Raw genomic sequence first — 57,671 nt, forward strand, 5'->3', positions numbered from 1 at the left:
TTGTGGTTGAATTATTGATTTGAAAGTATATAAAGTATAAAACTCCCTCTTCAAACAACGCTTTAAGATATTCTACAACTGACTTTCTGTTTATCCCAGTATTCTTTACAATTGTATCAATAGCAATGAATGACACTGGAACATTCTTATTATTGCCTGTACTATCGTAAAACATGTTACCAATAACATTAAGATACGTTGCAAATACCTTGGGTTTATAATCACTTTTCATCGCAACTATTTTTTGAATATCTTTGTTAAACACTTTGGCAAATCCCCATTCTTCATCCTTTCCTGTTGGCTTAATAAAGTAATTATTAGCAGGTTTTAAATCGTTCACTACATTGTTCATTCCTATATCTTCATAAATCTCGATATGTCCCATCTCTTGCAATCTGAGTAGGGATTCTTTTGTTCTTGATTTTGTTGAACTTTGTTCCGTACTCATACCAATGAATCTCATCATATGAGTAACTCCAGTATGAGCTGCCCCTTGAAAGTTGTTTGCCAATGATTTAATGATTGCTAAATGATAAACATCTAATTCCCCATTTTTGCCTAGATTCTTGGCTTCCATTAATGATTTAGAAATCTTGATAAATGATTCTAACCTTTCTAATTTTGTTGTCGATATTGTTTCAGTATTCACTTTATATCTTCCTTTCGATTATATTTTATTGTTTCTACTTAAATATATTAATAATTTAAGTAGAGGGGAGAAGGGCGCAATTTGGCGCCCCCTCACCTTTATTTATATCTATTATATTGTCTTCTATCTAGTAATCTTCTATCTATTCCCCTTCCAATGTTGCCTAAATACTCTATAAAACACTAGTGTTTTTAGATGTTGGGGGATACCTATTTTTCAGGTGCATTTTATTATCATCACACCTGGATTTCGAGTGCACTTTACTCATAAACGAATTAACTACACCTATATTTTAGATGCCCTTTTTAAAAAAACAGTAAGCGAGACGTAATATGTAAAGTTAATCGACTTTAATCTCACTTCAGTAAACTGATTAGTGGGGCATTCACTAAAGGTATCACCCCTATATAATTATATTATTTGCTTATGTTAAATTCTTCTTAGGCGTAACTATTTGTTTCCCTCGTTTCTTACTACAATATTTACTAAGGTTTCTCTTTTCATCTCTGAGTGCTTCATCAATTCTTTCATAAGATACTTCTCCACGCCACTTATTAAATAGGTATTCTCGTACTTCCGAAAAAGTTACTTCACGATTCACTTCATGAACATATTCGCCTATCATCTTTTGAATAGGACTTATTTCACAACGTGGATTCTCTCTCACATTGTATTCAGGAATCCACTCTTGAATGAATTTTGTCTCCTCTTCCTTTAAAGAATTCCCATCTATGAGTTTAAACGCTACCTCAACATCATTAGGATTAGATTCAATTAGTTGCATCAGCTTAGAATTACGGTGTTGTGCACTATCTTCTTTAAGATATCCATCCTCAAACCTGTGCCATAGATTATTACTAATCCCCACATATTTCAATTTCTTATTCACATGATAGCAATACAATCCACTCGCTTTTTCTAACACCTGACGATTTTTCTTAATCTCTGTAAATCTAATCATAAAAGCTTTCTTATTTGTTTTTTCTTTCATTGCATATAGGAGTAGCGAATAATCTAATCTCTCTCTCACTCTCTCTATATTATTTATTCCTTACTACCCAACCCTCTCTTTCTGTATTTGATTTGTTATATAAGATAAGTGTAACAAATCAAGAATTTGCACTTTTATGGCTTGATTGGTTAATGAAAAGCTAACGTTTCTTAATGTAAAATCAGAAATATCATGTCAAGTATTTTTTAAAAAAATTATTATCACTCGAATTACAGTCGTACAAACACTATTATTACTAAGCGGAAAGTAGTAAACTGTTTCTTAGATTGTTGAAAGTAAGTAGTGTAGTTGGTCAGTAAATTATTTGTCTAAGAAGCTTTCACTAATAGATGAAAATACGTCTCGTATCGGAAATATTTGAGGAGGTGTATTATGTGGATTAGGGCGCTAACCCTGCACGGTTTTTGTAGTATGGTTAATGTATTTATTATGCATCAATAGATTACTTAATTGAAACGAGGGACTATCTCAGTTAATCAGTAGAGATATTTTCTCAACCCCTCTTAAATGTATACCCTTCTTGTTTGATGTTTCGATATATTTATTTCGAACCTCTTTCTCTTCTTCTACTGGCTTAGCAATCACTTTATCTTGGTGGTCCGCATACAATCCACATGTACTTCCAATTTTTCGTTACACCTTTAATTGGTTGAGTAAGGAATTTAATTTACGAGCTGTCATGTTCAAATCATGAGCAATCTCTGTAATGGTAAATGTATTTGTACTATCAAGTACATTGTCGTGATATTCAGCTTTCGGCTCAAGCACCGCAATCTTTTCGTTTTGCTTACGTACAGTTTCCAATGTCGATTTGAATAATGTCTTTGTCATCTCATCTGCATGAGTAGATATGTATTGACGAACATCTCATCGTTATTTACGTATCCACCAGTTTTGCAAATCGTTGGCAACACTTCTGCTGTAACCCATTTCTTAAATGCTTTCGCTTGTGGTTTTCGGCTTGACATAATTAATGAGTAAAGACCACTTTCGTTAATAACTGCTACATTTTGGTTTCCCCTTTTTCCGTCGATTAAAATAAGCATCCATCAAAATACACCAAGAATATTCTATGCAGTATGAACCAAGACACTTTGCCATATGTTTTTCTTCAAAGCAAAAAAGAGCCACTATACACAGTTGTTGAAAAATTGAATACCTATGTTTCAAAGCACATAATACAGTAAATAAAAAGAAGACAGATGCTCATCTTATAGGCATTTGTCTTCCTTTGTGAAAATTAGTATTTGTCAATGTCTCTATTATTACCTTACTTCTAATTACAAACGTATAACTTTAAAAGAATGTGAATGCAAGTACTCCATCATCCCTGCAATGTCAATTTCATTGGCAATATGTAACTCTCTCTGTAAATCTTGAGGCAGATACGGAGAATATTTTGATACAAAAAACTCTTGTTCAAGTGTAGCATCCATCAATTTTTCAGCAGCCCATTTCGTTTCCTTAACTTGATTGATTACCTCATTAAAATCACCAAAAAACCCTTCAATGGTGATTCTTCCCACTCCATCCATTGATTTAACAGGCAGACCTAACGAACGAAGTGCCCAAACTAAGTTTCGAGAAATATTGGAACTTATATAAGTTTCAAACACAATTTCCCCACTACTATCCCAAATTACTCGCTCGTTTGGATGAATTTTATATGCATGATAAGGTTTTCTGACATCAGAAATCGTCTCATATGCATCTTCATTTACATAACTAAATTCATTATTGGCACATAAAATCTCCATCATTTTTTCGCCAATCCGTTTATGTATTTTAATCCCTCCACCCGAATATCTAGGAGGTTTCCCGTTTACAGCTTTTTGTACATATATCTTATTTTTATCAAAATCAACGTCTTTAATAGTCCATAACTTACCTGCCAGTATAATATTATCTCCTACATTTACCATCATCATTTTATCTAGCATACCTATTTTTTTAATTCCTTCTAAAACAGTAAATTCTTCTGGAGTCAAAAATACAGCGTAAAAGTCTTTACTTCTAAGAATTCTCTCTCCTTCAATTCCAACAATTAGTTCATTTCTTCCTTTTATCCTTTCAAGATACTCATGCTCAATCATATGAAGAATAATTTTTTCTGTTATATATTCCTCAATACTGTGAAATACATGGTTTGCTTTAATCTTGGCAATGAGGCTTTCTAACTTAATTCCATTGGTCTCTTGGCAAATAGAGATAATTTGATGAAACAAAATATCATACAGGGCTGAGTATCCTTTGGCTGGTTCAATCCATTTATCCAATATAAGTTCCATTACGGCTAGGGATTGAATTAAACTATCCGTTTCAGTAGAATACAGTTGAAGCATTTGATTGGCATCTTTTTTTCTACCAGAACGACCTAAGCGTTGTTTTAAGGAGGATACCGTAAATGTGCTATCAATCTGAATGACTATATCTACATCACCAATATCAATTCCAAGTTCAAGTGAGCTTGTTGCAATTATGCTTTTGGGTATGTTTGATTCAATCATTTTTTTTTCAACATATTCCCGCTCTTTTTTATCAATTGATGAGTGATGAGCATAATAGGTTTCTCCCATGCCGTCTCTCTCAGCTAAACGATTTAGAAAAACAGTTGCTTCTTCTACCTCTCCCCTACTGTTACAAAATATAATTGCTTTTTGGTTTTTCGTTAACTCTCTTATATCTTCAAACAATTCAACAGGTTTCTTGCGGTCCTTCTCTGTTTGAAAGTGCATTAGATAATAGAGAAGCTCTTTATTATTCCCCTTTACTTCAATAATTTCTACATTATCACTATCCTTATAATTTACCCACTGTTTAACTAAATTGAAATTATCTATTGTAGCTGACAGTCCAATGATTCTCGGTCTTTGTTCTGTGTATTGTTCTATACGAGACATTAGTGAACGTAGTTGAACTCCACGCTCAGTATCTATAAACGAATGAATCTCATCAATTACAATGAATTCCAGCCCTTTGAATAAATGTCTGATGTGTTCAGTACGATTAATAAATAAACTTTCAACCGATTCCGGCGTAATTTGCAAAATTCCCCCAGGGTTCTTTATAAATTTATTTTTTTGACTTTGACTAACATCTCCATGCCACTTGTGGATTGGAATATAGCTATGTTCACACAGCTTTTCAATACGTTCAAATTGATTATTGATAAGAGCTTTTAAGGGTGAGATATACAGCACCTTCAACTGCGTCTCTGCCTCTTTTTCTATTAAAGAAAGAATAGGTAAAAAGGCTGCTTCTGTTTTACCAGAAGCAGTCCCAGATGAAACAATTACATCTTTTTTACTTTCCATAATGGCAGGAATAGTTTTGTTTTGAACAGGTGTGAATTTTTCCCATTTCATGTCCCAAATTTTTTTTTGCATGGTTTTAGAAAGCATTTGAAATGAACTACTCATTCCCTTTACCTACCCTTCCACTCTAGAAAATCGAGAACGAACATCTGTTAACGGCTTTTCTGCTTCCTTTTCACCGAATAATTCTGCTCGATTGAATCCCGGGTTTTGATGAAGAATATTTAGGGCGCTAATAAAGTTCTTAATGACATCACCAACAGTCAGATGTTCTTCCGCACCAGGTCTAGCGTACTCTTCCCGAATAAAATTCATAATTTCATTATCTGTTATATCACTCTCATACCCATAATGAACAGCATGTATATCCCTCGTTTTTTGCAGTAATACAAACGTTTCATCATGCTTTAATGGTGCTAATCTAATTACAGGTTGTGATAAATCACGGTGCTCTATTGTTTCAAAACGATTTGGTTGAAGTCTCCGTTTCAATGCACCATAACTAAATAACCCCCGACGCTCATCCTCTAGAAACTCGGGTGTTCCACCAAGAGTAATATATAATCCTTCCACATTTCCTTGTAACGTGTCATTGTAAATTTTTAAAATAGTTTCATAGTTTTTATCTCTTGTTTGAGGATGTGTAATTTTGTATAAATTAATAGCCTCATCCAGATTAATAACTAGGCCAGCATAGCCAATTTGCTTTACAAATTGCGACAACACTTTAATATATTCGTAGTAATTGCTATCGGATATGATATCACGAACCCCTAAATCAGAACGAGCCTCTGTTTTTGTATTGTATTCACCTCGAAGCCAGCGCAGGGCACAACGTTGAAGCTCGCTATTATCTTCAACGAATCCTTTGAAGTATAACGATAACACCCTAGCGAAATCGTAACCTCCCACTAATTCATCCATTTTTGAAACAACACTTGTAATTTTTTTTTCTACATCTTTGATGAAGCTTGGATTATCAAATTCAATAGAGCCATAACCGTTCTCTTTTACTACACTCATTTGAACCTCACTAATCCACTTATCTAAAATAGTTGGTAAAGCTCCGCCCTCTGGAACAGTGGAAGTAGCTAAATTCTTCATCAATTCGGTGTAAGTTGCTACTGCTTTTCCTTCACTTCCATATAACCTTCTTTCTGGTGTGAAATCTGCTTTCGCTACAACAAACTTTTCATTAAAAGCAATTTGTTGAATGAGCGCTTGAATAAAGCTTTTCCCACTTCCGAACGGTCCAATAAATATTTTCATGAAAGATGACCCTTTTTTTATATTATCTAAATCACTAAGGATTTGTTTCGCTTCATCAGAGCGCCCTACCATAATATATTGTAATCCCCGACTTGGAACAACCCCGCCTGCAAGAGAGTTTAGAATTGCCGAGGAGTCTCTTTTTTTAATATTCATGTACTTGTAACTCCTTTACCTTTTCCATAATATGCTCGTATTCTTCGTAAACAACAATTTCATCACCTTGATTTTCAAGAAAATTGTCACCTAAATATTCATTTGCTTTTTCGTTAAGTTCGTTTAGGAACATTCCAATCATGATACCTCTTTGCTTTAGAAACTGTATCGCTTCTTCATGTCGATATTGACCATTTTCAAAACGACTTAAAAACTCAATTTCAATATCCGTTAGGGATTCGATGAATTCATCTTCCCCCTCAACATCACTGTTTCCTCCTAGTGCCGACAATAAATTTGTCTCCAAACTAGATTCATCCTTCTCTGCAATTACCTGTACATCCAAATCACATTCCGTGTCCAAACGAACCGCTTCTTTCGTTTCAGATTCCATAACCCCTTTTATTGGCTCATCCTCTGTTTCATTTCTTGAATCGATTGTATTAATAAGTTCGTCTGTTTCATTTTGCAGTTGTATGATTTTCTCTACATTAAATTCTATTGTAGGTTTAGTCGATTCTACTTGTTTTTCAACCGTCTCTTGAGGAGGTAATGGTATCTCACCATCTTTCTCTTGATATTCGGCATTTTGAACCACCTTGAATCTCTTATTAGTCTCTTTAGCTGCTCTAGAAAAATGCTCCATCATCATATTTTTAAACCCTTCCGGCAGAAATCCCTCTTCAACTTTTATCTCCCGCTTCTCGCCATTCAAAATTCTCGCTACATTTTCAGATAGACGGAACAAAGCCGTTACCTCATTATATAGTTCTTCAGTTGGTCTTATTCGCTCCACACCAATATGAATTTCATTATAGCTACGTCCTACCACAGCAGAAGAAAATAAACGTCTAATTTCTCTTTCCTTTTTTGTTTGAAACCATCGGCTAATTAAATCGTTCCTTTCTTCTTTATATATTCGTTGAAGTAAAGGTATACTTTCTTTAAATATCTTGAATACTTTATTTTTATGTTCTTTATAAAAGACAGTTTCTCTATAGTTTCTAACATACGGCTTCCATGATGTAATCGATATTTTTGAAAGTTGGTCTGCTTTTTCTTTTAATTGGTTATATAACGGGGGAATATCCCCTCTTTCTACAGACCACTCTTCAGCTAATGCTTGTTCTCCCAACTCATATAACATGTCTGCTATCCACTGTTTTAAATAACGTTCTAATTTCGGAAGTCTTTCTACATAATTTTCATAAAGCCTCACCAACATACTGACATTAAATGACGCATTTGGGTTAAATGAATAGTTTAATAATTCATAGGTAAACAAAAACACATAACTTAAGTCAACCTCTATGTAATTCCCTTTTAATACTTGGTCCCTCCAGTAAAAATACCAGTCTCTTTGTTTTGAATTTAGCATATCAAATGTCGTCCAATACGCTTGCAATGGGACTTCCGGACATATCCCCCCACTCTCTCCTGCATATCTTAATGAATCCTGCACAAAACTTTCACGAGAATGAGAAAAAGTGACTTCGATAGAAATTCCATTTCTTGAATGAACCTCTCTCTTTGGATGTTTTATCCGTTCGATATCCGCCAAAATTTCTTTTGAGGTCTGCAGGTGCCTATATTTAGGGAGTACAATATCTTCTTCATTGTAAAATATTAAATTATTTCTAGCATTATCAATCACTGGTTTTATTGCTTGTGTCACCTCTTGTTCTATCACTTCTGATAAAGTTGGCGAAAGCTCTGTGTTACTACTTATATCTTGATTATCTTCTAGTTGTTTATGCCATTTTTTTATAAAAAACATATCAAACCACCCTAAGAAAACAGGGATATACGTCCAACAAAAAAGGAGATATAAAGTTCCTCTGATATATTTCTTGTAATAAAATGCATGCGCACCCAGTCCCCCTAGAAAGAAAGCTAACATATAACCGACTGATTTTGATTTATGCTTCACTTCTTCCCCTCCTTTTCTTTTTAATTATGAATTTTATTTTTATATCCTTATTATATAATGCTTAAGAGTTCAAAAGAAGAATAGAGAATTATTTTATCTTCTTTTAGATTTCATTAAAGACTTTTTATAACAAGCTCCCAATTCCAAAATTCATTCGTATCGGATATGAATTATACATAATATCGTGTGAATTAGGTGGCTATGTATCTCCTCTTTAGTAAGTGGGCTGTAAAATGTGGAAAATAGCCCCCTCACTACACAAAAAAAGGAATGAGTCACCTCATTCCCTTTACCATTATACAGACAGTTAAGAACATAATTTTGTGGTCACAATTGGTCACAGAATTTACAATAATCATTGCTTTTTTAATAGAATTTCATTTATACAAATCCGTGAGAATGCCTTTAAATCAACGTTTCTCCCGTAGCTCAGCAGGGAGAGCGCCACCTTGACAGGGTGGAGGTCGTGAGTTCGAGCCTCTCCGGGGTCATACAAATCAAGAGGACTACTTTTAGTCAGCCAATCAGCTGATTTAGATGTAGTCCTCCTTTTAATTCCTACGGCCTATTTCTAACGGCATCACCTATAAATGGCATTAAAGTCAATCACAGCTTCGCGACTCAAAGTTTAGAAAGGCTTTCGTGATGTTATTCACTTTGTAATATTTTATCTCCACTTCTAAAAATATGGAATATACTATCATATACCTTAACTGTTTTTAATAGCATTAAATTTATTGATAGTATTCATTTTCTAAGGGTTTACTCTAAAATAAGTTAAACTTTTTATATTTTTTCCATGTAAATCAAATCTCCCACATGCCCAAATTTCTTCCCTATCCATAAACACCTTATAGACTATTAAACCAAAAAATAGGGCTGCTTGAGTTTGATTCCTATTACATGCATGATAAATAGGCTCGAATACAGTTCCCATCCAGTTAGAACCGGGCATCCATCCTGATGTATGAATTTCATCTTCATTAATCATCTGATTTAATACGTATGTAATACGTTTAAGATCCTCGCTCGATAGATTTACTTTCCACTTTTCATATTCTTCTTGATAAGGCAATTTCTTTTTAATCTTTCCAGTATCTACTGAAATAATCATATTATCCCCTTAGCCAAATTTGATTATATTCTTGATCCTAAAAAAACTAACTAAAAATTGATTTCAAATGATTATATTCTTGTAAGTAATTTAAGCAAACAAAAGAATACTCCCCAGTTGTGGCTTTTCCCTTTACACGTGACATACTAATAAATAACGCATTCTTTATTTGCTGTTGATTAGCTGTTTGAAAAGAAATCTGCCCATTCAAATAACGTGTTGACGGAGAATCTAATACCAAAATAACATTTGGTGTTTGCCAGCCTTTGTAACTATGATATGAACATACCTTTAATCTACCTGTCCCACCATGGAATTTCCATTTTTCAGAACGACGACGATCGATATCCCCTTCGCGCTGTAAATCATATACATGAGAGGTTCTTATTCCTTTGCTCTCAAAGAATTCCACAATGGACGCTCCTGTATGCTCATTTGTCGTTAAAATGGTAATATCCTCCCAACCATTTGTTTCACGTAAGATATTTACATGGTACTCCAGTTGAGCTAACTTCTCTGTAATTATATAGGCCTGGTAATTATACCAAAATTCCATTTGTAGTAAATTCCCTTGTTCCTGCCTAGCAACTAAAATTTCCTCACCTTCAATCTGTAATTGCTCACGTACACGGTGGATTTTTTGCACCATTGTATCTGGCAAACGATGTGTATATTTTAAGCTCCCTGGTTTCCCTTTAAATCCAATACTCTTTACCTGATCTGGCTCTTCAATCCATACCCCTTGTTCAAATCGGCCAAATAAATCCTGTGCTTTATCATAAACAATGAATAATTCTCCATGTTGTGTAAAGAGTTGCTTCAAAAACAATACCCAATCACGTTTAAAGTCTTGTCCTTCATCAATTAAAATATAATCATAGTTAAAGTGCTCCTTTAACCTATTTAAATCTGTATATTTTTTAATCACACTTATCCAACGATTAGTAAAATCCATTTCCTCTTCTTGTATATCTACTACAATTTCATGCTCAGTCATAATAGCTTTTAATAGACCATGGAAATGCAAAATCGTTAAGTCTTCTCGTAACTTTCTTCTCTCTTCTTTATAATTACCTACACCAAATTGCTGACTACATAGGTCTCTTATATAGTGTCGTAGTGTAATATTGAACGTAACTACTAATACACGTTTATCGTTCTTCAATGCTCTTACTGCCTTATCAGCTAGTACTAACGATTTACCGGAACCTGCTACACCACTCCAGCGACGAATTGTCCCTGGATTTAGTTCAGCTAAATTTCGTTGGGCACGTGTGAGTACATACGGCTGCTTACGCTCAAAATTATAATCCGCATATTGTAAGTGCTTAGATAATTCCTCTACTAAGTGTGCTAATAAACCACCTCTATTAAAGTGAGATTTCTCATTAGCTAGAGCGTATGTATAATTATAAGCCTTTAATTTATTTTGGCTGTTATAGATAGTTAATAAGTCTTCGTCCGTCCAAATTTTTGTATAGTTATTTTTTGGCTGACAAAACTCTAGTGCCTTTGCTTTTGAAATACCATGAAAATAAACAACTGTTTCAATGCATCCATAATAATTACTGTAGTTTTCTGCAAGGTATATACTATTTTGTAGTTCAGACTTTAAAATCCCATCCTTATAACTCTCTACTTGGTTAATTGGATCTTTCTTATACTGACGTCCATCCGTTCCACGAATATATGCGCCACTTTCATACACCCTTGAATTTAAATTCCAATCTTTCACCTCAATAATTACAATTCCTCTCTCAGGATGTAATAAAACAAAATCAGGCTTCATTGAATTTATATGTGGCTGCTCAAAAATTATCCATTCTTCAAAACGCGAACTACTCCGAAACAGATGTAATAGCCTTTCCTCCCCTGCCGTACGAGGATCATTCCGATTGAAACTCTCAAAAATTTCAGACATCAAACCACACCTCTTAAATCTTTTTATTTCGATATAAGGAAATTAGAAACAAAAAAATAATACGTAACTAAAGAAATCCATAAAATAAGAGAATGCCCTAAAACATCCCCTTCCATCTAATGAAATAACACTAATAGTTATTAATATTATTTCTCTCCTTTAATTTCTGCATTGCAGCTAAAACTTTATCAAAATCAGTTAATTCATTTTCTACATTAGGAGTTGTTAAAATATGAGCAACTCTTCTATAATTAATGCCTGTTTTATACCCCATTAAAACATATATAGCTCTATTATAATTTTGGTTTTCATTCCAATCTACATCACCATACACCACACGATAAAAAGCCCCTTCACTATGTTGCGGTGCCGGAATATCGATAAAATCAATCGGTTCTTGATGAATAGCCATACATATCCCTCCATATATTTCATATAAATATCCTTACTTATTATACCAAAACAAACCATATACTGGATACACTGTAACAGCTTATAAAGCTACTTATTTCCATCCATATTATATTTAGCATTTATATGATTCGTTTTCTATTCATTCCCAAAAGATAAAGAGCCTTGCAGCATTCCTACAAGGCCCTCTTCTATCAATCCGTATCCGTAACACAAATTAACCACATTTTATGCTCCTTACTATCTAACACCATCCAAGTAGTATCCCACGCAACATCGTAAAACCAATCTGTCCAAGGGCGACAGCTTTCAAACACTTTAATATCTTCGTATCGATCTTGGAACATATATTGACATACATTGACTGCTAATTGCTTTGCGATAACTGGTCGTTCCTTAAATTCTTCATATGCTCCGCCCCACAAAATTTGAGCGGCAATGCTACCATCAAGCATGACTGCCTGATGATCTTTAAATTGAAACTTATATTTTTCTGACGTATGTATTTTTAACTCTTCTAAGTTATTTATTATATCTAAAGAGTTGAAGACTCTTCTGAAGAAGTGCTCGTGTCCATCTTCTGAACGTGGTATTTCTTTGAAAAAATTTTCGTTATGTACTTTAAAACAGCTTATAACCGCTCCGCTATGTAAGTTTTGTTCCTTGAATGTATGCATTAGTTGCTCAATAGATGAGTCATTTGTTTCTATTTTTTCAAAAGTTCCTACTTTCCATCTCATAACGTCCACTACTCTCTAGCAAATTTCTTTAAAAAATAGATACCAGAAATATTAATTAGTGCGGGGCATCTCCCACTGATTATTAGTCCTCACAAACCGGGCCGCCCATTAATGCTTAATAAATTTCAATAAATCCTATTACAATCTACCCTATTTTGACCATTTGGCTTTTCTAAATCATAACAAACTGATTGACCACCTGAAATCTTTTCGTTAAAAATCAACTGATTATTAGCACTAAGGCTAACCTGAAACGCCCTGTTTGTTACTACTTCCTTTGTCAACTGTCCTTTTGCATCGTCGTATCGATACTCCATATCAGTCTTAATGTTATATGTACTAGAATTCCCAATCCTTTCCGGTGCTTCTTTAAGGGTAATATCATAAAGGTTTACTTTAAATTTACTAGAATTTTTATCTATATAACTTTTTGTATAAGCCCCCATCTTACTGTCCTCTTTATAAAATTTATTTACTAATGAAAAATCCCCCTTATTATGTGCCTTTATATATTCCTTTGAATAACCTTCTAGTTTCCCTTTAATAATTTCATAGCTATTTTCAGCCGTCTGTTCTTTCTCTGAAACAGTTAAACTTTTGAACGATTCTGAATTTTTAATTATATCCTGTCCCAAAGGTATAAGGACATCCTTCCCCAAAGGCATAAGGATACACCCTCCTATCACTGCAGCTACCGTATACAATGCTTTTTTTAAAAATGCCAATTTAAAAACCCCCTAAAATTATAATTTCAGGAAGAATTATAACATTTAATCTCTATACGTATATATAAAAATTTCCGAAAAACAATAGATATATCAACCTTTTTACAATTACATACTGAAAAATTAGAGTTACTATAGAATTCGAGTTCAATCAACCATTTTTCTTCTTTCATGATGAGTATAAATATTTTATATTCTCTCCCATTACTAGTTCTTTAGTCGTGTTATTTAATACTCTTATGTCTACTTTGACTCCTTTTCATTATAATACTTGCTTTAACATCGGCCTTACCATTCTATATTCTTCACTATAAGGTTCCTTTATGATTAAGGGCGAGTAATCATCTTTTTCAACCATTGTGAATACTTCAGTTTTCTCTTGTAATGTGTTGGATTCACTATTTTTAGTAGGCTTTTTACCTGTCTCAATTTTCTTTGTAATTTCTCCAAGCCTTTGCCCAATTTCTTCTGCTTTTGCAGGTTCATTCGTAACGTAGTATTCCTAATCCTCCCATACTAATATAGGTGGTACTTGTTCTCGTTTGTTACATATCATATAAGTAATGCTAACGACAAGTAGCACACATGTGAATATAAAGAAGATAGTTTTTTTATTCATATACTAATCTCCTCATCTATCATTTTATTGGATTATATAATACACAATATAGTTAGCAAATAGTTTTTATGGTAATTTTTAGTTTTAATTTCAAAAAGAAAAACCTTACTAAATGTAAGGTCCCATTTTTAAATTCTATAATGACTTATTAATTAGAACGATTAATACGATGATCGCTATAAACATAACGACTAAACAGCCGATTAATTTATAAAATCCTCTTTTCGTTAATGTCCCGCCTCGAACGTCTTTACGAATAAATAAGAATACTGCTAAAAATAATACCAGTCCAATGCCAAAAGCATATATCATTTGCATATGTTAATCTTCCTTTCTCTCTTCCATCTTAATATCTTTTAGACAAAACAACAAATGAGATAAAGACTGTACTCATCGTTAGTGCCATTAATATGTTCAATAGTTCAGTTGCAGATAGTGTAATTACTTTTAAGTTTAAACCAATAGAGAAAAGAAGATAATATGCCGTTAGTACAAAAAAGGTGAAGAACATTCCTTTATAACGAATGAGTTTCATTCGCTCATCTTTTTCTTTAAATTGCGGGTGCAAGTAGCTTAAGCAAAAACACATGATCATCATCGCAAGCAATGGATAAGTTATAGCTGGTGGTGCAGAATGCGTCATTATACCTGTTAATATCATAAATCCACTCATAACTAGAAAAATAATTCCCATAATAACAAAGTACTTTTGTGAATAATTCATTCCTACTCCCCCTCTTCTTTTCCTTCATAAATAAATACATGTTCTATCGTTGTCTGAAATGCTTTTGCGATTTCAAATGCTAACGGAAGTGATGGATCATATTTCCCCTTTTCAATTGAGATAATGGTTTGTCTGGAAACCCCTAGCTTTTCAGCCAATTTTTCTTGAGATAGTCCAAATTTCTTTCTGTATTCGACCATTTTGTTTTCCAAGGAAATTCCTCCCTCCTTCCTTATAACGAGTATATATGTAAAGGAACCTTTACATTCATATAGGTTATTTTGCTTTCTATTTATATAGAAGAAACTTTTCCAGTTTCAACACGTCTATTTTGCAACGAAACATGGAACAATGTATATATATCCGTTACTATATCTCCTCCCCATTTTTATAAAAATTTAATATCTCCATATTTGTTTTATCTTTTTAAACCATTTCATTCTTCTCTTTATTCAATGAAATGTGCTGTTGTTTTTACGGTATTTTTCGCCATATTTATAGAAACTAACGGTTTATGAAGCATTTTTTATGTATAGCCACTTTTTTTGTAGAAATCCTTCATTTTCCTTTTAATATTTAACACTATCGAAATAAAGTTTATGCTAAATTCATAATTTTTTATTTTTTATACTATATTCCGTTATATTGTTGTATAATATCAATGAAAGCGCTTATTATTTCAATATACATAATTCGAATTGTTTTTTATCGAAACATTCCAACAATTATACCTATATTTAAATTCAACAATTATAGTTATTAATGTAGGTATACCAAATATATCCACCCCATTTTTCTGTAAAATTACTTTATAACATGAAAGATTAACTTGGGTGATAAGTTATTGTGAATGTTTTTTTACAAAACAGATAAGTAATAGTGTTTGGTATTATGTAAATTATTGTAATAACATAAGAGTAAAGAAAACATTTACATTGATTATTGATTCATCAATTATTGAAAAGAGCAAAATGCACCTTTTTGTATAGGAAAAGGATTATATGCATTGGGAGGTTTAAACAAATGACGAGGAAGAATACAACGACAAACCCTTGGGCCAAGTTCCATGGTCCGAACCTTGGTTATGTTATTGAACAGTATGATCTTTACGTAACTGGAGCAGGTTCTGTTGATCCGGAATTACAAGAGCTTTTTGAAATTTTTGGAGCTCCTTCGTTTCAAGATGATGTCGTAACAGGGGACAATACAGTAACAAATTTTTCTCCTCAAAACACTGGAAACATTGAAAAAATTCTTAAGGTCGTTCAACTTGTTGAGCAGATTCGTTCTTTCGGGCATACGTTGGCTCACATTAATCCGATGGAAGATGCTGCAAATGGGCAATCTCTTATCGAGAAAGCAATGAACGAACTGAGCGATGCTGATTTGAAAGCGATTCCAGCTAAAACAGTATGGCAAGATGCACCAGAAGGTATTCACACTGCACTTGATGTAATTCATAGATTAAAAGACGTTTATACAAAATCTTTAGCTTATGAATTTTCACATATACAAGATAGTGAAGAACGCGTGTGGTTGCATCAAATGGTGGAATCAAATTCATTGCGTCAACCATTATCAAATAAAAAACGAACTGCTCTTTTAAAACGTTTAACAGCTGTTGAAGGTTTCGAGCAATTCTTGCATAAAACATTCGTTGGTCAAAAGCGTTTCTCTATCGAGGGCGTTGATATGCTTGTACCTGTACTAGATGAAATTGTTCTAGAAGGTGCTAAAGGCGGCGTTGAAGATGTCATGATTGGTATGGCTCACCGTGGTCGTCTAAGCGTACTCGCTCACGTATTAGAAAAGCCATATAGTCACATGTTTGCTGAGTTCAAACATGCAAAAATAGAAGGCGTAAAGGCAAATGCTGGCTGGACTGGCGACGTGAAATACCATTTAGGTAGAGAACAAGTCGTTGGTAATGAAGAAGTTAGCACTCGCGTTACTTTAGCAAATAATCCGAGTCATCTTGAGTTCGTTAACCCTGTTGTGGAAGGTTTCGCACGTGCAGCTCAAGAAAATCGTAAAAAATCTGGTCTTCCAGAACAAGATACTTCAAAATCATTCGTAATTTTAGTTCATGGTGATGCTGCATTCCCTGGGCAAGGTGTTGTGTCTGAAACATTGAACTTAAGCAGATTAAATGCGTACCAAACTGGCGGAACGATCCATGTTATCGCAAATAATGCAGTCGGCTTTACGACTGATAGCTATGATTCTCGTTCTACGAAATATTCAAGTGACCTTGCAAAAGGATTCGACATTCCGATTGTTCACGTGAACGCTGATGATCCGGAAGCTTGTCTTGCTGCTGCTAACCTTGCGATCCAATATCGTACGCTGTTCCAAAAAGACTTCTTAATCGATTTAATCGGTTACCGTCGCTACGGTCATAACGAAATGGATGATCCAGCAGTTACGCAGCCACAAGTGTACAAAAAGATTAAAAATCACCCAACTGTAAGAGCAATTTATGCAGATCAATTACAAACTGCTGGTGTTCTAAATGCAGATGAGGTTGAAACAATTACACAGTTTATACAAGAGGAATTAAAAGCTGAATACGCACAAGTACCACCTGCTGATACAAGTGCTGCAACAATTCACGTTAAAGTTCCAGATGTTGTTGCAAGAGGCATCCAGCCGATTGACACTGGTATTGAACTTGACTCACTTCGTGCAATTAATGAAGGTCTATTATCTTGGCCTGAAGGCTTTAACGTATATCCAAAAGTGAAGAAAATTCTTGAGCGCCGTAAAGATGCTCTTGAAGAGAACGGTAAAATTGAATGGGCACTTGCTGAGTCGTTAGCATTCGCTTCTATTTTACAAGAAGGTACGCCAATTCGTTTAACTGGTCAAGATTCACAGCGTGGTACATTCGCGCATCGTCATATCGTATTACATGATACTGATACAAACGAAACATATTCACCATTACATCGTTTACCAAATATCAATGCTTCATTCTCTGTTCATAACAGTCCGTTATCAGAGGCTGCTGTTGTTGGTTACGAATATGGTTATAACGTATTCGCTCCAGAAACTCTTGTTATGTGGGAAGCGCAATACGGTGACTTCTCAAATACTGCGCAAGCGTTATTTGATCAATATGTTTCAGCAGGAAGAGCAAAATGGGGTCAAAAATCAGGTTTAGTTCTTCTATTACCACACGGTTATGAAGGTCAAGGACCAGAGCATTCTAGTGCACGTCCAGAGCGTTTCTTACAATTAGCTGCTGAAAATAACTGGACAGTTGCAAACTTAACGAGCGCGGCACAATACTTCCATATCTTGCGTCGTCAAGCATCTATCTTAGGAACAGAAGCTGTTCGACCGTTAGTAATTATGACGCCGAAAAGTTTATTACGTCACCCACTTACACTTTCAACAGGTAGCGAGTTAAGTGAAGGACGTTTCCAACCTGCTTTAGAACAAGAAAACCTTGGTATGAAACCAAACAAAGTAAAACGTCTTGTTTTAAGCACAGGTAAAATGGCGATTGACTTAGCAGCAGAGATCGACAATGGTAAGCATGAGTACAGCTTAGATGAAGTTCATATGGTTCGTATCGAGCAGTTGTACCCATTCCCTGCTGAAAAAGTTCAATCTATTATTAAACGCTTTAAAAACTTAGAAGAAATCATTTGGGTTCAAGAAGAACCTCGTAATATGGGTGCATGGCATTACATGGCTCCAATTCTGTTCGAACTTGCTGGCGATAAAGTGAGAACAGGTTATATTGGACGCCCTGATCGTTCTAGTCCATCTGGTGGCGATCCATTCGCTCACAAAGCTGAGCAAGAACTAATCGTTGCGCACGCTTTAGACGTGAAGTACAACTTCCGTCAAGATAAACAAGAAATTGAAGTTTACAGCAACTGAAAGTAATAATGGGTTTTTCAGGCTCTACTTGGGCAGAATATCTGCCCAAGTCGGGCTAACAAATGGAGATTACCGAAGATTAAAGAAGACAAAACACACCGTTAGGCAAATAAGGGGAGGACATTTAAAATGATCGAAATTAAAGTACCTGAGCTTGCAGAATCTATTTCAGAAGGAACTATTTCACAATGGCTTATCAACGTAGGCGACAAAGTTGAGAAAGGTGGCAGCGTTGTTGAGCTTGAGACTGACAAAGTCAATGTAGAAATCATTGCAGAAGATTCAGGTATTGTATCGAAATTACTAGGCGAACCTGGAGATACAGTTGAAGTTGGCGCTACTATCGCAATTTTAGATGCTAATGGCGCAGCAGTTGCAGTAAGCACACCTGCTCCAGCTAATGAGCAACCAAAACAAGAAACTACTGAAGCACCAAAAGCTGAAACGCAAAGTGCTGAACAAAATAAAGCTCTTCAAGGTTTACCAAATACAAATCGTCCTATCGCATCACCAGCTGCTCGCAAAATGGCTCGTGAATTAGGAATCGACTTAAACGACGTGCGTAGCACAGATCCACTTGGACGCGTGAGACCTCACGATGTACAAGCTCATGCTACAGCGCCAAAAGAAGCACCAGCTGCTCCAAAAAGTCCAGCTCCTGCTCCAGCTGTAAAAACTGAATTCGAAAAACCAGTTGAGCGCGTGAAAATGTCCCGCCGCCGTCAAACAATTGCAAAACGTCTTGTAGAAGTTCAACAAACATCTGCAATGTTAACAACATTTAACGAAGTTGATATGAGTGCAATCATGGAATTACGTAAAGAACGCAAAGATGCTTTCGAGAAAAAACATGATGTACGTCTTGGCTTTATGTCATTCTTCACAAAAGCAGTTGTTGCAGCATTAAAACAATTCCCATTATTAAATGCTGAAATTCAAGGCGACGAGCTTATCATTAAAAAATTCTATGATATCGGTATTGCAGTAGCAGCTCCAGATGGATTAGTTGTTCCAGTTGTACGCGATGCTAACCAATTAAACTTCGCTGAAATCGAAAGCGAAATTCGTGAATTGGGTAAAAAAGCACGCGATAACAAACTTTCATTAAAAGAATTACAAGGTGGTACGTTTACAATTACAAACGGTGGCGTGTTCGGTTCTCTAATGTCGACACCAATCCTAAACAGCCCACAAGTAGGTATTCTAGGAATGCATAAAATCCAAGTACGCCCAGTTGCAATCGATAACGAGCGTATGGAAAACCGTCCAATGATGTACCTTGCACTATCTTACGATCACCGTATTGTTGATGGTAAAGAAGCAGTTAGCTTCCTTGTTGCTGTTAAAGATATGCTTGAAGATCCAAAATCATTATTATTAGAAGGTTGATAGACTAAGAGTCTATTAAAGGCTGTAGAATGAATCCATTCTACAGCCTTTTTTTATGCTCATAAGGGACAAATCGCACTACATAGACTAATAATGTATGCTTACAAAACATAAGGGGGATAAAAATGAGTACTCTTCCGACTCACACGAAACTCAAAACAAATAAAGATACTTTCTTCCTCCCCGATTCAAACGGGGGTGTCTATTTTCGAAATAACTCCAGTTCATTCCGTATGGATGGTGATGGAATTTATAACTGGATTGAGAAATTAATGCCTATGTTTAATGGTAATCACTCTTTAGAGGAATTGACGGCTGGTCTCCCTCTCCCCTATCAAAATCGAGTGTTTGAAATTGGAGAGATTTTATATGAAAATGGTTTCGTTCGTGATGTAAGCCAAGATGCTCCTCACGAATTAAACGATGCACTGCTCGACAGATATGCTTCGCAAATTGAATTTTTAGAAGCCGATTCCCATTCAGGTGCTTTAAAATTCCAAACGTACCGCACAGCAAATGTACTTATAATTGGTTCTGGGGATATGCTTACTTCCCTAGTTTCTTCTTTGCTTGAATCCGGCTTACCTACATTTCATTATCTTGTTACAGATCGTGCCGAAACAAACTACGATCGAATTCATGAACTAATAGAACGTGCCTATGCAAATGATAATCATGTACTTATACAAGAAATAGATACTACAATCGATCGTCCTTTACATGAAGTATTCGAGCCTTTCGACTGGATTTTATACGTTTCTCAAAATGGAGATATTGAAAGTTTAAGAGCAATACATGCTATTTGTAGAGATGAAGGAAAAAATTTCATCCCTGCTATATGCTTATCAAGAATCGGTTTAGCTGGACCTGTCGTAATAGCAAATCGTGAAGAATGTTGGGAATCAGCATGGCATCGGCTACATGAAACTACTTTACAAAATGAAAATCCAACAGAGCCTTTCTCACCAATTACAGGTGCAATGTTAGCAAATATTATCGTTTTTGAATTATTTAAGCATGTCGCTGACGATTCACATCGACAGAATAACCCGCAATTCTATTTATTAAACTTTGAAACACTTGAAGGAAAGTGGCATCCCTTTATAAAGCACCCTCTCGCAACTGATGAAAGCTTTACAATTGATACGGTGCAAAATCTTCATGAAAACCTTGCACATCGTTCCGAACAATTTAATTCAACTGAAATTTTCCGCTTTTTTGATACATTAACATCTAGAGAAGCTGGTATATTCCATATGTGGGATGAACAAAATTTATATCAATTACCTTTATCACAGTGCTATATTCAAGTCGCAAATCCATTATCAAACGGACCTAGCGCTCTCCTCCCTACTATAACTTGTGGTGGACTAACTCATAATGAAGCGCGCCGCGAAGCTGGTTTAACAGGGGTTGAAACATATGTAGAGGAAATCATTCATCGTCTTATTCCTGAACATAATGATATCGGTATTGGTGCTGGTGAAACGATGACAGAAGGTGTATACCGTGCACTACAAAAACATTTAAACAATAAGTTGTGTGAGCGGCAATCACATATGCTAGAAGAAATTACAGAACTCGATTTAACCGAAATACATGATAACCATTGTAGGTTTTACTACAATGCTCTCTCTACAATTCATGAAACGCCTAAAGTTGGAATGAGTGAGGAATTACTCGGTTTCCCTGTCGTTTGGGTCGGTATAAATGATAGATGGTATGGTGCAGCAAATATTAATATGACATTGGCACTAAGAAACGCTCTGCAACAAGCACTCCTTCATATTCAAAATGAAGAGGTTCCTTATAGAGCTAATATTTCGCCAGAATCATCCATTATTTTATGTAGTACTGATTCTTTTAGGGTAGAAATACAAGAAGAGCAAGAAGTTCCAGGCGTACAGTCTTTACAGGTTGCCCTGCAAAATTTAGCAGAAAACAATTTTTATCCATTCGTTTTTGATTTAGCAATTGAGTCATTTCTAAAAGATAACTTAGATGGTGTATATGGGGTATTAATTGAGGAGGGTGAAAGCAAATGACTCAAAACATACTACTAATAGGAGATGGCCTACTCGCAGACTATGTACATGATCAATTGTGTAAACAATACTCCATCATCCGCCAACATACAATTACAGAAACTCTCCCTGAAAATATTCATCTCGCTCTTGTATTACATGACGGCTCTCCTTCTTCCGTTCATCATGATGCTGAACTTATCTTTCGCTCAAGTAATATTCCATGGCTTCGGGGATTCACTTCATTTGGTGAAGGGATTATCGGCCCTTATATTCACCCTCTTGCCACAGGATGTACCAACTGCGCTGATGGCCGTCGCTTTATAGCTGGCTTTGATCAACGAGAAATGTGGGAATTACAGCGGAAATATGCGTTAAAAGCAAATGATGTGACGAGGCGTGATGTACGCGCCACCCAAAATGGAATTTTACAAATGTGCCAGCTCATTCATGCTGAAACAGAGAAAATATTATCTACTAAACATTCTTCTTTAGAAAACGAACTTATTTTACTAGACTTACAAACATTACAATGTACCCGGCATTCCTTTCTTCCAGATCCTCTCTGTCCAGTATGTAGCAATTTGTCTGACGATACAGCCGATGCATCAAAGATTTCTTTACAACCGAGTTTGAAAACGAGCAGTGAAGCGTATCGCTGTCGTTCGATTCATGAGCTAAACACATTTTTAACGAAAGATTATTTAGATTATCGAACCGGAATTTTAAACGGCAAAATGCAGCATTCTTTATTACCATTCGCTGATGTCATTATAAATATGCCGTTAATGTTTGGGAATGAAGGTGTCGCGGGCCGAACTAATTCATTCGCACTCAGTGAATCAACTGCTATTTTGGAAGGATTAGAACGATATTGCGGCATGTCACCTCGTGGCAAAAAGACAAATGTACATGGTAGTTTTCGTGAACTAGAGGATATCGCACTGAATCCCCTCACACTTGGTGTACATACAAATGAACATTATAATCGTGATCCTTTTCCATTTAAACCATTTGATCCTGATCATCAGCAAAGTTGGGTATGGGGATATTCTTTATCACAAGATAGACCACTTCTAGTCCCAGAATCAATCGCCTATTATAGCCTTGGTCATCGAGATGCTTTTGTGTATGAAACATCAAATGGATGTGCGATTGGTGGTAGTTTAGAAGAAGCCATTTTTCATGGCATATTAGAAATCGTAGAGCGCGATGCTTTTTTACTCACATGGTATGCAGAATTACCTCTTCCTCGTCTTGATCTTAGTTCCGCAGAGGATACTGAATTACAATTAATGATTGAGCGCTTGCGTACGATTACTGGATATGAATTACACGTTTTCAACGCAACGATGGAACACGGTATTCCGAGCATTTGGGTGATTGCGAAAAATACGAGGCAAGATGGGATGAATCTCGTCTGTGCTGGTGGTGCTCATATGGAGCCCATTCGAGCAATCAAAACTGCGATTCATGAAATAGCTGGCATGTTACTTATATCAGATGATGATCTAAATCAAAACAAAGAAAAATATGAAAACTGTTTACGCGATCCTTATCTTGTTACGCAAATGGGCGATCATAGTATGCTATACGGATTGAAAGAAGCTGAAGAACGTCTTCACTTCCTTTTACGTGACGATGCTCCGGTGCAAACGTTCCAAGAAGTGAATGCATTACAATCATTTGATATGGATTTAACATCTGACCTGAATCAACTTTTAAACCGACTACATCAATCTGGGCTTGAAGTAATTGTTGTAGATCAAACTGTCCCCCTCATAGAAAAGAATGGATTACATTGTGTAAAAGTAATTATTCCAGGTATGTTACCGATGACGTTTGGTCACCACCTCACTCGTCTTACAGGACTAGACAGAGTATATACCGTACCGATGACACTCGGCTATACAAATGAACCTTTAACGAATGAGGGATTAAATCCACATCCGCATCCGTTTCCATAATTTATAGTAAGGAGGGAATTTGATGCAACTAGATACTTTTTTACACCATCTCCATTTCTCTATTAATGAAATTATGCCGCCCGATAAAGAGATTGATTGGGAAGATGCGCCACTTCCTTATAAATTATATCGAAATTTACCAGTCATCCCTCTCTCTTTAGAAGTCCCGTTAACATTACGTAATCCTTCTACTAAACCTAACTTAGAGGAAATCGGTCATTATCTTTGGTACTCGTTTGGTTTAACACAATTATGCCAACCTACTACTAGCCTAGAACATAATAAAACAACGACTCTATTCCGAAGATTCATCCCTTCAGGGGGGGCTTTATATCCAAATGAATTATATATGTATTTAAAGATTGACCATTATCCAGACGGAATTTACCATTATGACACCGCACACCATCGTCTCGTCTTACTTCGCGAAGGAAATTTTGATTCTTATCTTACAGAAGCACTCGGTAATCGTTGCAACATACATTCTTGTTTTGGCGCTGCATTCGTATCTACTATGTTTTGGAAAAACTTCTTTAAATACAATAACTTTTCATATCGTCTGCAAGGGTTAGATAGTGGCGTTCTAATCGGACAATTGCTTGAATGCGCAAAACAATTCGGCTACACAAATGGGGTATATTTTCAGTTTCTAGACCGGGCAATTAATCATTTACTCGGACTATCAGAAAATGAAGAAAGTGTATACGCGGTCGTTCCTTTAAGTACAGAACCACATACAGATTGGTTTCACGATGATCATCTTGAAAATAAAACAGTTACTTCTCATGACTTACTACAGCAAATTCCGCCTTTAACACATGAGCATTTCGTTCGCTCAAAACATGTAGATGAATATCCGATGATAACAAAAGTAAACGCGGCATCTATGATTGAATCGACAGAACACTTCCAAACATTAACTCATGAAGAACGACATCAATATAATGCCCACACTTTACAACTACCAAAAGTAGAACGTTTATCATATGATTTCTTGCACCTTTGTAAAAAGCGATATTCACCTGATGCCGACTTCATTTTAACGAAATGGGATGCAGTCGAGCTCGCTACTTTACTACAAGAAGCGAGCCTCTCCTTCCCTTATTACAACGACCTTGATGGTAATTATTTAAATGAAAATGCACGAGTCTCATTATATGGATGCTTTTATAACGTAAAAGATATAGAAAACGGCGCTTACGCTTATAACAGTCAAACACATTCCATACAGCCAATACGGCATGGAGACCTTCGTTATCCCCTCCAATCCAGTATGACGATGGATAACGTAAATCTGTTTCAAGCACCACTTTGTCTACATGTAATTGGAAATAAAGATTACTATAAAAATGAATTAGGATATAGAGGATACCGTATTCACCAAATGGAAGCTGGTATACTCGTTCATAAACTCGTTTTAGCTGCGACTGCTATGGGAATGGGCGGTCACCCTTTACTTAGTTTCGATACAAATTTATGTGATCAATTGTATGGAATAGATGGCAGAAATGAAACGTCGCTCATTCAAATTCCAGTTGGAGCGTATCGGGCGCGGAATTGGCTAAAGGGATACTTGCATAATTAGAAGCACGCCAATTGATGGCGTGCTTTTTTAAAGGAGTTAACTTATTAAAAGCGAAATAAGTACATATTCTTATATAAAAGGAGAGTTTGAATTGAGTATTTTACAACGATTAATCGAGCAAGCGAAAAATCCTCGTGGGACAATCGGTTCCTCTATGCTTTGCATTATGAATGCTGCACATACGAGACTAACAAATTGGGCTTTGCAAAAAATACATATACGTGAAGATGCAGTGATTTTAGATATTGGTTGTGGAGGTGGTAAAACAATACATACACTTTCAAGATTAACTCCCCATGGGAAAATATATGGGATTGATTACTCCAATCAGGCTGTTGAAAACTCAAAGAAAGCAAATATGAAGGATGTAAAAGCAGCGAAAGTAATTATTCATCAAGCAAGCGTCTCCTCTATTCCATATCATCCGGACTTCTTTGATCTCATTACCGCTTTTCAAACCCACTACTTTTGGCCTGATGTTGAACACGATATAAAAGAAGTATTTCGCGTCTTAAAACCGAACGGATCCTTTTTATTAGTCGCTGAAACTTTTAAAATTCAATATCATATGGATACATTTAAAGCGACCGAAGAATTAGTAAACCTCTTTTATAAAACAGGATTTAAAGGTGTGAAATGTTATGAGGAGAGAGGTTGCCTTTGTGTAATAGGAAACAAGTAAAAAAGCAGGCCGTTCAAGGCCTGCTTTTTTACTAGATTAATTTAAAGATACTCTTAATTTGTCTTGCAAATAACCAGTTTTTCGTACCGTAGTTATCATTTAAACTATCTAAATTGATAGCTTTTCCATTAGAAAACTTTAGTTCTAACGTTGTATTTTTGTCATTTGTTTTTAAATTACTATTTGTAATATCAGCATACTTTAACTTCTCAACTTCGACATACTCTTCCTTCTCTTGTCCGATAACAACGTGATCTTGGAAGAAGAAAAATACTTCTGCTTTCTTGCCAAAACAAAATACATTTTTCGTATAAATTAACGTCGCGTTATCAAGTCCGACACATACTTCTTTCATCTCTTCAACAACGTGTCCAAAGTCTTCTTCATGTCTTGTATTTGATTCAGCAATCCATTCTTCGATTGTTTTCATATTTATTGCCATGTTGTACCCCCTGGTTCGTTCATTGCTTGTTAAAAAAACAAATACTATATGACAATATAAGCGATAACTACTATACTTTTCAAGGGTGAACGCTATATTCAAAATAAAATGAAACTTTAATCAGCAAGGATTTTGCCCATCCCCCACTGATTATTAGCCCTCACCACAATCGGGCTGCCCGTTAACGCGGGATAAAGTTAAACTTCAAAGTAATTGTAAAGAGCACCAATTTCATTATATTTTAAACGTCTGAACGAGACATTCTTCATCATCAATTAGTTGCTCTCTCTCATCAAATTCAATATTCATTTCTTTATATACTTTCTTCCAAAACGAAACTGCTGGTACATTTTCCACAAGTTCGATAACGAAATATTGTCCTCGTTTCTCTTCTAGTAAATTCTCAATAACTTGTTTACCAATTCCTTTTCCTTTATATTGATTCAATATGAAAATATCATTAATACCAAAGTCATTTTCTTTCTTCAAAAATGGACGTTCTAATAACAATAAAAACCCTACGATACTATTATCAACTTTTATGAAATATGGAGTGATTCCGTCGATTTTCCAAAACGTGTCCAAGTCTTCGTATTCAAAAAAACCATCCGCTCCAATAGTTATATTAGTAGTGAACCTAGAGAGGTCATGAAGATATAGTGAGTACAAATTACGTAAAATCGTTTTTTCTGATTCTTGAACTTGTTGAAGTGCTACAACCATTTTTAATGATCCCCTTCCCTATATGTAACTATTTCCCAATCCTCTTTATTCGACAAAAATGATCATTCCCCTTTAACGAAAAAATAGCACTTAAAAAGTGCTATTCCGCTCTCCTTGCCGCTTGTTGAATTGGATCCCAAACGCTGTTATATGGTGGTGCGTAACTTAAGTCGACATCTTCTAAATCGTGAATGCTCATTTTATTGAAAAGTGCCATTGCGATAACATCAATACGCTTATCTACACCTTCTTCACCAATTACTTGCCCGCCTAATAATTGTTTCGTATCAGAACGATATAGTAATTTCAAATAAAGTGGTGTAGCACTCGGATAATAGCCTGCCATATTTGTTGAATCTATTTTTACTGTTTTATACGGAATATTTAATCCGCTCGCTTCTTTTTCATTTAACCCCGTTCTCGCTAATGTAAGATCCATAAATTTAATAATTCCTGTACCTAAAGTACCTTTAAAGGCTCTTCGTTTATCAACCATATTTAGCCCTGCAAGTCGCCCTTGTTTATTTGCGGTCGTTCCAATTGGAATATGATCATGAATCTCTTTTATAACGTGATAATGCGTTGCACAATCTCCTGCTGCATATACATCTTTCACATTCGTTTGCATATAAGCATTTACTTCAATTGCACCTTTATAATTTTTACGTATATTTGTCCCCTCAAGAAAATCAGTATTTGGCTGTACACCGACAGATACTAAAACGAGATCTGTTTTATACGTACCTTTATCCGTCTCAATTAGCTCTACTCTCTCTTTTCCTTTAAACGCTTTTACATTTTCATTTGTTAAAATTTCGATATTATGTTTATCCGCTTCTTTATGTATATATTCCGCCATATCAGCATCATAAATTGTGCCAATATGATCGTTTCGCTCAATCATTCTTACTTTCTTTCCTAGTTCTACAAATGTTTCTGCCATCTCTAGACCAATTGCACCGCCGCCAATAATCGTTACTTGCTCAACACTATTTGCTTGTAACGTGTCCAATATACGCTCAGCATCCGGAATTGTTTTTAAAAGATGAACACCTTGTAAATCCCTTCCTTCCCAATCCGGCATAACAGGTCGTACACCAGTCGCAATTAATAATCGATCATATGGAAATTCAAAGACATCTTTCGTCTTCGTATGTACTGCATACACAATTTTATTTTCAGTATCCACTTTCGTTACTTCATGACGCACTTTCGCATCTATTCCGTATTTATCTCGAAATGTCTTTACATTGCGTGCGATCAATTTTTCAGTTGAAGCAATAGCACCGCTAATTACATACGGTAGTCCGCACTGAGCGTATGAATATATTTCACCTTTTTCTAACGTCACAACATTTGCAGTTTCATCGTTTCTAACAATTTGCATCGCTGCACTCATACCAGCTGCATCTCCGCCAATTATGACATAGTTCACTTTACCACTCCTTCTTTTTACATACTCTTTACGATTTCCATATTTTATAGAAATAACACCTACTTCTATTGTAAAGAAAGAGAATTTCCTCTACAAATTTGTGGCACAAGATATTTGGAAAGCCACTCGCTTCGCCTCAGCATCACACGCCGGTAAGTCCATATTTCCGGTCGGTACTGTTAAAATTATTAACTTATCTCCAGATACAATAACGGTTACTACATCAGCAGGATCAGATGATACACTTAAAATATTCGTACCACCCCATTCTGAAGCAGCTTTAACGAATTTACTGAAAGAATTCTCCTTCCTCAAGCGTGTGAAGGGCGATAGCCCAACGGTAGGTGGGAGATGAATTTCGGTTTGGCATAGCCAAAATTTTTTGATAAACTAGCTATATGAAGCTCTTTGATAACTTGATATATGAGGTTGCAGGAAGAAAATAGAGTGCGAAAACCAAGCCATTCGGTTCCTGCGTAAAATATCAACCGTACCAAAAGAGCGTCCAAGCGTTGGACATCTAGGGTTGGAACACTCCGAAGTAACGCTCAGGGAGATGAAAGGTTGCTTTCGTCGTGGAACTGAGAAGCTCTCACTTCAAGCTTTGCTAAGTGGTGAGTAGTTCACCATCTGGTCCTTTATCTGATGTACAGGCTAGTACATCAGGAAAAGCAAGCAGAGTCACATTCCTCTTTCATATTTTTTTCTCATGAGATCCCAATTCAGCTAAATAACTATAGAAAAGGTACAGTAATATGCACTGTACCTTTTTCACGCACTCTATTCTCTTGATTTGATAAGTTCAACATTATAAGATTCAATATTAGTTAACGCTCCTGTAAAATAAGGATTTTCTCTGTACCAAGACTGTTTTGAAAAGTACGCTTGCATATCTTTCGTTTGAAAAATATGTCCATGTCTTGCGTATATTTCATTTCTAGCAATTTTCAATTGTTCTTTCGTTAAATATCCCAAATCCGCACTCGTTAATTTACGAATATCACTATCAGGGAAAATGAAACCATTATATACATATTGAGTCGTAACTGGCGGGGTGACATTGTAAATAACTGTTTTTTCTGTACCTTTCTTTTGAAATGGAAGACTATAAGTCGACAGTGCGGTGACAGTTTCCACCTTTGTCATTTCTCTTCCGTTTTCACCATTTCGTTCTAAATAAATCGTTGCACTTCCATCAGTAGATATAGGCCCCCACGTAATCTCTTCTCCAGTCAACGTTGTAACTGGCTTTTGATTCACATATAATGTCGCACCAGGCGCATTCGTTTGGACTGTAATATATTGTCCTTGTAACGTTAAATCTACCGTTACATTATTTTGGCTTTGTTTCATAAGTACAACCTTTTCTTCACGGGATAGTTTCACATATTCATTTTTATATTCTGATTGAAACAGTTGTACCCCTGGAAGAAACGGTCCATATTGCTTCTCAAACTTTTTATCATTCGTCTTATCAAGCTCTTTACCGTTCACCTTTAAAAATGTATCTTTTTCATTTGTAAGTAACGTTGCATAATATGTCTTCGCTTTCAATTTATACCGATCAAATAAAAAGAAATACTTCCCGTCTTTTGTTAAAGAAAAATCTACTCTTTCTATTCCCTCACCCTGCTTTTGTCCTTGCTTCATATAACCTTTCAATTCATTAACGTAAGACGGATTTTCTTTTATATATGAAAATAGAGGCGCTAAACTCTCTCTCGTTACAATAACCGCTGGGTCATCTGTCGTGACCATCTCAGCCAGTTGCTCCCCGTTCCTCTCTTGTAAAACAGTAATCATACGGTCTACTTGTGCTGATTGCGAATAATATGACCCACCATACATATACAACCCGCCCATTACTATCACAAAAAGTGCTAAAAGTATAATTCCAATTTTTGTCCCTTTGCCCATTTTCTGCTTTTGTACTACAGGACGTCCCCTCTTCGTCCCACAGTTTTGGCAAAATTGCACTCCGTCTTCAAACTGAGTTCCGCACTTTGTACATACATTCATCCGTTCAACCACCTTTTCATTAGAAGCCAGTTAATCCTCTGGTAAAGGTTTGAATTATCGTGTTAATGTAAGACCAAAGTACAATCCATGTTGCAATCCCAATGAAAACATTTGCGATAATAAGTGTGTAAACAGGATCTAAGCCGCCGTTGTCTAGTTTTAATATAGCTACAATTATACTAATCCCTATATATGTTGTAGCTACCCATAGTAATATCGGTAAGAAAAAGATTAATAAGAAACTAAAAAGAAACGAAAGGACTAATATAGCAATAGCCGGAGTCGCTATCGTTCCCCATATACCGAATACTTCAAGAAAAGAAAAAGATGATTTCATCATCTTACCACTTACAAAAATAATAAATCCGACAAATAAAGTTAAAATTAATAAAAATAAAAAGACCGTTACAGATTCTCCAAAAAATGTGGGAGTAGATATATCTGGTGCAAATGTTCTCGTAACGGCTGTTGCTGCGCTCATTATTCTATAAAATATACATGCTCCTAAAAAACAAATAAGCACAAGACTCACTATCCCATTTCGCACTTCAATACTTCCACTTTTCATAATCGCTGTCGGTGCTTTTAACGCATTTTGAAAGAACTGAAAATAACCACTTGCAAATTGTTTCGCTTGCTCTACCGTTTCATTCGGCCGAATTTCCTTTACTTGCGCTGCGCGCGATAGTTGCCCTTCTTCCTGTGTACCACTTGCTTCCGCTTCTTCCGTTAACGAATGTCCACAATTCCCACAAAACTTTGCCTCCGCTGCATTTTCTGTACTACACACCGGACATTTCATTCTCTCATCCCTCCTTAAGCATATACCTTATAGGGTGTTACAGATTCAATATATGACTTTGGACATAAAACATGACTACAAGAAAAAGATTATGAAATCCTCCCTTCGAAAGAAAATATATGTACTAGTAATCTAGAAAAATAATGCTATTATGAAACATAGCAAATAAAGTGAAACTTTAAACAGATTGGATGAAAGACAATGGAATTTGTAAACTCAATTTTTCAAATACTCCTTACAAGTGTGATCCAACTATTTTCTTTAATTGGAGTCATCATTGTAATTGGATTTCTATTAGGTTATTTAGAATCTCTCACACGAATGTATTGGTCAAGGGCTTTCGGAAGAAAAGGATTCCTATTAACTGCGTGGATTGGTGTTCCTATTCATGAACTTGGACATGCAATTATGTGCGTACTATTTCGTCATAAAATTGTAGCAACGCAGTTCTTCCCAACAGATACAAGTCAAGGTGCTCTAGGTTACGTACAACACCAATACAATCAAAAAAGTGTATATCAGCGAATTGGAAATTTCTTTATTGGAATCGGCCCTATTATTTCTGGTATTACCGCATTAATCCTTTTAATGCGCTATTTCGTACCAGGGTCATATTCTTTATTTAATAAGACTCTCGAAACAACGATTGCATCTACGTCTATTAATTTAGAAATGATTCAAAACATGTTTTTATCAACATTCTTTTTATTAAAAAGTTTATTTACAATAGACAACTTATTAACCCCTTCATTTTGGTTATTTTTATTTATCGCTATTTGTATTTCCGCACATATCGCTTTAAGTAAACCAGACATTAAAGGATCAATAGACGGTGTCATCATCATGTTTATCGTGTTATTTTTATTCAATATAATAGCGGGACTCTTTCAGTACGACAGTAACCAACTAATTGGTAAAGTAATGAAATATAATATGTATCTCATTGCGTTTTCTAGTGTGGCGCTGCTGTTCTCTTGTATTTCTACACTTGTAAGTTTTGTATTTTATAAGATGAGAAGAGGGCGTTCATTTTAAATATAAAAGGTATCCAAAGAAAATTTGGATACCTTTTTATTTCAATACATGCTTTTCATAAAGATACTTTTCTGGTGATACTATTTCGCAATTTTCCCCTTCTTCAAGAAACCTACTCACAATCGAATAATGCGACACACCGACTATAAATAAAATGCGCTCCTCAAGTGAGTCAATTAAGCGAACGATATTCGAATACATGATTAAGTTTCTTTTGTACCACCACGTTAACCATTCCATTCCAACATAATGACCAAAATCACCGATACGTGCCATATTTACATATAACTTATGCAGCTGATTAAATATCTCCTGATTATTCATTTCTTGATAAAACTCTAGAACACTTTTAGTATCTGTTAAGTTTATTTCTGGTACTAAACTAAATATTTCTGCGAATAGTTCTGGTTGATTTTCTTCCACCCATTTATGTACATCCCAGAAGTCAACAACATCACTTCCACCCATCCAATCAATCGCATATACTTGTTCATGCTTTAAGTTTGCTGCAATTCTAAAAGCAATTTGATCTATTTCATTTAATGCCAATTCATATGTACCTAACTTGTACTGCTTAAAATTCTCATTTAATTTATCCTGATTATCTGTAATGCTTTCAACTGCAATTTTTGTTGGCTGGAACTTCTGCACGATAGAAACAAGTTCTGTGATTTCAGCTTGTCTCTCGTCCGACAATAATTCTTCATGCTCACTCATATGGCATGATCCTAGTATTAGGACTTTCGGTTTGTTTTCTGTCATTTTATCCCCCTCCGCCTATAGTTTTCAGTCTATTCAATCATATCAAATCAAATCTAATTGTAAATAATTGTATCAACCAAAAAAAGACCATCTAACTTGCGATGGTCTTTCTATTTCTAAAAAACTATCTCTCACTTCTATAATCACAATTCTCAACTGGAACACGAGCATGCCCCTCTTCATCGGTACACCATGACTGTGACTGAAAGGCAAGGAAAATACCTATCCACTCTTCCCTCTTCTCAAAATGAATGAGCAAACCCCCATCTTGCCATATACCGTCATCACCTTGCCATTTCTCTACATTCCCTTGATTCATATGAATATCGTGTATACCGTTTCCAGGTGTAAAGTGGAAATATGAATCCGGAACCTTTTCTTCCGGTCCCCACCTTTCACCAAACGCATAAATAATTGCTTTCTCATCTATTGCTCTTTTTATATAATGTTCTATTTTCTCATTTAAATCATTATCAGATCCCGATTTTTCAGCTGGCAAAGGAATCATTTGTTTTGAATGAAATAAATTACCCCTTACATAATCTAAGGCAACTCTCGGCTCGTTATTTTTCACTTCCGTAAATCCAAACGATAATGTCGGTAAAATTCGAATAGCTTCTGAATCAATATGTTCGCTCGCAAAATATAAAACTTCTGACGGATAACTTTGCGATTTTACGTTAATTGCAATGCGATAATCTACTCCTACTTCGCCTTGTAAATGAACTTGATAATGAGGTGTTTTCCCTTTTCCTATCTTAGATTGTATAACTGTACCTTTTAACACACCGTAGTTTTTTAAGGGCATCTCTTTCATCTCCTATTCATTTAGTAGCAGCTTTACATACTTACAAATTATCCAATCATAAAGAAAATCCTCCTATGTTAGGAGGATTTTTCACTTTATCCCGCATTAACGGGTAGTAAGACCCACAAAAAAAAATCCAGCGGGAGCCTGACTGCCCGTAAAAGCCCGATTGGTTCAACTAATAATTAGTGGGGATGAAAAACGCTCCCAACTAATTAAAGTTTCACTTTATCAATACGTACCAAAAAATAACTTCTATCACCACAAGTAACACCGCACCAAAAATCATTAACGTCGTTTTCTTTAATAGTTCATTTTCACGATAAGGGATATTACATAAATAAGCACCAAGTGTAATACGTGATGGACAAGCGATTGTCGCTACTGATGATGCAGTATTTTGAAGCGTTGTGACGTATTGCCACGGGAGTGCTACGTTTTGAGCTGTTTGCATTTGCAGTTTTATAAACATCGCATTTGATCCTGCGTTACTACCTGTTAAAAAGCCACCAATTCCGCCGATGAATGGCGCAACGAAAACGAAAAAGGTACCAAATGTTTCACCAGCTGTTTTTGCGAGTAATGAATGCATACCAGATGCTCCCATTAGTTCTGAAATTGCAATGAACATTGTTGTTGTAATGGCAAAAGGAATCCATTGTTTTATTGTTTGCGAGATTGCTTGTTTAATAATAGTAGATGGAATGCGGAAGAAAATAATTGTAAATAAACAAGTCATACCAAGCCAAAATCCTGGCGAATATAGCAGCTCTATTTTGTAAGAGTATGATTTTAAATCGAGAACCGCATATGACCTAAGCGAATCATGTAATACTGGAACGAGGCGAGAAAGTAAAATACAAACTGTTAAAAAGATATAAGGGCTAATAATTTTTATAATGGATACTTCTCTCTCTGCAGCAGCCGCATGTTCCGTTAAAAGGTTTTGCTCACTTTTCCCTTTTAATTTAATGATAAGAAAGCCAAATGTAATTGTAACGATAGAACTTAATATCCCTGCTAATTCAACACTTACGTACGCGTTAGAAAGATAGATTCCGATAGAAAATAATAGAAAGAAACCTACTCCTTCCTTCCACTTTTTTATAACTGCCTGAAAGCCACCGACAACATATAAAGACAGAATAATAAAGTAAGCAAAAATCGGGATGCTTAATAGCGCTGTATTTGTGCCAAGAGTTGTGAGCGGCATGTTAATAAGCTGAGAACCGATAATTGTACCGGTCGCCATCGCGCCCCATGAGCTTGCAAGTAGGCCGATAAACGAGAGTAGCACAGCTTGAAATGGTTTATAGCCGAGAGAAAGAAAAATAGGTGCTGCGACCATAAAGCCAATTCCGAACCCACTTACTGATTCAATAAGTGGACAAATACCAAAACACATAAGAAGCATTTGCAATAATCGATCGTGCGTGACTTGTTCTAGAAATCTCGCTACTTGATCGATATACCCCATTTTGTTCATGAGGTGAAATAAAAAAATACCGAAAAACAAAACGTATCCGACAATAAAACAAATTAACCAACCTTTAATCGTTGCGTGTACAGTTTCACTTATCCCTAATTGAAACGTCGGCGAGAGTAAAACGATTCCGACAGAAACGGCATAAGAAATTAATGAAGCCCTTAATGACGTTTGTTTAAACAAAAATAAACAAATGAAAATCATCATAATCGGGATAAGTGCCAACAATATTGCCATGCTATCATCTCATTTCGTAAAAAATGCAATTTTAACTATTATATAACAGATGTTGTAATTTTCAATTAATTTTATAACAGATTCAAAAGAAGAGCCAAGCGGCTCCTTTTTTAATGATTTATATATTATCTTTTATCTTGAAAAACCATCTGCTGCCGAAGCATCTTTTCTAGAACAACAAACACAATATAGGCACATACTACTTGCAATGCAACATTCCCAAATTTCATTAATGAAAATGAATGAATCAATTGAAACGATACTAAATAGTTCTATACTAATCGAAAATATACATACTTCTAAAATAGATTGCTCTTGAATTCGATTTAGATTAGAGAAGGTGAATAAATATCCTAGAAGCAGAGCTAGTAATTCTATTTTCGTCATGCTAATTAGCCAAGCGTATAGTGGCTGTAAAAAAAAAGATATAATAGTTTACGTCTTAGCATGCCTTCTCACCCTCTAAATTATATGTATTTTCTGTATATTTTAACATTTCTTAAAGGAAACAAAAAGAAGAGACTTACGCCTCTTCTTTTTGTTTTACTGCATGTATTAACTCACATATTTCCTCTTGCTTTTCATTTTCTAACAGCTCAATGACTTTACTTCCAACGACAACACCGTCACATATCGTAATCATTTCTTCTATTTGTTCTCGTGTTGAAATACCGAATCCTGCAACTACCGGTAAGTGGACGTGTGATTTTACTTTTTCTAAGTAACTATGAATCTCGTCTTTAAAGTTTTGACGTACTCCCGTTACCCCCGCTACTGTAACAGCGTAGACGAATCCTTGTGATTCACTCGTAATTTTTTCAATCCGCTCAATTGGGCTCGTTACGGTTACGAGTGGAATTAAAGCAATATTTGCCTCTCGAAGTAATGGAGCGATAATATTTTGTTCTTCATACGGTAAGTCTGGAACGATAATGCCATCCACACCTGCTTCAAGACAGCTCTCTATGAAACGTTCTTTTCCAAATGCGAGAACGGGATTTAAATATGTCATGAGTACAAATGGAATTTGTACTTCTTTCCTCACTTCAGCTAATGCTTGAAAAATACCTTTTAATGTTACACCGCTATCTAACGCTCTTTTTCCTGCTCTTTGAATAGTTGGACCGTCTGCGACTGGATCTGAAAATGGGATACCAATTTCAACAATACTTGCCCCCGCTTCATCTAGAAAACGGATTTGTTCTTTTAATTTTCCAAGACCACCATCTCCACCCATTACGTAAGGAATAAATGCTTTCTTGCCATTTTCAAACGCTGCTTTAATTTTTTCTACTCCCATTTTTTACACCTCTTCCATATAACGTTTTATGCTCTCTACATCTTTATCACCACGGCCGGATAAACAAATGACAAGTCCTTCGTCTTGCTTCATTTGCGGTGCTAGTTTTAAAGCGTATGCAACAGCATGTGAGCTTTCTAATGCCGGGATAATGCCTTCTTTTTTCGTTAATAATTGGAACGCTTCTAACGCTTCTTCATCTGTGATCGAATGGTAAGAAACGCGGCCGATGTCTTTTAGTAAACTATGTTCTGGTCCAACACCCGGGTAATCCAGTCCTGCCGAAATAGAGTGCGCTTCTTGAATTTGTCCTTCTTCATTTTGCAGAAGGTACATCATTGACCCATGTAAAACACCGACGCTTCCTTTCGTTAAAGTCGCTGCGTGCTTTTCTGTATGGACCCCTTTTCCAGCTGCTTCTACGCCGTAAAGAGCAACTTCTTCATCGTGTACGAACGGATAAAATATTCCCATCGCGTTACTACCACCGCCAATACAAGCAACGACTGCTTCTGGTAATTTCCCTTCTAACGCTTCATATTGTTTTTTCGTTTCTTTTCCAATTACACTTTGGAAATCACGGACAATTTGCGGGAATGGATGTGGTCCGAGAACTGATCCCATAATATAGTGCGTATCATACACGTGTGAAACCCAGTAACGAAGCGCCTCGTTCACAGCATCTTTTAATGTGCCGCTACCGGCCGCTACGCTTTCTACTTTCGCTCCGAGCAATTCCATTCGGAACACATTTAATTTTTGACGTCTCACATCTTCTTCTCCCATGAAAATGACGCATTCTAAACCGAGAAGTGCACATACAGTAGCTGTTGCAACTCCATGTTGTCCAGCCCCTGTTTCAGCGACAACTTTTTTCTTACCCATTCTTACCGCAAGAAGTGCCTGGCCAATTGTATTGTTAATTTTGTGAGCTCCTGTATGATTCAAATCTTCACGCTTTAAATAAATCTTTGCCCCGCCGCAATACTTCGTCATATTTTCCGCAAAATATAGCGGTGTTTCTCTTCCAACATACGTTTGTAAATAATGATTTAATTCCTTTTGAAACGCTTCGTCTTGCATCGCTTCTTTATATGCTTCTTCTAGTTCTAATACGGATTGCATTAACGTTTCTGGAACGTATCGTCCTCCGTATATACCGTAATGACCTTTTTCATCTGGATATGAATAATTCATTTGGAACACTCCTTCGCTTTTTGTATAAATTGTTTTATTTTCTCTATATCTTTCTTTCCTTCTGTCTCTACTCCACTGCTCACATCGATCATATAGGGCTGAACGGTTCGAATTGCTTCTTCTATATTAAGGATGTTTAATCCACCAGCTAATATCGTTTTCTCTCGCAACTCGTTTGGCATATGTGCGAGTAACTCCCATGAGAATGTCTTACCATTTCCTCCATGAAACCTTTCTTTCGGGCTATCAAATAATACATAATCAGTTTCGTATATATTTGCGTTTTTAATTTCACTCTCCGCAACTACTCCTACCGCTTTTATAGACGGAATATTCAATCTTCTAATGTGATAATTTTCCTCATCCCCATGTAATTGCACATGTGTTAACCCGCACTCATCTGCGGTTTTCTGGATCACTTCTACTGATTCATTTACGAAAACACCAACTTTTAAAACGTGCGCTGGAAGTTCCTGAATAATTTCTTTCGCTTGCTCGGGAGTGATTTTCCGTTTACTTTCTGCAAAAACAAATCCGATTGCATCTGCACCGTATTCGCACGCACTTTTCGCTGTTTCAACATCAGTAATACCGCAAATTTTCACTTTCATATTTTCACCTTACATTCATCGAAAAAGCTGCTAATAGAAGATGTTGTCATAAGTGCTTCACCAACTAATACACCTTTTGCACCAGCTCTTTTGACGCGAATAATATCCTCTTTTGAATGAATGCCACTTTCGCTAATCCATAGTAATTTTTCCTCATTCAATCGTTTTCCGAGCTTTTCTGTTTGGCTTACATCTACTTCGAACGTTTTTAAGTTTCGATTGTTAATGCCAATAACATGTGGATTTAATTCAATTGCAATTTCTAGTTCTCGTTCATCATGAACTTCAACAATCGCTTCTAATCCTATTTCTAGTACGTAGTTATAAAGCTCTTTTAACTTCTCTTTCGTTAACGCCGCTACGATTAATAAAATAAGATCTGCTCCTGCTTCATACACCCTATCAATTTGAATTTTATCGATTATAAAGTCTTTGCATAAAAGCGGAATGTTACTTTCTGCTCTTGCGGTTTGTAAGTCGTGAAACGATCCTTTAAAAAATTGACTATCTGTTAAAATGGAAACCGCTCCAGCACCGCACTCTTCATATGTTTTAACTTGTCTTGGTACATCAACGTGTAAATTTATATCGCCTTTTGATGGAGACGCTCGTTTCACCTCTGCGATTACAGTAAACTGCTCTAAAGCTTTTACAAGTGAGTGTGTTTGCCTTTTTGCCATTACTGGTGAATACGTTTCATATAACTCCGCAACTTCTACTTTCTTTTGCTCTACAATTTTGTCTAAAATTGTCCCCACTTTAATTCACCCTTTCTAATTTTTCATAACTTGCTGTAATTAATAAGTTTAATTTTTCTAATGCTTTTCCAGAGTCAATGCTATGTGCCGCTAGTTTAATTCCTTCTTCAATCGATTCCGCTTTTCCGTTTGCGAAAAGAGCAAGCCCTGCATTTAATAAAACGGTATCGCGGTATACGCTTTTTTCTCCGCTTAATACTCCTAGCGTAATCTTTGCGTTTTCTTTTGAATTCCCGCCTCTAATTTCTTCATTTTTCACTCTTGAAAAACCGTAGTTTTCTGGTACAATACTCGTTTCAATTATTTCATTACCTTTTAAAATGGCGACGTAGTTTTCGCCTTGTAATGATGCTTCATCTAAAAATCCACTTCCGTTTACAACGAGCGCTTGTTTTCTGCCAAGTTTCTGCAATACTTTCGCTACCGGCAATAACATATCTCGTTTATAAATACCGACAAATTGTGTTTCTAAATTAACTGGATTCGTTAAAGGCCCAATTAAGTTAAAGATCGTCGGAACGTTTAATTCTTTTCTTATTTTCATAATGCGTCGTAATGCTGGATGCATCGCTGGTGCGAACAAGAAAGCAATTCCTACCTTTTCTAATAAGTAATCAATCTCACCCGGCGTACAGCTAATGTTTACACCGAGTTCTTCTAATAAATCAGCACTTCCTGTTTTACTAGAAACAGCGCGGTTTCCGTGTTTCGCAACCTTTACGCCAGCTCCTGCAAGTACGAATGCCGATGTTGTACTAATATTGAATGTTTGCGCACCGTCACCACCTGTACCGCAATTGTCCATCGCGCCTTTTATATGATTTGAAAATGGTAATGCCTTTTCGCGAAGAGCACGAACGAGACCATATATTTCTTCTGCTGTTTCTCCTTTCGCTTTCAGCAAAGCTAAAAAGGCAGCGATTTCGCTTTCTAATATGTTTTCACTTAATAAAAGGAGCCCTGCTTCATACATTTCTTCTTCTGTTAAATGCTGTCCCTCTACTAATTTTCGAAGATAACCGTTCATACTCTTTCCTCCTCTTTCACTTGTGCTAAAAAGGCACGTATTAATTTCCCACCTTCTTCTGTTGCAATTGATTCTGGGTGAAACTGTAATCCAAAGAGTGGATAATAATTATGACAAACCGCCATTATTTCTCCGTCATCCATCGCTGTCGCTAATACGTCAAAGCATTTTGGCAAACTATTTTGCGCTGCGACGAGTGAATGGTAACGCATTGCCGTAAGCGGCTGCGTAACGTATGAAAAGATTGATGTTCCGTTATGTTTCACTCGCGATGTTTTTCCGTGTTTAATGCGCTCCGCTCTAACAATTTCTCCTCCAAATGCAGATATAATTGCTTGATGACCGAGGCAAATACCTAAGATGGGAACGTTCTTATAAAAGTGACGAATGATTTCGATACAAACCCCAGCATCTTCTGGTTTCCCAGGTCCTGGTGAGAGCACAATTCCTTTCGGCTTCATCTCCTCTAATTGTTCAATTGTTATTTGATCATTTCTTACAACAACAATTTCTTCCTCGTACTCGCCTAATAGTTGATACAAGTTATATGTGAATGAATCATAGTTATCAATCAGTACAATCATTTCATAACCTCCAAAAGCGCTCTCGCTTTATTTAATGTTTCTTCATATTCAGCTACCGCGTCCGAATCGTAGACGATACCCGCTCCTGCCTGAACGTACGCTTTCTCATCTTTCACAACCATCGTTCGAATTGCTAGCGCCATATCAAGGTTTCCTGAGAATGAAATATACCCAACTGCTCCGGCATATACATTTCTTTTTTCATGCTCTAATGTATTGATGATTTCCATCGCTCTAATTTTCGGAGCACCCGATACTGTGCCCGCTGGTAAACAATACGCTAATGCATCGAATCCACTCATTCGTTTTCGCAATGTTCCGTAAACTTCAGATACAATGTGCATAACGTGAGAGTATTTCTCTACTCTCATATATTTATCTATCGTCACAGAGCCAATTTCACTTACTCTGCCAATATCATTTCGGCCTAGGTCTACAAGCATCATATGCTCTGCTCGCTCTTTCTCATTTCCTAACAGTTCTTTTTCGATTTCCTCATCTTCCTGCTTCGTTTTCCCTCTCGGCCTCGTACCAGCAATTGGATTTGTCATCACCTTACCGTCTCTTACTGATAGTAAACTTTCTGGTGAAGAGCCGAGAACAACGTAATCTTGAAAATCGATATAGAACATATATGGCGATGGATTCGCAATCCGAAGTTTCCGGTATAATGCAAATGGATCTCCTTTACATTCACTTCGCAAACGCTGAGATAATACAACTTGAAAAATATCTCCGGCCCGAATGTATTCCTTCGCTGTTTCTACCATTTCACAAAATTCTTTTTCAGTTACTGAAGAAGTAAATGATAAAGGTGATAGCACTTCACTTACCGCGGTCTCTTCTCCACTTAGTACTTCCTCTTTGTATACTTGTAATCTTTCATAGACTTCTTCATAGGAGCTAGAATCGTCTTCCTTGTATACATATACAAACGATAATTTTTGGCGTAAATGATCGTAAACGATGAACTCGCGATACAGTAGTACGTGTACTTCTGGGATATTTAATGGGTCAATTAATTCCTCTCCTATATTTTCATACTGCCGAATTACGTCGTAGCCGATATATCCAATCGCTCCTCCGCCAAACGGGAATGGACTCTCTACTTGCTCTGGTGCGAGTATTTCTTCTAATACGTGTAATACATTTTTTTGAAGTTTTTCAGTTTGATCATTTAACGTTATTTCTACGACTGTACCAACGCTTTTCACTTCTCCATAAGGATTACACCCTAAGTAAGAGTAGCGTCCTTTATCTTGATGAAGCTGTGAACTTTCTAATAAAAACTTGTTCTGCCCTTTCATACGTCTATATAAAGAAATTGGCGTAATGCTATCTCCTTCTTCTTCAGCAATTATTAAAAATGGTTTTCCTAGTTCTTTTTGCTTCATAAATTCTTCTTTCGTCATCATGCCTTTCACCTCACTCTGAAAAATAAAAAAAGTCCCCTACATATCGAAATATGTAGAGGACGATAAATTTACCGTGGTACCACCTCATGTTGGATGCAAAAGCATCCCGCTTTATTCAGGTACAAAATATATACCTTATCCTTGTAACGGCGGAACCCGGGTTGCCTACTGAAAACAATTGTTCAGCATACCTCTCGTAAGCCCATTCCGTATATGGCACCGCACCGGGCTCCCACCTGTCCCCGGCTCTCTGTAACGTCTCCAAATATACGTACTCTTCTTACTTAAACGATTTAACATATTTAATTTTTATAGGACGTTCAACAATTTTTTATACACAAAAAGGGAGTACTCATCCTATAGAAAGGACGGGTACTCCCGTGGTGCCACCTTAATTCGTTACGAATGTAACGCACTTTGCCGTATCAAAAAATAATACGTGTCTCTTGTATCGATGAGATCATGTCGCCAAAGCCTACTTCTTTCGTTTCGGTTTGGAAGCTCCGAAGCCCATTCCACATCAATCCCATACTGATTCGCACCAACCATCAGCTCTCTGACATGTTCATCATGTGTACTCTTCTTCATCAACGCTTGCATTTTTTTAAGTTGCACTCATTATATTCCTCGTTTTTCAAATAAGTCAATACTTTTTCCAAAAAAAAATATTTTTTCTTCATTCAATATTATATTGACAAAACAACCTGTTTTTATGTAAATATAATAAATACTCTATTAAAATTAAGGTTTTTTGTCAGAAAATTATATATTACAAAAGCAAATTAATGTCAAAAAACGCTTACATTTCAGAAAATTCATATTTCCGCATGGATTTTTCTGAATAATCATGATAGATTATACATATGCAAAATGCATCCAAAGACATTACAAAAGGAAGGGGAACTACATGAGTACGCAGATGTTAACTTTAACTTCTATCTCTATTTACATGCTCGGGATGTTAGTAATCGGCTATTTCGCCTATAAACGAACGTCCAACTTAACAGATTATATGCTTGGCGGGCGTACACTAGGCCCCGCAGTAACAGCATTAAGTGCTGGAGCAGCTGATATGAGCGGTTGGCTTTTAATGGGATTACCCGGTGCAATGTTTGGCGTTGGATTAAGTAGTAGTTGGATTGCGATTGGCCTAACACTAGGCGCATACGCAAACTGGATTTACGTCGCTCCTCGCTTACGTACCTACTCTGAAATTGCAAACAACTCTATTACTATCCCAGAATTTTTGGAACACCGTTTCCACGACAAATCTCATATGCTACGCCTAGTATCTGGACTTGTTATTATGATTTTCTTTACTTTCTATGTAGCTTCAGGATTAGTTTCAGGCGCTGTATTATTTGAAAATTCCTTTGGTATGAACTATCATGTTGGATTATTCATAGTTGCAGGCGTTGTTGTAGCTTATACACTATTTGGCGGTTTCTTAGCTGTAAGTTGGACAGACTTCGTGCAAGGAATCATTATGGTAGTCGCTCTTATTCTTGTTCCGGTTGTAACAATTATGCATGTAAATGGGCTTGGCCCAGCATTCGAAACAATTAAATCTATCGATCCAACATTATTAGATATTTTTAAAGGCACTTCTGTATTAGGAATTATTTCATTATTCGCTTGGGGCCTTGGTTATGTTGGACAACCTCATATTATCGTACGCTTTATGGCGATTTCGTCTGTAAAAGAAATTAAAACTGCACGCCGAATTGGTATGAGCTGGATGATTTTCTCTGTTGTCGGAGCTATGTTTACTGGTCTTATCGGTATTGCTTACTATTCACAAAATGGCTTAACAATTGCAAACAAAGAGACCATTTTCCTGGAATTAGGGACCATTTTATTCCATCCACTTATTACTGGATTTTTATTAGCTGCAATTTTAGCAGCGGTTATGAGTACAATCTCATCTCAGCTTCTCGTTACTTCAAGTGCGGTAACTGAGGATTTATATCGTACATTCTTTAAGCGTTCTGCTTCTGATAAAGAACTTGTATTTGTCGGTCGTATGGCTGTTCTTGGTATTGCACTAATTGGGTGTGCATTAGCGTTTAAACAAAATGATACGATTTTAGCTCTTGTTGGATATGCTTGGGCTGGATTTGGTTCTTCATTTGGACCTGCTATTTTATTAAGCTTATATTGGAAACGTATGACGAAATGGGGCGCACTTGCTGGTATGATTTCTGGTGCCGCTACTGTAATTATATGGACTCAATTCAAATTCTTGAAAGATTTCTTATATGAAATGATTCCTGGTTTCGCTATTAGTTTAATTGTAATCGTAATTGTTAGTTTACTAACAAAACCTTCAAAAGAAGTTGAAGAGCAATTTGAAGATTTCGAAAAACAACATAGCCTATAAAAATAACCTCCGCTTTTAATATACAAGCGGAGGTTATTTTTTATTATAGACAGTTTTCTTCTCGAATTTAACAATTTCTTTATGTTTCGTTAAATTTACTATAACATTCTTCCTTTATATTATTAATATCAACACTTATACAGAAAGGGGACTCCAAAATGTTAGCATCTTTACAGCGACAACATATAAGAAAATTTTCACCTATCACAAATACTTCTGCTTCTTGCTTAAACATACAACCAAATCCACCTAAAATTTCAATTGCTCCTTCTGTTATATCTGTAATTGGTATTCATATACAAAAAAATAAGCTAAAAATAAAAATGGGACAAAGCGCTGATTTATCAGCTTCCGTTTTGCCAATGCAGGCAACGAATAAAGAGCTTATATGGACAAATATGAATTCCGACGTCATCACCATATATCCAAAAGGTGAGACTGTAACAATTACAGGAAAAAGTGCGGGAAGAGCAGTTGTTATTGTCACAACTGCCGAAGGAAAATTCCGTGAATTATGTATCGTTCACGTACAATCTTATATGACAAATCCAAAGTAAAATAAAGAGAGTGGATACGAAGCCACTCTCTTACTTTATTTCTATGTGAGGATTTTTTCTTTTTAACAACGAATTAAATTCTTCTTTATTTCTTGGAGAAATAAGTTCTGTTTTATATGATCCGTATAGAATTTCTAATCGATCAAATGATAGTGCATAGACTGCTAACGGATTTTTCGTATTAGAAATTTTCTTTATATCTTTTATGAAAATCCGCTTCTTAATAGGTCCTGATTTAATAATGATTACTTCTTCCTCCACAATATACTTTGTCGTAAACCAGCTCCAAGTAAGTACCATAGCTAACGGAATTGTAAAAAACATAAGAAAATATTCTCTCCCTGCAAAGATTGGAGCAATGCATGCACCAATAACAACTAGAAAAATTGGATATAACCATGCGTCTTTTTTTGATGGAAATTCCACTAAACTTCCCCTCTCTTGATTTAAGTCAATGAACCCCCTTCTCTTTCCTATTACAATGAAAGCAACATTAGAATAGGAGGACGTATTATGACTGAACGAAAGTATGCCTTATTTGCTGGTACTTCTCTTCTTGCTATGGCATTCATTGCATTTTTTTCTTACGGTTTTGTTCACGCAAATCTCGTTGTACAAGGAGATGCGAGCACGACACTCCATAATATTCAAAATTCAAATTCACTTTTCAAAGCGGAAATCTTCGGATGGATTATCATTTTTATTACTGATATTATCGTCGCATGGGCTCTTTATTTCTTTCTAAAGCCTATCCACGCTAGTCTCTCATTACTAACTGCCTGGCTTCGTCTTATGTATACAGCACTACTTGGAATTGCTATATTCAATTTAACATTTGTATTACTTCTTTCTAAAAGTACAGTCGCTAATCCAGAAGCATATATAATGTTATTTCTAGAAGCTTTTGAATACATTTGGTCTGTAGGATTAATCATTTTCGGCTTACATCTTCTCACGTTAGGATATGTAACCTTTCAATCTAAAAACATACCGAAAACCATTAGTATATTACTGCTCATTGCTGCAATCGGTTATATCGTCATTAACGTAATGAATACGATGTTTTCGCAATATGATGCAATCATTTCGTTTACTAAAGTTTTATTCCAATTGCCTATGATTGCAGGTGAATTAGGACTTAGCATATGGCTACTTCTAAAAGGCGGCAGAAAATCTATTACTTAAGTCTTTTCTTTATTCTGCTTAACGATTCTGGCGTAATACCAAGGTAACTTGCCAATTGATATTGAGGAACACGATCGATTAAATGAGGTCGTTTTTGTAATAATGATTTGTAGCGTTCTTCTGGTGTCGATGCAATAAATAATGTAAGCTCTTCTTGTATTTCACCAAAATTGTATTCAATCATTTTGCGTGTCATTTCTTCTAACTGTGAATATTTATTATACATGTCCTTTTCATTATTAAGGTCACCCACGACTACTATACAATCTTCTAAACACGTTAACGTATGTGGGGATGATTTATCTTGTTTATGATGGTTAAAATTTGAGATCGCTTGTTCTTCTGTATAGAAATTTGATGTAACTTCTTTTCCAGATTCATCTATACAATGTTGCCTAATGCATCCTTTTAATACAAAATAACATTTAGACGGAACATCTCCTTGTCTTAAGAGCACTGTTCCTTTTTTATATTCTTCAATTTGTAACTCTTCCACGATCATGCGCTGCTGTTCTTCACTTAATGTTGTAAGATTTGTCATGTATTTCATTAAAATTTCTTTCATCTTTGCTTCTCCTTCCCTTTGTATGAGAAACGTATGATTGAACTCCACTATATAATCTCTTTTATTTTCAGCATAGAACAAAAAAAGAGAAGTTACCAATAACCTCTCTTTTCGCATATTACAATAAATTCGTTATAGTTCCTGTGTATACACCTGCTCGTTCACCACATTTTTTGATGGTCGTTTTTGTTGCTGTAGTAAGAAAACAGATACACCAAACAATACGAGCATACTGCCGATAATTTGCATTGCGTTTAATTTTTCTCCAAGTAAGAAGAACGCTAGTATAGATGCCCCAACTGGTTCTCCTAGAATACTCATTGAAATTGTTGTTGCATTTACGTAGTTTAATAGCCAGTTATTAATTACGTGTGACACTGTCGGTACAATCGCAAGTAAAAGAAAAATAGTCCAGTCCCACTTCGTATAACCTGTAAAAGGCACTTGCAGTATGGCATTATACATTCCCATGAAAATACCTGCGAATGCAAAAACTGTAAAGCTATAAATCCAATGCGATACTTTCTTTACTGTCGTTTGTCCGATAAATAAATAACCGACAACCGCTATTACACTTAAAAAGGATAATATATCTCCATAAATTGCTTGTTTACTTAAACCTAAATCTCCCCAGCCAATACACATTACACCTAATATAGCGATACCCATCGTCGCAATTGCTGAATAGGTTGTTCTTTCTTTAAACAGAAAAAAACCTCCAACTAAAGACACGATCGGTTGAAGTGCTAAAATAATTGTCGAACTAGCAACTGTTGTATGCTTTAAAGACTCAAACCATAAAAGAAAATGTAGCGCTAAAAAGAATCCAGATCCAATTAAAAATCCCCAATCTTTTATTTGAATCTTACTAAACTCTTCCCGTTTTTTCCAAACGATAGGCAGCATAATAAGTACAATAATCCATAAACGATACATACTTAAAATGGAAGATGGTGCTGAGGACATCTTTACAAAAACTGCTGCGAATGAAATGGCTATAATGGAAATTGCTAATGGTAGTGCGATTGATCTTTCTTGTTTCAAATCCTGTCTCCCCTCTCACCTGTAAAAAATCCCACTTCATTATATCCGTTTTCTTTCATAACTTAAATACTAATTTTTTAGATTCTTCATACCATTATGGTAAAATAGAAATGAAAGCACCTATTAGTGAATATTTATTTCCTTTTTCACTACAAGCGTCGCTCTTACAATCATTACAGTAAATTTTTATTTAGGGGGATATACATGAATCAAACAATAGGGAGAATTGAAGAAATTTCATTTTTTAGTACATCACTTCAAGAGGAACTGACACTTCTCGTTTATTTACCAGTAAATTATACACCTCTCCATAAACATACGGTTGTTATTGCGCAAGATGGTAGAGATTATTTTCAACTTGGTAAAGCGCACCGTGTAATTGAGCGTCTTCGTGAAACTGAAGAAATTGACCGCACAATTATTGTCGGTATTCCTTATAAAAATGTACACGATCGTAAGGAAAAGTATTTCCCGAACGATGTAAAGAATGCTGCTTACATTCGTTTCCTTGCTCATGAGCTTGCTCCATATATTGATGCAAATTATCCAACGTATCAAATGGGTAAAGGCCGCGTTTTAATTGGGGATTCTCTTGGCGGTACCGTTTCCTTTATGACTGCGCTTATGTATCCGCATACATTCGGTAAGGTCGTTATGCAATCACCATTTGTTGATGACACAGTTCTTAACTTAGCGAAAGATTTCAAAGACCCACAAGCACTAGAAATTTATCATGTCATCGGTACAGAAGAAACAAATGTAAAACGTACAGATGGACAAACATCTGATTTCGTAGAACCGAATCGCGAGTTAAATAAACTTCTTTCAGGCAGAAATTTCATCACGCATTACGAGGAGTTTGAAGGTAATCACACTTGGAAGTATTGGCAAGCAGATTTACCGAAAGCATTTTCTCATATTCTATCAATGAAATAATAGAGAGCAGTATTCAGAATAATTTGATATAATAGATAAAGAGATTTATTCTCAAAATCTAACTAGACTTGCAAAGGGAGGAATTGGAACATGAAATTAGGCATTGTAATTTTTCCATCAAAAATGATTCAAGATAAAGCGAACGGATTGCGTAAACGTTATGATCCGCATTACGCATTAGTTCCGCCACACATTACATTGAAAACACCCTTTGAGACGCAAGATGAGCAATTAGAATCGATTGTAGATGACTTACATACAATCGCAAACAAAACGAATCCATTTACCCTTCATGTTGGAAAAGTTGGTTCATTCGCACCTGTTAATAATGTTCTTTATTTTAAAGTAGAAAAAACACCTGAACTTACTTTCTTAAATGAAGAAATGCATAATGGATTCTTTACACAAGAACGCGAGTACGCTTTCGTACCGCATTTAACAATCGGTCAAAGCTTATCAGATGCAGAGCACGCTGATGTATTAGGTCGATTACGTATGAAAGATTTCTATTATGAGCAACCAATCGATCGTTTCCACCTTCTATATCAATTAGAAAACGGAACTTGGACTGTACATGAAACATTCCACCTTGGAAAGGGGAACAACTAATTTGCACGCACAAATCGTACAAACAGCCGAGCAGCTAAGTGATGCATTCTCTGTACGTAAACAAGTTTTTGTAGAAGAACAGCGTGTATCGTCAGAAGAAGAATACGATGAATTCGAAGATACTTCGGCGCACGTTGTTGTATATGACAATGACATTCCAATCGGTGCGGGTCGCTTTCGCATTGTTGATGAAGTTGGAAAAATGGAACGCATTTGCGTACTAGCTTCCCATCGCAAAAAAGGAATTGGTAAAATCATTATGGATGTACTTGAAGCGCACGCAAAGGAAGAGTCTCTACCAAAATTGAAACTCCATGCGCAAACACATGCTGAAGTTTTCTATAAAAAACTCGGATACGTGACGACTTCTGATGTATTTATGGAAGCAAATATCCCGCACATCGTGATGATAAAAGAATTATAATTTTGTAGCAGGAGGTAACCCCTCCTGTTTTTTACATTGCTATTTTCTTTTTCTTCCGCTAAAGTTAAATGTTGATGCTATAGTTTTGAAGGTGAATATATGACACAAGAAAAATTTTCACAAAAATCGTTAACACATGCTGGTATTCCACAAGCGACGTATCATATTCCGAAAACATCTACCCATTTAATTATGGAAGAAGATGCAGATGCGGCGTATTTCCGCGCTTTAGAACAGCAAGGTGTTTATTTAAATGAAAAACAGTTAGAAGCAGTGCAAACGACAGAAGGACCTGTCCTTACACTAGCTGGTGCTGGAAGTGGTAAAACATCTGTTTTAACAACTCGCGTTGGTTATTTAGTTAATGTAAAACATGTTCATCCACGAAATATTTTGCTGCTGACGTTTACACAAAAAGCAGCTGAAGAAATTCGAAGTCGTGTAGCGAATTTGCCTGGTATGAATCATGCCGCAAGTAGCTATGTCGTTGCTGGTACATTCCACTCTGTCTTTTTAAAATTGCTTCGTAGTCAAGGATATAATCAGCAAATTTTAGCAAATGAAAAACATAAACAAATTATGATAAAGAAAATTTTGAAAGAATTGCGCTTAAAAGACGATTATGATGCTGAAACGATACTCGCTATGATCTCACTTGAGAAAAACAAATTGAATCGTCCGAAAGATGTAAAAGCGAAAACACCGGTTGAACAAGAATTCAAAGAAGTATATGAACGTTTTGAAGAGGTGAAACAACGATATAATTATATCGATTTTGATGACATTTTATTAGAAACGTATTATATGTTAGAAAATAACGCTCCCCTGCTTACGCAATTACAAGAGCGTTTTCATTACATTGAAGTAGACGAGTTTCAAGATACATCGTATGCACAATATGAAATTGTAAAATTGTTAGCTTCACCAAGAAATAATTTGTTTATCGCAGGTGATGACGATCAGGCGATATACGGATGGCGAGGAGCAAGCCACCAGATCATTTTATCTTTTCCGAAAGAATTTGATAACACAACGATTATCGCCCTTAATACGAACTATCGCTCCAATCCATTTATCGTTGGACTTGGGAATGAAGTCATTAAATTAAATCAAGAACGCTTTGATAAAGAGCTATATTCTGTTCGTGAAGAAGGTGTACAACCATTTTACGCAAGACCTGCTACGACTCTTGATGAAGCAAACCAAATTTTGCAACTCATTCAAGAAAAAGTAGATAGCGGTGAACGAAACTATAAAGATTTTTGTTTATTATATCGTACACATTCTGTAAGTCGTTCTTTACTCGATCAGCTTACAATTCATAAAATTCCATTTATAAAACATGGGGCGAGCCAATCATTCTACGAGCACTCTTTAATTAAGCCCGTATTAGATCATTTACGATTGGTGCTTGAACCGTTCCGCCTCGAATCACTTTCAAATATATTACCAACGATGTATATTGGTCGTGATGAGTGCATTTCATTTATTGAACGTGAACAATGGAAATATGGTGAGGGCCGCTTCCCTTCTCTTCTTCATTTCCTATTACTAAATCCAAGCTTAAAACCTTTTCAAGTAAAAAAAGTAAATGAGCGCATCGATTTTATTAAATTTATAAAAGAACTTGAACCGAAAAAAGCATTGAAAGAAATTATTCATGGTAAAGGAAAATATTTAGAGTACTTACAAAGTAATGATCGTTCTTCCTTTACGATGCATAAGGACATACAAGAAGAAATGCTAGAAGAATTAATGGAATCAGCAACTCGCTTTACAGATATTCCAGCTTATTTACAATTTATAAATGAAGCAATTCAAGGCCAAAAAGAAATGGAAGCATTAAAAACAATGCCGCAAAAAGATGCCGTATCGCTTATGTCGATTCATAATGCAAAAGGCCTTGAATTCCCATGCGTCTTTTTACTCGGAGCAAGCGATGGCATACTACCTCATACTTCTTCTTTAAAAGATGCCAATGACCGTATAACCGAGACTTCTGAAGCATTAGAAGAAGAACGTCGATTACTGTATGTCGCAATTACACGCGCAAAAGAAGAACTTTATATCTCCTCTCCGCAATTTTTCAGAGGAAAGAAACTAGATATTTCTCGTTTTTTATATACTACGCGAAAAGATTTACCTGAAAAGACATCCACTAAATAAGGATGTCTTTTTTCCATATTACGTTATGTACATCCCTTCTATATAAATTCCCTGTTTTTATCATGAGAATTAACGTAATATCGACCATATCCCACTCATATTGTAATAGTGTATGTCAGAGCTCACGATAAGGAGTGAACATAATGAGCTGCAATTGTAATGAAGATCATCATTTCAACTGTGTATCTAATGTCGTTCGTTTTATACATGAACTACAAGAATGCGCAACTACAACATGTGGATCTGGTTGCGAAGTCCCATTTTTAGGAGCACATAATAGCGCATCAGTAGCAAATACGCGTCCTTTTATTTTATACACAAAAGCTGGAACACCTTTCGAAGCATTTGCCCCTTCAGGAAGCCTTACTAGCTATACGTCTCCGATTTTCCGCGTTGAAAGCATAGATGATGATGACTGCGCTGTATTACGTGTATTAACTGTAGCTATCGGTGGTGATCCTGTACCACCTGACGATGATCCAATTTGTGCGTTTTTAAATGTTTCAACCGCAACTTTACGAGGAACAACTTCTTGCCTTACTGTTGATTTAAGTTGTTTCTATGCTATTCAATGTTTACGTGATGTTTCTATTTAAAAATAAATAATGATTTAAGCATGGATTGGGTGGCAGAAAATTCTGTCACCCAATCCATGCTTAAAAGGCGGTATTTCTTAATTGAAATACCGCTTTTTACTTTTATAATAAAAAACACTCACAGTAACATGAGTGTTTCATTCTTCATATTGTTTTATTATATTCTTCTTTTTCCCACAGTTGCATCCCTTTTTTTTCACAAATCCTTGTTGCTGCAATTGTTCTTGATATGCTTGTTGCTGCGCTTGCTGCTGCAGCTGTTGCTGATACCACTGCTGCAGGTCATATGAATTTTGCCTTGGATTATTGCTCACAGCAAACATCTCCTCTACTGTCTATTCTGTCTATTCACTATATGAACAACTTCTTATTTCCGTTCCCTCATTCTCTCAAACTCCGCTTTTTCTAAAATGCAAATTTATCCCGATCGGTGTGGGCTAATAATCAGTAGGGGATGCCCCCCGCTGATTAAAATTCCACTTTATTATTCTCCCATAAAATATCCTGTAATTGTTTCAATGATCGCTGCTGCACCTGCAATGGCTAATAATGCTAGTAGAGGCTCTGCGACAATAGGAATCCAATTATATAAAACCAATAAAAAAGCACTAACCCACACACCTGTACACCAATAGCAACTTAATAATTCTCCAATCCACTTTTTTAATCCTTTACCTTTCACCTTCGTAAAAGTCGATACACTTCCATCAGGTTCCGTAATCTCTAACTCATCAATAAACGGTCTTCGCAAAAAGGCTGTAATTTTATCATAAACAATAAGACGTGTTAACCTAAAAGCGGCTAGCGCAAAAATAAAAAATAAAAGCCAACTTGTAAATAACATACTTCCACCTTCTTTTACCTTTTCTCATTTCTTTAGCCTATTAAAAAAAAAAGGTCTTGAGAGTGAGACCGATTTCCATCCGCTCCAATATCTTATTAATGTAAATAAAAACAAAATGATAAGGAGTGACATTAATGGGTTGTAATGAAAACAAACACCATGGTTCTTCTCACTATGTAGTTGCACATTCTTGTAATTCATCCATGAATTACAAGAATGTGCAACTACAACATGTGGATCTGGTTGTGAGATCCCATTTTTAGGAGCACACAATAGTTCATCAGTAGCAAATACACGTCCTTTTATTTTATACACAAAAGCTGGAACACCTTTTGAAGCATTCGCACCATCAGGAAGTCTTACTAGCTGTACGTCTCCAATTTTCCGCGCTGAGAGCGTAGATGATAATAGCTACGCCGTATTACGTGTATTAGTTGTAACAATTGGTGGTGATCCTGTACCACCTGGTGATGATCCAATTTGCGCATTTTTAAATGTACCAAATGCGACTTTAAAAGCAACAAACACTTGCCTTACTGTCGATTTAGACTGTTTCTGCGCTATTCAATGCTTACGCGATGTTACTATGTAACAAGTAAACTAAAAAACTATTTGGTTGGTAGAATTTTTCTACCACCTTTACATAATTTATAAACCTGCCATATCAATTGATTTTATTTCTTCTATAGATAACCTAACATCTCTCATACTATTTGGCGGCATAATTGATATGACTCCATTTCGGTACGATATAATTGATCCGACATATGATATCGTCGCTGTTTTTATTCTGCATCTTATTTTCGGAATGTAATGAGGGCGACTTAATAAAAACTGTATTTTTTCTTCATTATTCATATCCTTAAATGATTTATTGTGCGGGACCATTCTCACCGGCTCTTCTTCTACTTGATACTCCTCTTGCTCAAGCTTTTCTTCTACCGTCTCTTCCAACACACTACTGACAATACTTTGATCTCTATCGAGCTGCTCATGCCTATCATCATTTTCAAAGTTTGTAAGAATAATTCTTTTTATTTTCGGTGCAGCAAGTTCTAAATTTACTTGCGCAATATATAACAACGGTTTTCCAACTGTTGAACTTTTATTTTTATTCTTCACACTCGTCCCTCCCACTTCCATACATAGCTGGATACATCGTGTACTATTATAGTTATATTCATAACAATGCAAGAACTTTCGTTAAAAATCATTCTTTCCTAGGACAATTAAAAAGGACAGTCTCAATATTTAGAGACTGTCCTTTTTAAAAAACTATAATCAATATTATATTTATCCTAGAATATGATATCCTGAATCAACATGAATGTTTTCACCTGTTACTCCGCGTGCTAAATCACTGAATAAGAATACTGCTGTATCTCCAACTTCTTCTGGAGTTGTTGTGCGACGAAGTGGTGCGCGCTCCTCAATTTCTTTTAAGATTGAGTTAAAGTCGCCTACACCTTTCGCAGATAACGTACGAATTGGCCCTGCAGAAATAGCGTTGACGCGAATGCCGTGTTGTCCTAAATCGTTTGCTAAATATTTTACACTAGCTTCTAATGAAGCTTTCGCAACACCCATAACGTTATAGTTTTTCACAACGCGCTCGCCGCCAAGGTATGTTAAAGTTAAAATATTTCCGCCTTCTGTCATCACTTTCTTCGCTTCTCTTGCTACAGCTGTTAAAGAGAATGCACTAATATTTTGTGCAAGTAAAAATCCATCGCGAGAAGTATCTACAAATTCGCCCTTTAAATCATCACGATTTGCAAAAGCAATACAGTGTGCAACACCGTGAATTGTACCAACTTCTTGCTTAATAGTTTCAAAGCAAGCTGTAAGTTCCTCATCATTCGTTACATCACAAGGTAATACAAGTGATTCTTGCCCTTCTAATGTTTCCGCTAGTTCACGAACGTTTCTTTCTAAACGTTCTCCTGCATATGTGAATATTAATTTTGCACCTGCATTATGCAAAGAGCGAGCAATTCCCCATGCAATACTTCTTTGGTTCGCAACGCCCATAACAACAAATGTTTTCCCTTGTAATAGTTCCATGATATATCCTCCCAGAAATACTTATACTTGTTATTAGTACCTGATACTATAATTATAGTACCATAAAACCTCTTAAAGGCAAACAAAAAAGTCATTAACATACATTTGTTAATGACTTTTTGTTTCTATAAAAAACCGCTCTAATCCTTCTTCCTAAGAAGGCATTTGTAAAAAACCATTTAATTGTAGCATTTTATGCTGAAAGATCGAATATTTCTGTCTCGCTGCCGCCGATCCAAATTCCTCAGTCGACACAGGTAACACATTCACTCTCATTTTTGTGTGCGAAAATATTTTTTGAGCAAATTCAAACCAAGAACACGAACCGAGATTTGATACGTGATACGTACCGTATAAGGACGTATGAATGAGCTTGTTAATCACAGTAATTAAATCCACCACGTACGTAGGAGAACCAACTTGATCAGCTACAACGGATATGTTTTCTTTCTCTTTTCCTAAGCGCAGCATCGTTTTTACGAAATTATTTCCATATTTTTCATACAGCCACGATGTACGAACTATGAAATATTTATTATGTAACTCTTTTACAAACTGTTCTCCTGCAAGCTTAGAATATCCGTATATATTTATCGGTGCTGGATTATGAAATTCATGATATCCGTTCGGCCTATTACCTGGAAATACATAATCGGTACTGATGTAAACTAATTTAGCCCCTACTAATTGTGAAGCAACTGCTACATTTCGAGCTCCAATCGCATTTATTAAGTACGCAAGATTCTGTTCTTTCTCAGCAGCATCTACCTTCGTATACGCTGCGCAATGAATAATTGTATGCGGCCTTATTTCTTGTACGACTTGCTCAATTTGAGATATATTTGTTACATCAAGTGACTTCTTATCAAATAGATACATGTCATATTCCTCAGAATTCAACTCTTCTTGTAGTTGCTTCCCTAATTGACCGTTAGCTCCCGTTATGATAATCCGTTCTTTCATCTACATGCCCCTTACTTTTCTTTTAGTGGTTTCCACCATTCCGTATTGTTTTCATACCATTCCACTGTTTCTTTTAATCCTTGCTCGAATGTATACTTCGGTTCCCAATCAAACTCATTCTTCATTTTTTGTGCCTCAATCGCATAACGACGATCGTGACCTAAACGATCTGTTACAAATTCAATATCTTTTTTGTTTTTCCTAAAAGTTCTATAATTTGTTCCACAACATCTACATTTGTCTTTTCATTATTTCCACCAATATTATATACCTCTCCTACACGTCCCTTATGCAAGACGGTGTCAATTGCACTACAATGATCCATTACATGCAGCCAATCCCTTACATTTAATCCATCACCGTATAAAGGTAGTTTCTTTCCTTCAAGTGCATTCGTAACCATTAACGGTATTAACTTCTCAGGATATTGATACGGTCCATAATTATTAGAACAACGCGTCACATTCATGAATAACATGTTCTAGCATCTCTCCATTTTGGATTTTCCCTTTTACGAATGAGTAGTTAGGATTATCTTGAATAGACTTTACATTATTTAAATTCCCGCTATACGT

53 protein-coding genes, 5 pseudogenes and 2 other annotated features (2 of these 60 running past the window's edge) are annotated in these 57,671 nt (G+C 35.9%); of the genes and pseudogenes, 17 read left to right on the forward strand and 41 right to left on the reverse strand.

The features are described 5' to 3' along the window. The 16 genes and pseudogenes from ACTFQM_RS09110 to ACTFQM_RS09185 form a co-directional block, all read right to left on the reverse strand. Positions 1-649, reverse strand: partial view of a hypothetical protein gene (locus ACTFQM_RS09110; protein ID WP_098130649.1) — the 5' portion only. It extends 128 nt beyond the left edge of the window; only the first 649 of its 777 coding nucleotides appear in the window; the start codon lies at positions 647-649; its stop codon lies beyond the left edge, outside the window. A 424-nt stretch (positions 650-1,073) separates the two neighbouring features. Continuing rightward, entirely contained in the window at positions 1,074-1,610 is a 537-nt protein-coding gene (locus tag ACTFQM_RS09115; protein WP_440034096.1) for a hypothetical protein, read from the reverse strand. A 684-nt stretch (positions 1,611-2,294) separates the two neighbouring features. Then, entirely contained in the window at positions 2,295-2,492 is a 198-nt protein-coding gene (locus tag ACTFQM_RS09120; RefSeq protein WP_071739792.1) for a phage antirepressor KilAC domain-containing protein, read from the reverse strand. Continuing rightward, the gene (locus ACTFQM_RS09125) at positions 2,489-2,707 is read right to left on the reverse strand and encodes a BRO-N domain-containing protein (protein WP_440034097.1); all 219 of its coding nucleotides are present in this window, start codon (positions 2,705-2,707) and stop codon (positions 2,489-2,491) included. The genes ACTFQM_RS09120 and ACTFQM_RS09125 overlap by 4 nt, the downstream gene beginning before the upstream one ends. A gap of 234 nt (positions 2,708-2,941) precedes the next feature. Next, a complete protein-coding gene (locus tag ACTFQM_RS09130; RefSeq protein WP_440034098.1) occupies positions 2,942-5,080 on the reverse strand; it encodes a DEAD/DEAH box helicase in 2,139 nt (712 codons plus the stop codon). Between the two features lie 9 nt (positions 5,081-5,089). Beyond that, positions 5,090-6,400 carry an ATP-binding protein gene (locus tag ACTFQM_RS09135; protein WP_440034099.1) on the reverse strand — a complete coding sequence of 437 codons (1,311 nt, stop codon included), beginning with the start codon at positions 6,398-6,400 and terminating at the stop codon, positions 5,090-5,092. Next, positions 6,390-8,330, reverse strand: a complete 1,941-nt coding sequence (locus tag ACTFQM_RS09140) for a TerB N-terminal domain-containing protein (RefSeq protein WP_440034100.1) — start codon at positions 8,328-8,330, stop codon at positions 6,390-6,392. The genes ACTFQM_RS09135 and ACTFQM_RS09140 overlap by 11 nt, the downstream gene beginning before the upstream one ends. A gap of 754 nt (positions 8,331-9,084) precedes the next feature. Then, the gene (locus ACTFQM_RS09145; protein ID WP_440034101.1) at positions 9,085-9,444 is read right to left on the reverse strand and encodes a hypothetical protein; all 360 of its coding nucleotides are present in this window, start codon (positions 9,442-9,444) and stop codon (positions 9,085-9,087) included. A 46-nt stretch (positions 9,445-9,490) separates the two neighbouring features. Further along, a complete protein-coding gene (locus ACTFQM_RS09150) occupies positions 9,491-11,365 on the reverse strand; it encodes an NERD domain-containing protein (protein ID WP_440034102.1) in 1,875 nt (624 codons plus the stop codon). 130 nt (positions 11,366-11,495) lie between these two features. Beyond that, entirely contained in the window at positions 11,496-11,777 is a 282-nt protein-coding gene (locus ACTFQM_RS09155; RefSeq protein WP_440034103.1) for a hypothetical protein, read from the reverse strand. A 193-nt stretch (positions 11,778-11,970) separates the two neighbouring features. Beyond that, positions 11,971-12,516, reverse strand: a complete 546-nt coding sequence (locus tag ACTFQM_RS09160) for a hypothetical protein (protein ID WP_440034104.1) — start codon at positions 12,514-12,516, stop codon at positions 11,971-11,973. A 125-nt stretch (positions 12,517-12,641) separates the two neighbouring features. Beyond that, positions 12,642-13,241 carry a TcaA NTF2-like domain-containing protein gene (locus ACTFQM_RS09165; protein WP_440034105.1) on the reverse strand — a complete coding sequence of 200 codons (600 nt, stop codon included), beginning with the start codon at positions 13,239-13,241 and terminating at the stop codon, positions 12,642-12,644. Between the two features lie 262 nt (positions 13,242-13,503). Beyond that, positions 13,504-13,860: pseudogene (locus ACTFQM_RS09170) on the reverse strand (hypothetical protein). Between the two features lie 135 nt (positions 13,861-13,995). Next, positions 13,996-14,178 carry a DUF3976 domain-containing protein gene (locus ACTFQM_RS09175; protein ID WP_440034106.1) on the reverse strand — a complete coding sequence of 61 codons (183 nt, stop codon included), beginning with the start codon at positions 14,176-14,178 and terminating at the stop codon, positions 13,996-13,998. A gap of 28 nt (positions 14,179-14,206) precedes the next feature. After that, on the reverse strand, positions 14,207-14,584 hold the full coding sequence (locus ACTFQM_RS09180; RefSeq protein ID WP_440034107.1) for a permease: 378 nt from the start codon (positions 14,582-14,584) through the stop codon (positions 14,207-14,209). A gap of 2 nt (positions 14,585-14,586) precedes the next feature. Further along, positions 14,587-14,796, reverse strand: coding sequence for a helix-turn-helix transcriptional regulator (locus ACTFQM_RS09185; RefSeq protein ID WP_002170904.1), 210 nt, complete (start codon positions 14,794-14,796; stop codon positions 14,587-14,589). 811 nt (positions 14,797-15,607) lie between these two features. On the opposite strand from ACTFQM_RS09185, the gene odhA reads away from it, so the two are divergent. The 6 genes from odhA to ACTFQM_RS09215 all read left to right on the forward strand — a co-directional run bounded on the left by odhA (position 15,608) and on the right by ACTFQM_RS09215 (position 26,122). Continuing rightward, on the forward strand, positions 15,608-18,475 hold the full coding sequence (gene odhA, locus ACTFQM_RS09190) for a 2-oxoglutarate dehydrogenase E1 component (protein ID WP_440034108.1): 2,868 nt from the start codon (positions 15,608-15,610) through the stop codon (positions 18,473-18,475). A 129-nt stretch (positions 18,476-18,604) separates the two neighbouring features. Continuing rightward, positions 18,605-19,864: a 2-oxoglutarate dehydrogenase complex dihydrolipoyllysine-residue succinyltransferase gene (odhB, locus tag ACTFQM_RS09195; protein ID WP_440034109.1), complete on the forward strand. Its 1,260-nt coding sequence runs from the start codon at positions 18,605-18,607 to the stop codon at positions 19,862-19,864. A 125-nt stretch (positions 19,865-19,989) separates the two neighbouring features. Then, positions 19,990-21,909 carry a putative thiazole-containing bacteriocin maturation protein gene (locus ACTFQM_RS09200; protein WP_440034110.1) on the forward strand — a complete coding sequence of 640 codons (1,920 nt, stop codon included), beginning with the start codon at positions 19,990-19,992 and terminating at the stop codon, positions 21,907-21,909. Further along, positions 21,906-23,855, forward strand: coding sequence for a TOMM precursor leader peptide-binding protein (locus ACTFQM_RS09205; RefSeq protein ID WP_440034111.1), 1,950 nt, complete (start codon positions 21,906-21,908; stop codon positions 23,853-23,855). The genes ACTFQM_RS09200 and ACTFQM_RS09205 overlap by 4 nt, the downstream gene beginning before the upstream one ends. A 22-nt stretch (positions 23,856-23,877) precedes the next feature. Beyond that, positions 23,878-25,440, forward strand: coding sequence for a SagB family peptide dehydrogenase (locus tag ACTFQM_RS09210; RefSeq protein WP_440034112.1), 1,563 nt, complete (start codon positions 23,878-23,880; stop codon positions 25,438-25,440). A gap of 91 nt (positions 25,441-25,531) precedes the next feature. Beyond that, on the forward strand, positions 25,532-26,122 hold the full coding sequence (locus ACTFQM_RS09215; protein ID WP_440034113.1) for a class I SAM-dependent methyltransferase: 591 nt from the start codon (positions 25,532-25,534) through the stop codon (positions 26,120-26,122). Between the two features lie 31 nt (positions 26,123-26,153). Here ACTFQM_RS09215 and ACTFQM_RS09220 read toward each other — a convergent pair whose 3' ends face one another. The 3 genes from ACTFQM_RS09220 to ACTFQM_RS09230 all read right to left on the reverse strand — a co-directional run bounded on the left by ACTFQM_RS09220 (position 26,154) and on the right by ACTFQM_RS09230 (position 28,722). Next, complete coding sequence (locus ACTFQM_RS09220; RefSeq protein WP_048369578.1) at positions 26,154-26,564, reverse strand: DUF3908 family protein; 411 nt, start codon at positions 26,562-26,564, stop codon at positions 26,154-26,156. Positions 26,565-26,798: 234 nt separating this feature from the next. After that, positions 26,799-27,287: a GNAT family N-acetyltransferase gene (locus tag ACTFQM_RS09225; RefSeq protein WP_440034114.1), complete on the reverse strand. Its 489-nt coding sequence runs from the start codon at positions 27,285-27,287 to the stop codon at positions 26,799-26,801. Between the two features lie 100 nt (positions 27,288-27,387). Continuing rightward, a complete protein-coding gene (locus ACTFQM_RS09230) occupies positions 27,388-28,722 on the reverse strand; it encodes an FAD-dependent oxidoreductase (RefSeq protein WP_327908290.1) in 1,335 nt (444 codons plus the stop codon). A gap of 103 nt (positions 28,723-28,825) precedes the next feature. Here ACTFQM_RS09230 and ACTFQM_RS09235 point away from each other — a divergent pair. Then, positions 28,826-29,011 (forward strand): annotated as a pseudogene (locus ACTFQM_RS09235) (hypothetical protein); the annotation flags it as partial. 491 nt (positions 29,012-29,502) lie between these two features. Here ACTFQM_RS09235 and ACTFQM_RS09240 read toward each other — a convergent pair. Together ACTFQM_RS09240 and ACTFQM_RS09245 are read right to left on the reverse strand one after the other, a co-directional pair. Beyond that, a complete protein-coding gene (locus ACTFQM_RS09240; protein WP_440034115.1) occupies positions 29,503-30,741 on the reverse strand; it encodes a TcaA 3rd/4th domain-containing protein in 1,239 nt (412 codons plus the stop codon). A gap of 19 nt (positions 30,742-30,760) precedes the next feature. Continuing rightward, positions 30,761-31,543 carry a zinc ribbon domain-containing protein gene (locus ACTFQM_RS09245; RefSeq protein WP_440034116.1) on the reverse strand — a complete coding sequence of 261 codons (783 nt, stop codon included), beginning with the start codon at positions 31,541-31,543 and terminating at the stop codon, positions 30,761-30,763. A 201-nt stretch (positions 31,544-31,744) separates the two neighbouring features. Between ACTFQM_RS09245 and ACTFQM_RS09250 the strand changes: the two genes are divergently transcribed. After that, on the forward strand, positions 31,745-32,578 hold the full coding sequence (locus ACTFQM_RS09250; RefSeq protein ID WP_440034117.1) for a hypothetical protein: 834 nt from the start codon (positions 31,745-31,747) through the stop codon (positions 32,576-32,578). Positions 32,579-32,614: 36 nt separating this feature from the next. On the opposite strand, the gene ACTFQM_RS09255 is transcribed toward ACTFQM_RS09250, so the two are convergent. From ACTFQM_RS09255 to trpE, 11 genes and pseudogenes are all read right to left on the reverse strand, one after another. Beyond that, the gene (locus ACTFQM_RS09255; protein ID WP_440034118.1) at positions 32,615-33,340 is read right to left on the reverse strand and encodes a DUF5694 domain-containing protein; all 726 of its coding nucleotides are present in this window, start codon (positions 33,338-33,340) and stop codon (positions 32,615-32,617) included. Positions 33,341-33,464: 124 nt separating this feature from the next. After that, positions 33,465-34,157 (reverse strand): DUF2278 family protein, encoded by a 693-nt coding sequence (locus ACTFQM_RS09260; RefSeq protein WP_440034119.1) that lies wholly within the window; start codon positions 34,155-34,157, stop codon positions 33,465-33,467. 214 nt (positions 34,158-34,371) lie between these two features. Further along, entirely contained in the window at positions 34,372-35,871 is a 1,500-nt protein-coding gene (locus ACTFQM_RS09265) for an L-lactate permease (protein WP_440034120.1), read from the reverse strand. A 125-nt stretch (positions 35,872-35,996) separates the two neighbouring features. After that, a pseudogene (locus ACTFQM_RS09270) lies at positions 35,997-36,258 on the reverse strand (DUF4029 domain-containing protein). A gap of 136 nt (positions 36,259-36,394) precedes the next feature. Next, a complete protein-coding gene (gene trpA, locus ACTFQM_RS09275; protein WP_440034121.1) occupies positions 36,395-37,171 on the reverse strand; it encodes a tryptophan synthase subunit alpha in 777 nt (258 codons plus the stop codon). Between the two features lie 3 nt (positions 37,172-37,174). Continuing rightward, positions 37,175-38,368 (reverse strand): tryptophan synthase subunit beta, encoded by a 1,194-nt coding sequence (gene trpB, locus ACTFQM_RS09280; RefSeq protein ID WP_440034122.1) that lies wholly within the window; start codon positions 38,366-38,368, stop codon positions 37,175-37,177. Next, the gene (locus ACTFQM_RS09285) at positions 38,365-38,979 is read right to left on the reverse strand and encodes a phosphoribosylanthranilate isomerase (RefSeq protein ID WP_440034123.1); all 615 of its coding nucleotides are present in this window, start codon (positions 38,977-38,979) and stop codon (positions 38,365-38,367) included. The genes trpB and ACTFQM_RS09285 overlap by 4 nt, the downstream gene beginning before the upstream one ends. Beyond that, positions 38,976-39,737 carry an indole-3-glycerol phosphate synthase TrpC gene (gene trpC, locus ACTFQM_RS09290; RefSeq protein ID WP_440034124.1) on the reverse strand — a complete coding sequence of 254 codons (762 nt, stop codon included), beginning with the start codon at positions 39,735-39,737 and terminating at the stop codon, positions 38,976-38,978. Before trpC ends, ACTFQM_RS09285 begins: the two co-directional genes overlap by 4 nt. Before the next feature lies 1 nt (position 39,738). Then, a complete protein-coding gene (trpD, locus tag ACTFQM_RS09295; protein WP_440034125.1) occupies positions 39,739-40,764 on the reverse strand; it encodes an anthranilate phosphoribosyltransferase in 1,026 nt (341 codons plus the stop codon). Next, on the reverse strand, positions 40,761-41,348 hold the full coding sequence (locus ACTFQM_RS09300; protein ID WP_440034126.1) for an aminodeoxychorismate/anthranilate synthase component II: 588 nt from the start codon (positions 41,346-41,348) through the stop codon (positions 40,761-40,763). Before ACTFQM_RS09300 ends, trpD begins: the two co-directional genes overlap by 4 nt. Continuing rightward, on the reverse strand, positions 41,345-42,763 hold the full coding sequence (gene trpE, locus ACTFQM_RS09305) for an anthranilate synthase component I (protein WP_440034127.1): 1,419 nt from the start codon (positions 42,761-42,763) through the stop codon (positions 41,345-41,347). Before trpE ends, ACTFQM_RS09300 begins: the two co-directional genes overlap by 4 nt. A 52-nt stretch (positions 42,764-42,815) precedes the next feature. Continuing rightward, positions 42,816-43,061, reverse strand: a binding site (T-box leader). A gap of 63 nt (positions 43,062-43,124) precedes the next feature. After that, positions 43,125-43,363: a binding site (T-box leader), on the reverse strand. A gap of 307 nt (positions 43,364-43,670) precedes the next feature. Here trpE and putP point away from each other — a divergent pair. After that, positions 43,671-45,143, forward strand: coding sequence for a sodium/proline symporter PutP (putP, locus tag ACTFQM_RS09310; RefSeq protein WP_025149169.1), 1,473 nt, complete (start codon positions 43,671-43,673; stop codon positions 45,141-45,143). A gap of 158 nt (positions 45,144-45,301) precedes the next feature. Beyond that, a complete protein-coding gene (locus ACTFQM_RS09315; protein WP_002170878.1) occupies positions 45,302-45,700 on the forward strand; it encodes an Ig-like domain-containing protein in 399 nt (132 codons plus the stop codon). A 30-nt stretch (positions 45,701-45,730) separates the two neighbouring features. On the opposite strand, the gene ACTFQM_RS09320 is transcribed toward ACTFQM_RS09315, so the two are convergent. Beyond that, positions 45,731-46,126, reverse strand: a complete 396-nt coding sequence (locus ACTFQM_RS09320) for a PH domain-containing protein (protein ID WP_440034128.1) — start codon at positions 46,124-46,126, stop codon at positions 45,731-45,733. Between the two features lie 87 nt (positions 46,127-46,213). On the opposite strand from ACTFQM_RS09320, the gene ACTFQM_RS09325 reads away from it, so the two are divergent. Next, a complete protein-coding gene (locus tag ACTFQM_RS09325) occupies positions 46,214-46,885 on the forward strand; it encodes a DUF4386 domain-containing protein (RefSeq protein WP_440034129.1) in 672 nt (223 codons plus the stop codon). On the opposite strand, the gene ACTFQM_RS09330 is transcribed toward ACTFQM_RS09325, so the two are convergent. Together ACTFQM_RS09330 and ACTFQM_RS09335 are read right to left on the reverse strand one after the other, a co-directional pair. Next, the gene (locus ACTFQM_RS09330; protein ID WP_048370042.1) at positions 46,878-47,450 is read right to left on the reverse strand and encodes a Crp/Fnr family transcriptional regulator; all 573 of its coding nucleotides are present in this window, start codon (positions 47,448-47,450) and stop codon (positions 46,878-46,880) included. The two genes, ACTFQM_RS09325 and ACTFQM_RS09330, sit on opposite strands and share 8 nt — an antisense overlap. Before the next feature lie 132 nt (positions 47,451-47,582). Then, on the reverse strand, positions 47,583-48,494 hold the full coding sequence (locus tag ACTFQM_RS09335) for a DMT family transporter (RefSeq protein ID WP_440034130.1): 912 nt from the start codon (positions 48,492-48,494) through the stop codon (positions 47,583-47,585). A gap of 204 nt (positions 48,495-48,698) precedes the next feature. Here ACTFQM_RS09335 and ACTFQM_RS09340 point away from each other — a divergent pair, with 204 nt between their 5' ends. The 5 genes from ACTFQM_RS09340 (at position 48,699) to ACTFQM_RS09360 (ending at position 53,225) form a co-directional block, all read left to right on the forward strand. After that, positions 48,699-49,430 carry an alpha/beta hydrolase gene (locus ACTFQM_RS09340; protein ID WP_002170873.1) on the forward strand — a complete coding sequence of 244 codons (732 nt, stop codon included), beginning with the start codon at positions 48,699-48,701 and terminating at the stop codon, positions 49,428-49,430. Positions 49,431-49,520: 90 nt separating this feature from the next. Next, the gene (locus tag ACTFQM_RS09345; protein ID WP_427349930.1) at positions 49,521-50,039 is read left to right on the forward strand and encodes a YjcG family protein; all 519 of its coding nucleotides are present in this window, start codon (positions 49,521-49,523) and stop codon (positions 50,037-50,039) included. Position 50,040: 1 nt separating this feature from the next. Beyond that, positions 50,041-50,463, forward strand: a complete 423-nt coding sequence (locus ACTFQM_RS09350; RefSeq protein WP_440034131.1) for a GNAT family N-acetyltransferase — start codon at positions 50,041-50,043, stop codon at positions 50,461-50,463. Positions 50,464-50,562: 99 nt separating this feature from the next. After that, positions 50,563-52,629, forward strand: a complete 2,067-nt coding sequence (locus ACTFQM_RS09355; protein ID WP_440034132.1) for an ATP-dependent helicase — start codon at positions 50,563-50,565, stop codon at positions 52,627-52,629. Between the two features lie 143 nt (positions 52,630-52,772). Beyond that, positions 52,773-53,225 carry a CotY/CotZ family spore coat protein gene (locus ACTFQM_RS09360; protein WP_427349933.1) on the forward strand — a complete coding sequence of 151 codons (453 nt, stop codon included), beginning with the start codon at positions 52,773-52,775 and terminating at the stop codon, positions 53,223-53,225. A 137-nt stretch (positions 53,226-53,362) separates the two neighbouring features. Here the strand turns inward: ACTFQM_RS09360 and ACTFQM_RS09365 are convergent, their stop codons facing one another. Then, positions 53,363-53,548 carry a cytochrome C oxidase subunit III gene (locus ACTFQM_RS09365; RefSeq protein ID WP_427349934.1) on the reverse strand — a complete coding sequence of 62 codons (186 nt, stop codon included), beginning with the start codon at positions 53,546-53,548 and terminating at the stop codon, positions 53,363-53,365. 161 nt (positions 53,549-53,709) lie between these two features. Continuing rightward, positions 53,710-54,069: a DUF1360 domain-containing protein gene (locus tag ACTFQM_RS09370; protein WP_427349935.1), complete on the reverse strand. Its 360-nt coding sequence runs from the start codon at positions 54,067-54,069 to the stop codon at positions 53,710-53,712. A gap of 134 nt (positions 54,070-54,203) precedes the next feature. Here ACTFQM_RS09370 and ACTFQM_RS09375 point away from each other — a divergent pair. After that, positions 54,204-54,661: pseudogene (locus tag ACTFQM_RS09375) on the forward strand (CotY/CotZ family spore coat protein). A gap of 56 nt (positions 54,662-54,717) precedes the next feature. Here ACTFQM_RS09375 and ACTFQM_RS09380 read toward each other — a convergent pair. The 4 genes and pseudogenes from ACTFQM_RS09380 to ACTFQM_RS09395 all read right to left on the reverse strand — a co-directional run. Further along, positions 54,718-55,212: a CotO family spore coat protein gene (locus ACTFQM_RS09380; RefSeq protein ID WP_440034133.1), complete on the reverse strand. Its 495-nt coding sequence runs from the start codon at positions 55,210-55,212 to the stop codon at positions 54,718-54,720. Between the two features lie 150 nt (positions 55,213-55,362). Next, positions 55,363-56,133, reverse strand: coding sequence for an enoyl-ACP reductase FabI (gene fabI, locus ACTFQM_RS09385; protein WP_025149155.1), 771 nt, complete (start codon positions 56,131-56,133; stop codon positions 55,363-55,365). A 153-nt stretch (positions 56,134-56,286) separates the two neighbouring features. Beyond that, positions 56,287-57,096: a dTDP-4-dehydrorhamnose reductase gene (rfbD, locus tag ACTFQM_RS09390; RefSeq protein WP_440034134.1), complete on the reverse strand. Its 810-nt coding sequence runs from the start codon at positions 57,094-57,096 to the stop codon at positions 56,287-56,289. An 11-nt stretch (positions 57,097-57,107) separates the two neighbouring features. Continuing rightward, positions 57,108-57,671, reverse strand: a pseudogene (locus ACTFQM_RS09395) (dTDP-glucose 4,6-dehydratase); it runs 105 nt beyond the window's last position.

The sequence above is a fragment of the Bacillus cereus group sp. MYBK30-2 genome (genome assembly GCF_051915945.1).
GTDB lineage: Bacteria > Bacillota > Bacilli > Bacillales > Bacillaceae_G > Bacillus_A > Bacillus_A paramycoides.

Excerpts from the sequence above, each read along its gene's own strand:
- ACTFQM_RS09115 (WP_440034096.1), bottom strand. The coding sequence starts at position 1,610 with ATGATTAGATTTACAGAGATTAAGAAAAATCGTCAGGTGTTAGAAAAA.
- ACTFQM_RS09120 (WP_071739792.1), bottom strand. The coding sequence starts at position 2,492 with ATGACAAAGACATTATTCAAATCGACATTGGAAACTGTACGTAAGCAA.
- ACTFQM_RS09125 (WP_440034097.1), bottom strand. The coding sequence starts at position 2,707 with ATGCTTATTTTAATCGACGGAAAAAGGGGAAACCAAAATGTAGCAGTT.
- ACTFQM_RS09130 (WP_440034098.1), bottom strand. The coding sequence starts at position 5,080 with ATGAGTAGTTCATTTCAAATGCTTTCTAAAACCATGCAAAAAAAAATT.
- ACTFQM_RS09135 (WP_440034099.1), bottom strand. The coding sequence starts at position 6,400 with ATGAATATTAAAAAAAGAGACTCCTCGGCAATTCTAAACTCTCTTGCA.
- ACTFQM_RS09145 (WP_440034101.1), bottom strand. The coding sequence starts at position 9,444 with ATGATTATTTCAGTAGATACTGGAAAGATTAAAAAGAAATTGCCTTAT.
- ACTFQM_RS09150 (WP_440034102.1), bottom strand. The coding sequence starts at position 11,365 with ATGTCTGAAATTTTTGAGAGTTTCAATCGGAATGATCCTCGTACGGCA.
- ACTFQM_RS09155 (WP_440034103.1), bottom strand. The coding sequence starts at position 11,777 with ATGGCTATTCATCAAGAACCGATTGATTTTATCGATATTCCGGCACCG.
- ACTFQM_RS09160 (WP_440034104.1), bottom strand. The coding sequence starts at position 12,516 with ATGAGATGGAAAGTAGGAACTTTTGAAAAAATAGAAACAAATGACTCA.
- ACTFQM_RS09175 (WP_440034106.1), bottom strand. The coding sequence starts at position 14,178 with ATGCAAATGATATATGCTTTTGGCATTGGACTGGTATTATTTTTAGCA.
- ACTFQM_RS09180 (WP_440034107.1), bottom strand. The coding sequence starts at position 14,584 with ATGAATTATTCACAAAAGTACTTTGTTATTATGGGAATTATTTTTCTA.
- odhA (WP_440034108.1), top strand. The coding sequence starts at position 15,608 with ATGACGAGGAAGAATACAACGACAAACCCTTGGGCCAAGTTCCATGGT.
- odhB (WP_440034109.1), top strand. The coding sequence starts at position 18,605 with ATGATCGAAATTAAAGTACCTGAGCTTGCAGAATCTATTTCAGAAGGA.
- ACTFQM_RS09200 (WP_440034110.1), top strand. The coding sequence starts at position 19,990 with ATGAGTACTCTTCCGACTCACACGAAACTCAAAACAAATAAAGATACT.
- ACTFQM_RS09205 (WP_440034111.1), top strand. The coding sequence starts at position 21,906 with ATGACTCAAAACATACTACTAATAGGAGATGGCCTACTCGCAGACTAT.
- ACTFQM_RS09210 (WP_440034112.1), top strand. The coding sequence starts at position 23,878 with ATGCAACTAGATACTTTTTTACACCATCTCCATTTCTCTATTAATGAA.
- ACTFQM_RS09220 (WP_048369578.1), bottom strand. The coding sequence starts at position 26,564 with ATGGCAATAAATATGAAAACAATCGAAGAATGGATTGCTGAATCAAAT.
- ACTFQM_RS09225 (WP_440034114.1), bottom strand. The coding sequence starts at position 27,287 with ATGGTTGTAGCACTTCAACAAGTTCAAGAATCAGAAAAAACGATTTTA.
- ACTFQM_RS09240 (WP_440034115.1), bottom strand. The coding sequence starts at position 30,741 with ATGAATGTATGTACAAAGTGCGGAACTCAGTTTGAAGACGGAGTGCAA.
- ACTFQM_RS09245 (WP_440034116.1), bottom strand. The coding sequence starts at position 31,543 with ATGAAATGTCCGGTGTGTAGTACAGAAAATGCAGCGGAGGCAAAGTTT.
- ACTFQM_RS09250 (WP_440034117.1), top strand. The coding sequence starts at position 31,745 with ATGGAATTTGTAAACTCAATTTTTCAAATACTCCTTACAAGTGTGATC.
- ACTFQM_RS09255 (WP_440034118.1), bottom strand. The coding sequence starts at position 33,340 with ATGACAGAAAACAAACCGAAAGTCCTAATACTAGGATCATGCCATATG.
- ACTFQM_RS09260 (WP_440034119.1), bottom strand. The coding sequence starts at position 34,157 with ATGAAAGAGATGCCCTTAAAAAACTACGGTGTGTTAAAAGGTACAGTT.
- ACTFQM_RS09265 (WP_440034120.1), bottom strand. The coding sequence starts at position 35,871 with ATGGCAATATTGTTGGCACTTATCCCGATTATGATGATTTTCATTTGT.
- trpA (WP_440034121.1), bottom strand. The coding sequence starts at position 37,171 with ATGGGAGTAGAAAAAATTAAAGCAGCGTTTGAAAATGGCAAGAAAGCA.
- trpB (WP_440034122.1), bottom strand. The coding sequence starts at position 38,368 with ATGAATTATTCATATCCAGATGAAAAAGGTCATTACGGTATATACGGA.
- ACTFQM_RS09285 (WP_440034123.1), bottom strand. The coding sequence starts at position 38,979 with ATGAAAGTGAAAATTTGCGGTATTACTGATGTTGAAACAGCGAAAAGT.
- trpD (WP_440034125.1), bottom strand. The coding sequence starts at position 40,764 with ATGAACGGTTATCTTCGAAAATTAGTAGAGGGACAGCATTTAACAGAA.
- ACTFQM_RS09300 (WP_440034126.1), bottom strand. The coding sequence starts at position 41,348 with ATGATTGTACTGATTGATAACTATGATTCATTCACATATAACTTGTAT.
- trpE (WP_440034127.1), bottom strand. The coding sequence starts at position 42,763 with ATGATGACGAAAGAAGAATTTATGAAGCAAAAAGAACTAGGAAAACCA.
- putP (WP_025149169.1), top strand. The coding sequence starts at position 43,671 with ATGAGTACGCAGATGTTAACTTTAACTTCTATCTCTATTTACATGCTC.
- ACTFQM_RS09315 (WP_002170878.1), top strand. The coding sequence starts at position 45,302 with ATGTTAGCATCTTTACAGCGACAACATATAAGAAAATTTTCACCTATC.
- ACTFQM_RS09325 (WP_440034129.1), top strand. The coding sequence starts at position 46,214 with ATGACTGAACGAAAGTATGCCTTATTTGCTGGTACTTCTCTTCTTGCT.
- ACTFQM_RS09330 (WP_048370042.1), bottom strand. The coding sequence starts at position 47,450 with ATGAAAGAAATTTTAATGAAATACATGACAAATCTTACAACATTAAGT.
- ACTFQM_RS09340 (WP_002170873.1), top strand. The coding sequence starts at position 48,699 with ATGAATCAAACAATAGGGAGAATTGAAGAAATTTCATTTTTTAGTACA.
- ACTFQM_RS09345 (WP_427349930.1), top strand. The coding sequence starts at position 49,521 with ATGAAATTAGGCATTGTAATTTTTCCATCAAAAATGATTCAAGATAAA.
- ACTFQM_RS09355 (WP_440034132.1), top strand. The coding sequence starts at position 50,563 with ATGACACAAGAAAAATTTTCACAAAAATCGTTAACACATGCTGGTATT.
- ACTFQM_RS09360 (WP_427349933.1), top strand. The coding sequence starts at position 52,773 with ATGAGCTGCAATTGTAATGAAGATCATCATTTCAACTGTGTATCTAAT.
- ACTFQM_RS09365 (WP_427349934.1), bottom strand. The coding sequence starts at position 53,548 with ATGTTTGCTGTGAGCAATAATCCAAGGCAAAATTCATATGACCTGCAG.
- ACTFQM_RS09370 (WP_427349935.1), bottom strand. The coding sequence starts at position 54,069 with ATGTTATTTACAAGTTGGCTTTTATTTTTTATTTTTGCGCTAGCCGCT.
- ACTFQM_RS09380 (WP_440034133.1), bottom strand. The coding sequence starts at position 55,212 with ATGGAAGTGGGAGGGACGAGTGTGAAGAATAAAAATAAAAGTTCAACA.
- fabI (WP_025149155.1), bottom strand. The coding sequence starts at position 56,133 with ATGGAACTATTACAAGGGAAAACATTTGTTGTTATGGGCGTTGCGAAC.
- rfbD (WP_440034134.1), bottom strand. The coding sequence starts at position 57,096 with ATGAAAGAACGGATTATCATAACGGGAGCTAACGGTCAATTAGGGAAG.